This is a genomic window from Selenomonas ruminantium subsp. ruminantium ATCC 12561 (assembly GCF_000424065.1).
GTDB classification, from domain to species: Bacteria; Bacillota; Negativicutes; order Selenomonadales; family Selenomonadaceae; genus Selenomonas_A; species Selenomonas_A ruminantium.
This window is the reverse complement of record NZ_KE384128.1, coordinates 14,194-67,758: the sequence shown is the minus strand read 5'-3', so window position 1 is coordinate 67,758 and position 53,565 is coordinate 14,194. Positions and strand designations below refer to the sequence as shown.

At 46.5% G+C, this 53,565-nt stretch carries 50 protein-coding genes and 1 other annotated feature; of the genes, 38 read left to right on the top strand and 12 right to left on the bottom strand.

Annotated elements, in window-relative coordinates; genetic code table 11:
• Positions 1–8: 8 nt before the first annotated feature.
• From G598_RS19250 to G598_RS0116335, 5 genes are all read left to right on the top strand, one after another.
• Entirely contained in the window at positions 9–143 is a 135-nt protein-coding gene (locus G598_RS19250) for a zinc ribbon domain-containing protein (RefSeq protein WP_419185364.1), read from the top strand.
• A gap of 281 nt (positions 144–424) precedes the next feature.
• Positions 425–703, top strand: coding sequence for a hypothetical protein (locus G598_RS0116350; protein ID WP_026767827.1), 279 nt, complete (start codon positions 425–427; stop codon positions 701–703).
• Between the two features lie 24 nt (positions 704–727).
• Complete coding sequence (locus G598_RS0116345; protein ID WP_026767826.1) at positions 728–1,390, top strand: hypothetical protein; 663 nt, start codon at positions 728–730, stop codon at positions 1,388–1,390.
• Positions 1,391–1,436: 46 nt separating this feature from the next.
• Positions 1,437–2,093: a D-sedoheptulose-7-phosphate isomerase gene (locus G598_RS0116340; RefSeq protein WP_026767825.1), complete on the top strand. Its 657-nt coding sequence runs from the start codon at positions 1,437–1,439 to the stop codon at positions 2,091–2,093.
• Between the two features lie 100 nt (positions 2,094–2,193).
• Positions 2,194–3,702, top strand: a complete 1,509-nt coding sequence (locus G598_RS0116335; RefSeq protein WP_026767824.1) for a phosphohexomutase domain-containing protein — start codon at positions 2,194–2,196, stop codon at positions 3,700–3,702.
• A gap of 42 nt (positions 3,703–3,744) precedes the next feature.
• On the opposite strand, the gene G598_RS0116330 is transcribed toward G598_RS0116335, so the two are convergent.
• From G598_RS0116330 to G598_RS18840, 7 genes are all read right to left on the bottom strand, one after another.
• Entirely contained in the window at positions 3,745–4,764 is a 1,020-nt protein-coding gene (locus G598_RS0116330; protein ID WP_026767823.1) for a LacI family DNA-binding transcriptional regulator, read from the bottom strand.
• Positions 4,765–4,962: 198 nt separating this feature from the next.
• Positions 4,963–5,346 (bottom strand): aspartate 1-decarboxylase, encoded by a 384-nt coding sequence (gene panD, locus G598_RS0116325; RefSeq protein WP_026767822.1) that lies wholly within the window; start codon positions 5,344–5,346, stop codon positions 4,963–4,965.
• 17 nt (positions 5,347–5,363) lie between these two features.
• Complete coding sequence (gene panC / locus G598_RS0116320) at positions 5,364–6,212, bottom strand: pantoate--beta-alanine ligase (protein ID WP_026767821.1); 849 nt, start codon at positions 6,210–6,212, stop codon at positions 5,364–5,366.
• An 11-nt stretch (positions 6,213–6,223) separates the two neighbouring features.
• A complete protein-coding gene (locus G598_RS0116315; RefSeq protein ID WP_026767820.1) occupies positions 6,224–7,171 on the bottom strand; it encodes a bile acid:sodium symporter family protein in 948 nt (315 codons plus the stop codon).
• 538 nt (positions 7,172–7,709) lie between these two features.
• Positions 7,710–9,200, bottom strand: a complete 1,491-nt coding sequence (locus G598_RS0116310) for a class I adenylate-forming enzyme family protein (protein ID WP_026767819.1) — start codon at positions 9,198–9,200, stop codon at positions 7,710–7,712.
• 103 nt (positions 9,201–9,303) lie between these two features.
• Positions 9,304–10,488: an iron-containing alcohol dehydrogenase gene (locus G598_RS0116305; RefSeq protein WP_026767818.1), complete on the bottom strand. Its 1,185-nt coding sequence runs from the start codon at positions 10,486–10,488 to the stop codon at positions 9,304–9,306.
• A gap of 120 nt (positions 10,489–10,608) precedes the next feature.
• Positions 10,609–13,254, bottom strand: a complete 2,646-nt coding sequence (locus G598_RS18840; protein WP_051180465.1) for an EAL domain-containing protein — start codon at positions 13,252–13,254, stop codon at positions 10,609–10,611.
• Positions 13,255–13,538: 284 nt separating this feature from the next.
• Here G598_RS18840 and sufC point away from each other — a divergent pair, with 284 nt between their 5' ends.
• From sufC to G598_RS0116255, 9 genes are all read left to right on the top strand, one after another.
• On the top strand, positions 13,539–14,291 hold the full coding sequence (gene sufC, locus G598_RS0116295) for a Fe-S cluster assembly ATPase SufC (protein ID WP_026759702.1): 753 nt from the start codon (positions 13,539–13,541) through the stop codon (positions 14,289–14,291).
• 5 nt (positions 14,292–14,296) lie between these two features.
• A complete protein-coding gene (gene sufB, locus G598_RS0116290) occupies positions 14,297–15,706 on the top strand; it encodes a Fe-S cluster assembly protein SufB (protein ID WP_026767817.1) in 1,410 nt (469 codons plus the stop codon).
• A 21-nt stretch (positions 15,707–15,727) separates the two neighbouring features.
• Positions 15,728–16,564, top strand: coding sequence for a SufB/SufD family protein (locus G598_RS0116285; RefSeq protein ID WP_026767816.1), 837 nt, complete (start codon positions 15,728–15,730; stop codon positions 16,562–16,564).
• Positions 16,557–17,792 carry a cysteine desulfurase gene (locus G598_RS0116280; RefSeq protein WP_026767815.1) on the top strand — a complete coding sequence of 412 codons (1,236 nt, stop codon included), beginning with the start codon at positions 16,557–16,559 and terminating at the stop codon, positions 17,790–17,792. The genes G598_RS0116285 and G598_RS0116280 overlap by 8 nt, the downstream gene beginning before the upstream one ends.
• Positions 17,782–18,213: a Fe-S cluster assembly sulfur transfer protein SufU gene (gene sufU / locus G598_RS0116275; RefSeq protein WP_026767814.1), complete on the top strand. Its 432-nt coding sequence runs from the start codon at positions 17,782–17,784 to the stop codon at positions 18,211–18,213. The genes G598_RS0116280 and sufU overlap by 11 nt, the downstream gene beginning before the upstream one ends.
• Before the next feature lie 146 nt (positions 18,214–18,359).
• Positions 18,360–18,863, top strand: coding sequence for a flavin reductase family protein (locus G598_RS20160; protein WP_026767813.1), 504 nt, complete (start codon positions 18,360–18,362; stop codon positions 18,861–18,863).
• A 3-nt stretch (positions 18,864–18,866) separates the two neighbouring features.
• Positions 18,867–19,565: a Crp/Fnr family transcriptional regulator gene (locus tag G598_RS20155; protein WP_026767812.1), complete on the top strand. Its 699-nt coding sequence runs from the start codon at positions 18,867–18,869 to the stop codon at positions 19,563–19,565.
• A 488-nt stretch (positions 19,566–20,053) separates the two neighbouring features.
• Positions 20,054–21,031 (top strand): glycosyltransferase family 2 protein, encoded by a 978-nt coding sequence (locus G598_RS0116260; protein ID WP_026767811.1) that lies wholly within the window; start codon positions 20,054–20,056, stop codon positions 21,029–21,031.
• Positions 21,028–22,716, top strand: coding sequence for a DUF3329 domain-containing protein (locus G598_RS0116255; RefSeq protein WP_336433151.1), 1,689 nt, complete (start codon positions 21,028–21,030; stop codon positions 22,714–22,716). Before G598_RS0116260 ends, G598_RS0116255 begins: the two co-directional genes overlap by 4 nt.
• Positions 22,717–22,831: 115 nt before the next feature.
• Here G598_RS0116255 and G598_RS0116250 read toward each other — a convergent pair whose 3' ends face one another.
• The gene (locus G598_RS0116250) at positions 22,832–23,077 is read right to left on the bottom strand and encodes a hypothetical protein (RefSeq protein ID WP_026767809.1); all 246 of its coding nucleotides are present in this window, start codon (positions 23,075–23,077) and stop codon (positions 22,832–22,834) included.
• 323 nt (positions 23,078–23,400) lie between these two features.
• Here G598_RS0116250 and mqnE (G598_RS0116245) point away from each other — a divergent pair, with 323 nt between their 5' ends.
• Genes mqnE (G598_RS0116245) through G598_RS0116230 form a run of 4 tightly spaced genes read left to right on the top strand, consistent with a single transcriptional unit; the run spans position 23,401 to position 27,533 of the window.
• Positions 23,401–24,498, top strand: a complete 1,098-nt coding sequence (gene mqnE / locus G598_RS0116245) for an aminofutalosine synthase MqnE (protein WP_026767808.1) — start codon at positions 23,401–23,403, stop codon at positions 24,496–24,498.
• A 9-nt stretch (positions 24,499–24,507) separates the two neighbouring features.
• The gene (gene mqnE, locus G598_RS0116240) at positions 24,508–25,593 is read left to right on the top strand and encodes an aminofutalosine synthase MqnE (RefSeq protein ID WP_026767807.1); all 1,086 of its coding nucleotides are present in this window, start codon (positions 24,508–24,510) and stop codon (positions 25,591–25,593) included.
• Positions 25,590–26,642, top strand: coding sequence for a cyclic dehypoxanthinyl futalosine synthase (gene mqnC / locus G598_RS0116235; protein ID WP_037364868.1), 1,053 nt, complete (start codon positions 25,590–25,592; stop codon positions 26,640–26,642). Before mqnE (G598_RS0116240) ends, mqnC begins: the two co-directional genes overlap by 4 nt.
• A gap of 39 nt (positions 26,643–26,681) precedes the next feature.
• A complete protein-coding gene (locus tag G598_RS0116230; RefSeq protein ID WP_026767805.1) occupies positions 26,682–27,533 on the top strand; it encodes an MTAP family purine nucleoside phosphorylase in 852 nt (283 codons plus the stop codon).
• Positions 27,534–27,581: 48 nt separating this feature from the next.
• Here the strand turns inward: G598_RS0116230 and G598_RS0116225 are convergent, their stop codons facing one another.
• Positions 27,582–29,633 (bottom strand): methyl-accepting chemotaxis protein, encoded by a 2,052-nt coding sequence (locus G598_RS0116225; protein WP_037364865.1) that lies wholly within the window; start codon positions 29,631–29,633, stop codon positions 27,582–27,584.
• Positions 29,634–29,807: 174 nt separating this feature from the next.
• Positions 29,808–30,059: a binding site (T-box leader), on the top strand.
• A gap of 57 nt (positions 30,060–30,116) precedes the next feature.
• Here G598_RS0116225 and G598_RS0116220 point away from each other — a divergent pair.
• Positions 30,117–31,454, top strand: a complete 1,338-nt coding sequence (locus tag G598_RS0116220; RefSeq protein ID WP_026767803.1) for an MFS transporter — start codon at positions 30,117–30,119, stop codon at positions 31,452–31,454.
• A 58-nt stretch (positions 31,455–31,512) separates the two neighbouring features.
• Here G598_RS0116220 and G598_RS18835 read toward each other — a convergent pair whose 3' ends face one another.
• On the bottom strand, positions 31,513–31,896 hold the full coding sequence (locus G598_RS18835; protein ID WP_245582845.1) for a helix-turn-helix transcriptional regulator: 384 nt from the start codon (positions 31,894–31,896) through the stop codon (positions 31,513–31,515).
• 180 nt (positions 31,897–32,076) lie between these two features.
• Here G598_RS18835 and G598_RS0116210 point away from each other — a divergent pair, with 180 nt between their 5' ends.
• The 19 genes from G598_RS0116210 to G598_RS19595 all read left to right on the top strand — a co-directional run bounded on the left by G598_RS0116210 (position 32,077) and on the right by G598_RS19595 (position 51,927).
• Positions 32,077–33,411, top strand: coding sequence for a GumC family protein (locus G598_RS0116210; protein ID WP_026767802.1), 1,335 nt, complete (start codon positions 32,077–32,079; stop codon positions 33,409–33,411).
• Positions 33,412–33,413: 2 nt separating this feature from the next.
• The gene (locus tag G598_RS0116205; RefSeq protein WP_211221606.1) at positions 33,414–35,258 is read left to right on the top strand and encodes a polysaccharide biosynthesis protein; all 1,845 of its coding nucleotides are present in this window, start codon (positions 33,414–33,416) and stop codon (positions 35,256–35,258) included.
• Between the two features lie 13 nt (positions 35,259–35,271).
• Positions 35,272–35,622: a VOC family protein gene (locus tag G598_RS0116200; RefSeq protein ID WP_037364860.1), complete on the top strand. Its 351-nt coding sequence runs from the start codon at positions 35,272–35,274 to the stop codon at positions 35,620–35,622.
• 22 nt (positions 35,623–35,644) lie between these two features.
• Entirely contained in the window at positions 35,645–36,412 is a 768-nt protein-coding gene (locus G598_RS0116195; protein ID WP_245582844.1) for a sugar transferase, read from the top strand.
• On the top strand, positions 36,409–37,296 hold the full coding sequence (locus G598_RS0116190; protein WP_026767798.1) for an NAD-dependent epimerase/dehydratase family protein: 888 nt from the start codon (positions 36,409–36,411) through the stop codon (positions 37,294–37,296). The genes G598_RS0116195 and G598_RS0116190 overlap by 4 nt, the downstream gene beginning before the upstream one ends.
• A complete protein-coding gene (locus G598_RS0116185; RefSeq protein WP_037364857.1) occupies positions 37,296–38,519 on the top strand; it encodes a glycosyltransferase family 4 protein in 1,224 nt (407 codons plus the stop codon). The genes G598_RS0116190 and G598_RS0116185 overlap by 1 nt, the downstream gene beginning before the upstream one ends.
• Before the next feature lie 57 nt (positions 38,520–38,576).
• The gene (locus tag G598_RS19905; protein ID WP_157833386.1) at positions 38,577–38,873 is read left to right on the top strand and encodes a hypothetical protein; all 297 of its coding nucleotides are present in this window, start codon (positions 38,577–38,579) and stop codon (positions 38,871–38,873) included.
• A gap of 92 nt (positions 38,874–38,965) precedes the next feature.
• Positions 38,966–40,015 (top strand): glycosyltransferase, encoded by a 1,050-nt coding sequence (locus G598_RS18330; RefSeq protein ID WP_051180459.1) that lies wholly within the window; start codon positions 38,966–38,968, stop codon positions 40,013–40,015.
• Between the two features lie 44 nt (positions 40,016–40,059).
• Positions 40,060–41,211, top strand: coding sequence for a glycosyltransferase (locus G598_RS0116170; protein ID WP_157833385.1), 1,152 nt, complete (start codon positions 40,060–40,062; stop codon positions 41,209–41,211).
• 160 nt (positions 41,212–41,371) lie between these two features.
• Complete coding sequence (locus tag G598_RS0116165) at positions 41,372–42,457, top strand: hypothetical protein (RefSeq protein WP_157833384.1); 1,086 nt, start codon at positions 41,372–41,374, stop codon at positions 42,455–42,457.
• Positions 42,432–43,403: a glycosyltransferase family 2 protein gene (locus tag G598_RS18325; protein WP_051180457.1), complete on the top strand. Its 972-nt coding sequence runs from the start codon at positions 42,432–42,434 to the stop codon at positions 43,401–43,403. Before G598_RS0116165 ends, G598_RS18325 begins: the two co-directional genes overlap by 26 nt.
• 44 nt (positions 43,404–43,447) lie before the next feature.
• Complete coding sequence (locus G598_RS0116155; protein ID WP_026767793.1) at positions 43,448–44,527, top strand: polysaccharide pyruvyl transferase family protein; 1,080 nt, start codon at positions 43,448–43,450, stop codon at positions 44,525–44,527.
• Positions 44,520–45,977 carry a lipopolysaccharide biosynthesis protein gene (locus G598_RS0116150; protein WP_026767792.1) on the top strand — a complete coding sequence of 486 codons (1,458 nt, stop codon included), beginning with the start codon at positions 44,520–44,522 and terminating at the stop codon, positions 45,975–45,977. Before G598_RS0116155 ends, G598_RS0116150 begins: the two co-directional genes overlap by 8 nt.
• Positions 45,978–46,103: 126 nt before the next feature.
• The gene (locus tag G598_RS0116145; protein WP_169534999.1) at positions 46,104–47,276 is read left to right on the top strand and encodes a Coenzyme F420 hydrogenase/dehydrogenase, beta subunit C-terminal domain; all 1,173 of its coding nucleotides are present in this window, start codon (positions 46,104–46,106) and stop codon (positions 47,274–47,276) included.
• Between the two features lie 363 nt (positions 47,277–47,639).
• On the top strand, positions 47,640–48,704 hold the full coding sequence (locus G598_RS0116140) for a polysaccharide biosynthesis protein (protein WP_037364854.1): 1,065 nt from the start codon (positions 47,640–47,642) through the stop codon (positions 48,702–48,704).
• Between the two features lie 11 nt (positions 48,705–48,715).
• Positions 48,716–49,888 carry a non-hydrolyzing UDP-N-acetylglucosamine 2-epimerase gene (gene wecB, locus G598_RS0116135; RefSeq protein WP_102012113.1) on the top strand — a complete coding sequence of 391 codons (1,173 nt, stop codon included), beginning with the start codon at positions 48,716–48,718 and terminating at the stop codon, positions 49,886–49,888.
• Positions 49,885–51,120 carry a polysaccharide biosynthesis C-terminal domain-containing protein gene (locus G598_RS0116130; protein ID WP_026767788.1) on the top strand — a complete coding sequence of 412 codons (1,236 nt, stop codon included), beginning with the start codon at positions 49,885–49,887 and terminating at the stop codon, positions 51,118–51,120. The genes wecB and G598_RS0116130 overlap by 4 nt, the downstream gene beginning before the upstream one ends.
• 49 nt (positions 51,121–51,169) lie before the next feature.
• The gene (locus G598_RS0116125; protein ID WP_026767787.1) at positions 51,170–51,736 is read left to right on the top strand and encodes a recombinase family protein; all 567 of its coding nucleotides are present in this window, start codon (positions 51,170–51,172) and stop codon (positions 51,734–51,736) included.
• Between the two features lie 14 nt (positions 51,737–51,750).
• Complete coding sequence (locus G598_RS19595) at positions 51,751–51,927, top strand: Arc family DNA-binding protein (protein ID WP_071837997.1); 177 nt, start codon at positions 51,751–51,753, stop codon at positions 51,925–51,927.
• A gap of 49 nt (positions 51,928–51,976) precedes the next feature.
• Here G598_RS19595 and G598_RS0116115 read toward each other — a convergent pair whose 3' ends face one another.
• Together G598_RS0116115 and G598_RS20150 are read right to left on the bottom strand one after the other, a co-directional pair.
• Entirely contained in the window at positions 51,977–52,993 is a 1,017-nt protein-coding gene (locus G598_RS0116115; RefSeq protein ID WP_026767786.1) for a PRC-barrel domain-containing protein, read from the bottom strand.
• A 14-nt stretch (positions 52,994–53,007) separates the two neighbouring features.
• The coding region (locus tag G598_RS20150; RefSeq protein WP_051180454.1) for a hypothetical protein at positions 53,008–53,565 on the bottom strand (558 nt) is incomplete at its 5' end.

Below are 53,565 nucleotides of genomic sequence, written 5' to 3'. Positions count from 1 at the left end.
GCGGATATATAAATAAAGACCTGAAGCTGTCAGACAGGACATATGTCTGTCCCGTCTGTGGCAATGTGATAGACCGTGACTTCCAAGCATCTTTGAATCTCAAACGTTATGGGGAAGCGGAGCTATCTGAATCTGCAAGCTGACACCAACAAGTCAATGCAGATATGTACCGATTCGTTAGTCGGGAATTTAAGCCTCTGGAGCGTTATATCAAACGTGAGTAGTCTGTTCTTCGGGACGGCAAAAGCGGACGCGGTGAATGAGGAATGGAACATAAAAGTTAACTTTCTACGGAAGGTTTATGGCTTTTTATAAGTTTTCAGTAACGGAAAAAATAAACAACAAGTGAAATGTTCATGTTATTTTCAGTATATCCTGTTAGAATAATAAACATCAAAAAGTCAAAGACGAAAGGATGAACACTATGTCACAGCGTATGACCATGGACGAAGTATTGAAAGAGTATGGCGTGCCGCAGATTAAGCTGGATATTCATGCCACCCGCAGTGAGCTGTTAAAGCTCCGGGAAAAACTGATGGCGATTCGCGACCTGTCAAATGGCGCGGAGCAGGGCTATCTTGACCTCGATTGCAAGCTTTACATTGATGTGGATGATATTGACCGCTATTTGTCCGGTGAGCTGGACACAGTAGGGGAAATCTATGCGTTCCCGGAAGATATCAAATCCTATAAGGAAGAATAAATAGACGTCAAAAGGAGAATTGACATGAAGATGAAGAAAATCCTCGCCTCGCTGATGGTAGGGGCAATGGTTATGACAACTGTTCCCGTGATAAATGCTGATTTTGCCGCTACGGCTTATGCCGCCAAGGGCGGCGCTAAGCTGGGCGGTGGGGCCAAGAGTGCTCCCAAGGCTGCCGCGCCGAAGGCACCTGCAGCCAATAACGATACCCATAAATCGGTATCGGGCAGCGGCGATACCTATAAGCCGTCCAAAGATGCCAAGAGTTTGGATAAGAATGCACCGACGGCGGGCAGCAAGACGAATGCTGCGGCCAATAATGCCACGAATGCCCAGAGCGGCAGCCGCTGGGGCAATGCCCTGCGTACGGTAGGCCTGCTGGCTGGTGGGATGCTGCTCGGTTCCATGCTGGGCAACCTCTTTGGCAGCTCGATGCTCGGGGATATCTTTGGTGTCATTGCCAATGTGGTGATGTTCCTGGCTGTATTTATGCTGATTCGTTGGGCCTGGAATAAGTTTCGCAACCGCGGCAAGGAAAATGCATATGCGTCGCAGATGAATAGCTACAATCGTCCGAATGAGCCGATTGATATCACGCCGCGCAACAATCAGCCGATTCAGGACATTCGTGGCCCGCAGGATGGCTATGAGGCCCGCAGCACGGCAGACAAATATCGGAATAAATAATTGGGCGCTGAGCAACGATTTACCAATATATTAGGGAGTTTTTGTTTTGGTTAAAGAATCTACATTGAAATGTGTCGAAGATTTAATTTCCCGCTACCCGCAAATGGCGGAGTGCCGTGCTGATTTGCGGGCGGCAGTGGAGGCAATCTGCGAGAGTTACCGCGGCGGCCATAAACTGATTGCCTGCGGCAATGGCGGCAGCGCTTCGGACAGCGAACATATCGTAGGCGAATTGATGAAGGGGTTTCTCTTAAAGCGGGAAATCAAGGGCGAACTGGCCGAGAAAATCCGTGCAAACTGCGGCGAAGATGCGCAGTATCTCATTGACAATCTGCAGGGCGCTTTGTCGGCACTTTCGCTGGTCAATCAGGTGGCGCTCAATACTGCCTTTGCCAATGACCAGGCACCTGACCTCTCTTTTGCCCAGCAGCTTTTGGGGATGGGCGATGAAGGCGATGTACTGCTCGCCATCTCCACTTCCGGCAACAGCACCAACGTGATTTATGCTTTGGAAATGGCGAAGGTCAAGGGCGTAAAATCCATCGGCCTGCTGGGACATAGCGGCGGCAAAATCAAGGCCCGTGGTCTTGCTGACATCAATATCTGCGTGCCGGAAGACGAAACCTTCAAGATTCAGGAACTGCATCTGCCGGTGTACCATATGTTGTGCATTGCGGTGGAAAATGAGTTCTTTGGCGATTAGTTCGGTAGCCATGCGGATATATATCATATTCCTTGCAGGAAATCATCCAGTATACGACGAATTTATCTAATATATGACAACAACAGGGGAGGCATTATCTATGATTATTCCGGAAAAGAATCTCATGAAACTGGCTAACGGCAGTGATGTGCGCGGCGTGGCTATCGAAGGTGTGGCTGATGAGCCGGTGACACTGAGCTGTGAGGCCGCCAATGTCATTGCCAGCGGCTTCCTTGATTTTCTGGCCGACAAGACCGGCAAGAAGAAAAAGGAGCTGCGTATTGCGGTAGGCCATGATTCCCGCTTGTCAGCTGGCGACCTCAAAAAAGCGGTCTTAAATGCCCTGACGGCAGCGGGCGTAGTCGCTGTGGACTGCGGCATGGCCTCTACGCCGGCGATGTTTATGTCCATCGTTTTCCCGGAAACGAAAATGGACGGCTCGATTATGATTACGGCCAGTCACTTGCCCTACAACCGCAATGGGCTGAAGTTTTTCACCAAAGATGGCGGCGTAGAGCATGATGAAGTTATCGCTATCCTTAAAAATGCCTCCCGCAATCCGGTCGTGGAGGGTGATTTGGCCAAGGTTCAGAAGTATGACCTCATCGAGCGCTATGGGCATCACCTGCGCAAGAAAATCCGTCAGGCTTTGGGCGGGGAAAATGAGCCATTGAAGGGCATGCATATTGTCGTAGATGCCGGTAATGGTGCGGGCGGTTTCTTTGCTGCGCAGGTGCTGAGCCGTTTGGGTGCCAACACTTCTGGCTCGGTGTTCTTGGAGCCGGACGGGAACTTCCCCAATCATATTCCTAATCCGGAAAACAAGCAGGCTATGGCAGCCATCAAAAAAGCTGTGCTGGACAGCCATGCTGACCTCGGTTTGATTTTTGATACGGATGTTGACCGCATGAGTGCCGTACTCAAAAACGGCAAGGAAATCAGCCGCAATGCCCTGATTGCCATGATGGCAGCAATCCTGGCGCCGGATTATCCGGGCAGCACGATTATCACCGACTCCGTTACCAGTGATGAACTGACCATCTTCCTCGAAAAGGAACTGGGCCTCAAGCACTTGCGTTATATGCGTGGCTATAAGAATGTCATTGACGAATGCATCCGCCAGAACAAGGCTGGTACGGTTTCTCCGTTGGCGATTGAGACTTCCGGCCACGGTGCGCTGTCGGAAAACTACTATCTGGACGATGGTGCTTATCTGGCCGTGAAGCTTTTGATTGCTGCTGCCAAAGCCAAAGCAAAGGGCAAGAAACTTTCGGATCTTGTGGCTAAGTTAGGCGAACCCGTGGAAGGCCGTGAATTCCGGCTGAAAATCAAGGGTGAAGAAGATTTCCGTGGTTATGGCAACGATGTCCTCAAAACTTTTGAAGAAAGAGCCGTAGAAGCTGGCATAAAGATTGCCAAACCTTCTTTCGAGGGTGTGCGTCTGGTATTCCCGGACGGCTGGGCTCTCTTAAGAATGTCTCTCCATGACCCCAATATGCCGCTGAATGTAGAAAGCCGCAAAGCTGGTGGGGTACAGGTCATCGCAGATAAAGTAAAAGAGCTGCTCACAGGCTTTGATAGCTTGGATATGAGTGTATTTGATAAATAAAAAACAGCTCCACAAGTACAGTTCGTACTTGTGGAGCTGTTTTTAGTCGGCAACATTTTCTGCGATGCGGATTTCGTTGCGCATGATATAGGCGGTTTTTTCGGGCAGACTGCCATTTACCAGGTAATCAAACATCACCTGCATGGCGCGGCGGCCCTGCTGGTGGGGATGCTGATAGAGCGCGGCTTTGATAAGCCCCTTTTTCATCATTTCGATGGTACTGGGGATGGTATCAAAGGCCACGATGATGATGTCTTCGCGGCCAGCGGCCTGAATGGCGCGGGCCGTTCCATAGCCGCCGGACGATACCACGAAAATGGCGTTGATTTCCGGATTGTTGGCAATCAGCTGGCGGGCAGCCTCGTAGGCCTGCAGGTCATCATCGGCGGTCTCGGCTACGCCCATCAGGGTGAAATCCGGATGGTTAAACATGACCTCCTGAAAGCCTTCGAGCCTTTGATTGTGGCCCAGCATATTCAGTGAGCCCAGGAGCACGCCTGCTTTCAAGGTGGTGGGGCAAATCATCTTGAGGAGCGCTCCGGCAGTGCGCCCCCCCTGCAGATAGTCGCTGCCCACATAGCAATGGCGACGGCTGGCTTCTACATCGTTGTTGAGCGTCACAACGAACATTCCGTCGTCTACGCAGTCATTGATTTTGTCAATGACCCGCGGGTCATTGACCGGGTTGATGATCAGACCGCTGATTTTATCCTTTAGTTCGTCGATAACATGGCATTGCTCGGCAGCATCAAAGCCTTTCATGCTGCGCCAGATGACCTCCATGCCATAGGAGGAAAAGCGGTCGGCTGCACGATGCATGGTAGAGAGTACATCATCAAAGAAGTGTACACCTTCAGATGCAATCACCACACCAACTACTGGGTGTTTTTTGCGGGCGGCCAAAGCCTTGCCGGCAGGGTTGGGGTGGTAGTTGAGTTTTTTGGCCATTTCGATAATCAGCCGTTCTTTTTCCGGCTTGACATTCCCACGTTTGTTCAGGACTCTATCCACTGTGCCGCGGGATACTCCGCAGAGTTCCGCGATTTGCTTTATCGTAACCATAGCCTAACCTTCCTTTGTCATTTCTCTTATCCCTAAGTATAGTATATTCGGAAGAGAAGGGCAAATTCCTTCTGTGCTCGGGCAAAAAAACTTTTATAATCTAAAAGCCCCCGTGACTGCCATCGCGGGGGGCTTTCTGATTCTATTGTCCTCTGTTGCTTTTATTATAGCCTTGTACCAGGAAAAATCAATAAAGATTTAATACGTCTGTCCGTGATATTCTACGGTGCGGATTTCTTTGATTTTGTTCTTTTCGTCCACCATAACGACTTTGGGCTTATGGGCGCGGCCTTCTTCTTCGGTGAACAGGGCATAGGCCATGATGATGACGATATCGCCTGGCTGGGCGAGGCGGGCGGCGGCGCCGTTAAGGCAGATTACGCCGGAACCTCTGGGGCCGGGAATGGTATAGGTTTCGAGTCTGGCGCCGTTGTTGTTGTCGACGACCTGTACCCGTTCATTGGGCAGGATGCCGGCTTTTTCCATCAGTTCTTCATCAATGGTGATACTGCCCATATAGGCAAGATTGGCTTCGGTAACGGTAGCGCAGTGAATTTTTCCTTTGAGCATATTTAAGAGCATGGTTTGGTGTCCTTTCCTTAGGCAGTGAGAATTACATTATCAATCAGGCGGGTCTTGCCGATTTTTACGGCAATGGCCAGCAGCGTGTCCTCAGTTACTTCGGTCAGCGGTTTGAGCGAAGGGTAAGCGTAGGCTTTGACATAGTCGATGGAGGCCATAGGTTCTTTGCTGATTTCGTCTTTGACGATATTTTCCAGCGCGGCTACTTTTGTTTCGCCTTGTGCAAAGGCGGTTTGGGCTTCCTTCAGGCTGCGGGAGAGGACGAGAGCAGCTTCTTTTTCTTCAGCAGAAAGGTAGGTGTTGCGGGAGCTGCGGGCAAGGCCGGACTCTTCGCGGGCGATGGGCACCATATTGATATGCACGTTGATGTTGAGGTCCTCCACGAAACGGCGGATAACCGTCACCTGCTGGGCATCTTTTTGGCCAAAGAAAGCTTCGTCCGCGCGGGCGAGGTTGATGAGTTTGGTCACAACGGTGGCTACGCCGCGGAAATGGCCGGGGCGCTGGGCTCCGCAGAGTTTGTGGGTGATATCGCCATCCACGTTGACATAGGTGCAGTAGCCTTCCGGGTACATTTCAGCCGGTTCCGGATGGAAGACCGCATCGACATTTACGCTTTCGAGCTTTTCGCAGTCGGCGGCAAATTGGCGCGGGTAGGCATCATAGTCTTCATTGGGGCCAAACTGCGTGGGATTGACGAAGACCGAGGCGATGACGATATCGCATTTTTCCCGAGCGGCGCGCATTAAGGTAAGATGACCTTCGTGCAGGGCGCCCATGGTCGGTACAAGGCCGATGACCTTGCCCTGCGCTTTTGCGTTGGCGGCATATTTTTTTATTTCGTTAATCGTAGTTAAGAGTTTCATGTAGTTCTCCTTTATTCGACACAGGGATTAAATTCGTTTTTTTGTTCATCACGGCGCACGCAGAAGTTGGCTACGAGCGAGCCGGAGACATTGTGCCAGACGCTGAAGATGGCACCGGGCAGGGCGGCGGCGGGGTTAAAGTACATGACGGCAAGGCTCGCGGCCATGCCGGAGTTCTGCATACCCACTTCAATAGCCACTGTACGGGCTTTGCGGCTGTCCAAATGCAGCAGACGGGCGGCTATAAAGCCCAGGGCAAGGCCGAAGGCATTGTGCAGGATGACGATAGCCGCCATGGTAAGACCGACTGTTGCCAGTTTGCTTGCGGAGAGCGCTACCACACAGCCGACCAGTAGCACGATGCAGATTACCGATACCAAAGGCATGGCGGGCATGATTTTTTTCGTCGTGTCAGCCATAAAGTGGTGTACCAGAAGGCCGAGGATTACCGGAGCCAGTACCATCTGGGCAATGGAAATCATCATGGCCGTGAAGGAAATATCAATCCAGGCACCGGCAAGAAAATAGGTCAGCGCCGGTGTTACGATGGGGGCTAAGAGCGTCGTGGTCATCGTCATGGATACGGAGAGTGCCACATCCCCCTTGGCCAGATAGGCGATAACATTGGAAGCCGTACCGCCGGGGCAGGTGCCCACGAGGATGACGCCGATGGCCAGCTCGGGCGGCAAGGCAAAGACCTTGACTAAGGCCAGTGCCACCAGTGGCATGATGATGAACTGGGCGCCTACGCCGATAGCCACTTCTTTGGGGTGCTGAAGAACGCGCTGAAAATCCTCTACCTTCAGCGTCATGCCCATGCCGAACATGACAATGCCCAGCATCCAGGAAACATAAGGCCCAACCCAGGTCAGCGTTTCCGGCCGCCAGGCGCCCAAAATACCAATGGCAACCACGAGCAGGGCCAGATTGTCGACAATTTTTTTGACAATTTTTTGCACAAAAAAACCTCCTCATAAAAATGGAAATGGTTCAGGCAAAAGAAAAAGGCTGTAAAGCATACGCGTTCCCGCAAGAACGGCAAAGATGCTTTCACAGCCTTGTTGTTTACTGATTGCACGGAAAGTAACCTTAATCGAGCATATTCCCCTAAAACTGTCCCGGTTTCTGACAATCCAGGCAGTTTCCTTTATATGCTAAGATTAATCCTGTTCATAAAAGTATGACTCACAGCAATGATGTCATCTTTTGCCATGAGTCATATTTTAGCACTAATGCGGTGATTGGTAAAGGGGCGGTTTACATCTGGTTGCTAAGACGCCCGCAAGACTGGTAATATTTTTCCTTCGCCATAGACAGGCTTGTCAAAAGCTGCGGAAAAACATCACCAGTCTCGCGGGCTTAGTTTGTGTATTGCTATTGTTGTGCAAAGGCGCCCGTGGGAGCTGGTAATATTTTCCTTCGCCATAGACAGGCTTGTCAAAAGCTGCGGAAAACATCACCAGCTCCCACGGGCTTAGTATGATGAATTTGTTTTCTTTATTTCTTTTTACTCTTGCGGAATTCGTCGAGAATCATGCGTTTGGCGATTTTGCCCGTTGAGGTGCGGGGGAGTTTGTCCATGAGGTGGAACTCGCGGGGGATTTTGTAGAGGGCGAGGTTGGCCTGCAGGAATTTTTTGAGTTCGCGCACGTTGATGTCCTTACCGTCATGGGTGCTGTAGAAGCAGGCACCGGCCTGACCGCGCAGTTTGTCCTCGATGCCGATGACGGCGGCTTCGAAGATGCCGGGGAACTGGTAAACGAGTTCTTCGACTTCGCGAGGGTAGATGTTTTCACCCATGCTGATGATCATATCCTTGATGCGGTCGACGATGTAGATATAGCCTTCTTCGTCCGCACGCGCCACGTCACCGGTGTGGAACCAGCCGCCACGCATAGCGTCCTGGGTTACATCCGGGAGGTTCCAATAGCCGAGCATGATGTTTTCGCCCTTGACGATGAGTTCGCCGGCTTCGCCCTGCGGAACTTCCTTGCCTTCGCCGTCAATGAGTTTCCAGGTGATGCCCGGTACAATCTTGCCGCAGGAGCCGACAATCGGCTTCTCCGGCGGGTTCATGGTGACAACCGGGCTGGTTTCCGAGAGGCCATAGCCTTCGCAGATATCCACGCCGAATTTCTTGATGAAGTCCTGCTGAATCTGCAGGGGCAGGGTGGTGCCGCCACTGACCACGAGACGCAGGGTCTTCATATCTTCGGTGCTGGCCAGCTTCGTGAGCAGGCTGCAGATGGACGGCACGATGTAGAGGTCGGTGACTTTTTCCTCGCGAATGACGGCAATGGTTTCCTTCGGTGTGAAGGAGTCTAAGATGACCACTTCAGCGCCGCAGAAGAAGGAATAAAGTACGGAGCAGGTCCAGCCAAAGGCATGGTACATGGGCAGGACGCAGAGTACGTTGTGTTCCGGCTTACAGCCCATACCGTTATCCCGCATCTGTTCGCAGTTAGCCACGAGATTGCGGTGGGAGAGTACGGCGCCTTTGGGGTTGCCTGTGGTGCCGGAGGTGTAGATGGTAGCACAGGGCTTATGCTCGTCAAAATCTGCGCTCAGTGCCGGAGCTTCGGCAAGGCCTTTCTTGGGCTTGCCCATGGTTTTGATATCGTATTGGGTGACCTTCAAATCACAGCGCAGGGCAGCCAGTGCATCCACCAGGTTCAAGGGCTGGTAGGTTAAGAGCACGCGAATACCAGAGTCCTTGATGATGTAGGCGATTTCGCGGTTGCTGAGCTGGAAGTTGATGGGCACGGCAATGGCACCTAAAGAAGTGGCGCCCATATAGGCAAAGACGAAGTCGGCGCTGTTGCGGGAGAAGATACCCACGCGGTCGCCTTCGCGCACACCGGCATCATAGAGACGGTTACGGCAGTTTTTTACAGCCTCCTGGGCTTCTTTATAGGTAAAGCGGCGCTCATGGTCCACAATGGCCATAGCCTCAGGTTTTCCCTGCATAATCAAGTCATGAACAAACATGATATTACCTCTTTCTTTTTTCTAAACTACATTGATTAGCTCATACAAGATAAATTTTATACCAGGTCATAAAAAATGTAAAGAGATTTCGTGTAAGGGCGGTTTATTGATTGGCCAGCTGGTAAATCGCGATGGCGGTCTGTTTGTCAATGGGGTGGAAATTAGCGACGACCTTAGTGCCGCCGGCAGTGCAGGAGTCGGCCAGCGCCTCCAGCACGTCTGCGTCTTGTACGCCAATACCCAATTCGGTAAAGTTTACAGGCATGCCGATTTCTTTAAAGTAGGCGAGGGTTGCCTCAATACCGGCCTTGGCACGTTCTTCTTCGCTGCCGTCCGTAATGCCCCAGATTTTGGCGGCAAACTGGGCAAAGCGGGGAATATCGTCCCGATAGACATAATTTGCCCAGGCACCCCAGACAGCGGTCAGGCTGGCGCCGTGGGTGACGTCAAAGCGCCCGGAGAGTTCATGCCCCAGCTTATGGCAGGCAAAGTCCTTGCAGCGGCCCAGTTCCGTAAGGCCGCAATGGGAAAGGCTGCCGGCCCACATGATTTCGCTCATGGCATCGTAGTCCGTCTGGTCTTTGATGGCGCGGCGGGTCGCGTCAATCACCGTTACCATCAAGGCTTCGGCAATCCGGTCCGTCAGGGCGTTTTCTTCCTTGACGCTGGTGAAATAGCGCTCCAGCGTATGCATGAGAATATCGGACGTGCCGCAGATAAGCTGCTTTTTCGGAATGGTATAGGTAAGTTCCGGATTCATAAAGGCCAGCGCCGGACGGTTAAAGGGCGTGTTGAGGCCTGCTTTTTTACCCGTTTCCTCATTGGTGATAACGGCAGAATCACTGGTTTCACTGCCCGCAGCCGAGAGCGTCAGCACAGCACCCACCGGCAGGCTTTGCGTGAGCTTGGCCGTGCCGTTCCAAAACGACCAGACATCGATTTCGGGATTGGCGGTGCCATGTGCTACAGCCTTAGCCGAATCAATCACGCTGCCGCCACCGATAGCCAGGATAAAATCGGCCTTAAAGGCAATGGCTTCCTGAACCGCTTCCCGCACCCAGCTCAGGCGCGGATTGGGTTTTACACCGCCTTTTGCCTGCGTAAACAGGCCTGCGTTCTGCAATGACTTTTCGATTTTTCCCAGCAGGCCGTTTTTGACTACACTGCCGCCGCCATAGGTGATAAATACCCGATGGGCATTGTAAGCGATAAGTTTTTCAGCGGCCTTATCCTCAGCACCGCGGCCAAAGACGATTTCCGTGGGAACTTTGAAATTAAATGCTTGCATGTTTCTGCCTCCTTAGATTGTTTGCTATCGTATTGTATATTATCTATTTTAAAGCAAAATCCTGCTTTTGGCAAAAGAAAGCGGACGCTTATGGAAAGCGTCCGTGAATAGTGATGGCGGTTATTTGTCAAGCCCCTCAAAGAACTGCTCCATGGGAATAGGCTTAGCAAAGAGGAAGCCCTGTGCGATATGGCAGCCGGCAGCCTGCGTCAACCGGCTTTGTGCTTCGGTTTCAATGCCTTCGACCAAAACCGTCATATTGAGCCGCTTGCCCAGTTCAATGATTTGTTTGAAGATGGTCAGGGAGCGTTCGGAGGTTTCGGCAGACAGGAGCATACTGCGGTCGATTTTCATAATGTCTATCGGCAAGGTGCGCAGCATGGCAATCGAGGAATAGCCTGTACAGAAGTCGTCCATCGAGAGGGCAAAGCCGATGCTTTTCAGCCGTCTGGCTATATGCAGGGCATTTTCCCTTTCCGTCTGGGCATTAAAGTCAATGAAGGCTGTCTCGGTGAGCTCCAGTTCCACGAGTTTGCGGGGGAGCTTATAGCGGTCGGCAATGGCCTGCATATTGGAGAGATACCCTCGTTCGGACATATGCAGACCGGACTGGTTTACGGAAATGGGAACCACAGGCAGTTTTTTCTGTAACCGTTTCTGCAGAACGGCGCAGATTTTTTCCAATACATAGTAGTCAAGCTTCAGGATGAAACCGTTGCGCTCGAAGATATGGATAAAGTGATTCGGCGTGAGGAAGCCCATTTCAGGACTCTGCCAGCGAATCAAAGCTTCGGCACCGCAGATGGCACAGCGGTTCATATCGTATTTGGCCTGCAGGTAGATTTCAAATTCATCATTTTCCAACGCTTTTTCCATGTAGAGCTCAATCTGCTGATGTTTGAGCATTTCGTCATGCATAAGGGTGTTAAAAAGCCCGATGGACTGGTTATGGCTGATGATTTCATTGCGAGCCATCATGGCGTTATCCATCAGAATTTCAGCATCAATCTCGCCATGCCGCGGCACCGGACAGATGCCGATATGGTAGGTAAAACTGGTGGAGACGCCATTGATGTCGATGATGTGGACAGCTTTTTCAATACGCTCGGCAGCTTGTTTTAACGTATAGCCTTTAGGTTTGTGGCAGAGCAGATAGGCATGGGTGATTTCTGCCGACAGACCATGGAGTAAAATCCAGGGTAATTTGCCATGAAGCTCATTGATGATGTTTTTGACCGCCTCGGCAAAGATTTTGACACCATAGAGTTCCTTTAAAAAGGCAATGCGCTGTGCTGAGATGACCAGCACAAAGAGCTCGCCGGATTCCTGGGCTTCTTTGTTCGCGGCAATGACCCGCGGCAGCTGCTGGTTGAACCAGTGCAGGTTATAGATGTCCAGACCTTTTACCATATTGGCTTGCCGCCACAATTCATTATCGTGCTCCCGACGCATCCGCAGCACATAGAGCAGTGCGAAAATAATGACCAGCAGGGTGCCGCCCAACAGGCATAATGCGGTTACGGGATTGCGGTAAATGAGTGCCTGTAGGGTATCTTTTGCTCGTACGTTGTAAACTTCGCTGGTGATGATACTGGAGATATCCTGTGGCGGGATATGGGCGATTTCTTTGTTCAATATGCGAATGAGAATCGGATTGGCATGGTTGCTGACCGCAATGGATACGCTGTGGGAAAATACAACATTGCCGTTGGTGTAGAGATTGTAATAATTTCCCTGATAAATGTCACTTTGCGCTGTGATAGATTTGACAAAGGTCATATCGGCTTCGCCGTCATTGACGGCTGCCATACAGTCAGCCACATCATCATAATAACGCAGCTGCTCTGCCGGATAGGCCCGCTCGACATGCATCTGACTGTAGAAATGTGCACGGGCGCAGGCAATAACAGGCTTTTCGGGCAGGGGCTTATCCTTACGTTGAACGGATATATAGTTCAATTTAAGGTAGGGGATGGTCAAATCGGCATTATGCGCCCGCGCCCAGTTGTAGTCGGTGTAAAAATCCATGACCATATCGATTTCTCCATTGGTCAGGGCATCCATCATACTTTGATGTGTGGTTTCCGGGGCAATGGCCAGGGTAATGCCCAAATCATCTTCAATTCGTTTGATGACATGGGAAATAATGCCCTGCGGCTGTCCGTTCTGCAGATAAGTATAGGGAGGTTGATTGGGCGATACCATGATACGGATAACCGGATTAGCAGCAAGATAGTTTTTCTCTTCGGCGGTCAGCAGCAGTTTTGTACCGCTAATATGATACTTTTCCTGCAAATCACTTTGATAAAAGCTGTTGACCTCATTGATGTCGGCGACAGCATTTCGCAGGCGTTCAACAAGCTCCGGACGGTTTTCGTCAGCCAGCAGCCAGCCGATGCCTTTGCCGAGTGCCACGGATATGGTGCCTGGCGGCTGGTCAGCTGGAGCTGGTTCAGTATAGCCGGTAATAAAATCACCATCGGGAATCATGATGAGGTCAATGCTGCCGGCTTTCAGACGCAGCAGGTTTTCCTCCATGGTACCGTTGGTATAGCTGTTTTTCATGCTCATATAGGTACTGATGGTTTCGGAAAATTCATAAGCAGCACCGTGATAGAGCAGACGGCTGTCCTGCCAGATATCGCCCTCTTTATCCGTGAAGCCGATGCGCAGCGTAGGCCGCAAAAAATCCGCACAAAGCCCTGCGGCGGCAAGCTGCGTCCAAGCTAGTGCCGCGACGATGAGCAACCGTAGCCAAAAACTCATGGAACACCCTCCTCCTTGGGGAATTCTGAGCGATTATTCTTATCAAATACTATTCGTGATAGAAGGGGAGAATCCTGCAAAAAAATCGGCAGCTTTTTGGTGAACAGGCGTTGATACGGATTATCAATTATGCAATTTATTTATGGTGAGGACCTTTTTCTATTGACTTTTTAGGCCATTATCCCTAAAATAAAAATTGTTAATCCCGACAATTTTACTAAGGATTAAATGAGCGAAGTTTTTACAGTGGTTCACACTGTTGTTTTTAGAAGGAGAGTTTAGTAATGGCAGAGCAGCTTTTGGAAATCAAGGACCTCCATGCCGGTGTAGAGGATAAGGAAATCCTGAAGGGCCTTTCCCTGTCTGTAGGCAAGGGGGAAGTGCATGTTATCTTAGGGCCGAATGGCTCCGGCAAGTCTACACTGATGAACATCATCATGGGCCATCCCAAGTATACGGTAACTGGCGGTTCCATGACGTTTGAGGGCGAGGATATGACGGAGATGAAGACCTTCGAGCGCAGCCGCAAAGGCCTGTTTCTGTCCTTCCAGACCCCGGAGGAAATCCCCGGCATTACTGTGGAAAATATGCTCCGTACGGCCAAGCAGGCTATCACGGGCGAAAAGGTAAAACTCCTGCCCTTCCGCAAGGAACTCAAGGCCACCATGCAGGAACTCAAGATGGACCCGGAATACGCCCAGCGTTATCTCAACGTTGGTTTCTCTGGCGGTGAGAAAAAGCGCACGGAAATCCTGCAGCTTCTCATGCTTAATCCGAAACTGGCTCTGCTCGATGAAACGGATTCCGGTCTGGATGTCGATGCGGTGCAGATTGTTTCCGAAGGTGTGGCCAAGTTCCATAACGAGGAAAATTCCTGCCTGATTATCACGCATAACACGCGTATTCTCGAACATCTCAAGGTGGACAAGGTACATGTTCTGATGAACGGTCAGATAGTGGAAGAAGGCGGCCCGGAACTCATTGAGGACATCAACAGCCGCGGCTTTGCCCATATCCGCGAAGAACAGGAAGGTTGAGCGCTATGGCTGAGAAGAAGAAAACCTATGTAGAGGATATCGAGCGCACCCTCTACGATATCAAAAATGAAGACCATTCGGTCTACAAATCCCATAGCGGCCTGACGCCGGAAATCGTGCGGGATATCTCCAAGCGCAAGCATGACCCGGAATGGATGACCGAGTTCCGCTTAAAATCCCTGGAAGTTTATAATTCGCTGGAACTGCCCACCTGGGGGCCGTCCCTCGAAGAATTAAATATGGACGATATCGTGACCTATGTGCAGCCCGATGCCAAGATGACCGGCAGCTGGGAGGAAGTACCGGAGGATATCAAGGATACCTTTGACCGGCTCGGTATTCCCGAAGCAGAAAAGACCTCTTTGGGCGGCGTTGGTGCGCAGTATGACTCGGAAGTGGTTTACCACTCCATTCAGGAAGACATGGTCAAGCAGGGCGTAATCTATACCGATATGGAAACGGCGCTCGTAGAGCACGGGGATATCGTCAAGGAATACTTTATGACCCTTGTACCGCCTAAGGACCATAAATTTGCGGCCCTGCATGGCGCTGTTTGGTCCGGTGGCTCTTTCGTCTATGTGCCGGAGGGCGTCCATGTGGAAATGCCCTTGCAGAGCTACTTCCGCCTCAATGCGGCTGGTGCCGGTCAGTTTGAACATACGCTGATTATCGTGGAGAAAAATGCCAGCCTGCACTTTATCGAAGGCTGCTCCGCACCGAAGCACAATGTGACCAATCTCCATGCCGGCTGTGTGGAACTTTTCGTCAAGGAAGGCGCACGCCTGCGCTATTCCACGATTGAGAACTGGTCGCGTAATATGATGAACCTCAACACCAAGCGTGCCTTGGTGGAAAAGGACGGCATTATCGAATGGGTGTCCGGGTCCTTTGGGTCCCATATTTCCTGCCTCTATCCTTGCAGTGTGCTGCACGGCGAAAATGCCCGCTGTGAGTTCACGGGCGTAACCTTTGCTTCCAAGGGGCAGAACCTCGATACGGGCGCGAGTGTTATCCATGCGGCACCGCATACCTCGGCCAACATCAACACCCGTACGATTTCCAAGGCGGGCGGCATGGCGACCTACCGCAGTGCGGTCAAGGTGACGAAGAATGCGCCTTACGCCAAGTGCTCCGTAAACTGCGAATCCCTGATGCTCGATAATCTGAGCCGCAGTGATACGCTGCCGGTTATGGATATCGAAGGGGACGAGGCCGATATCGGGCATGAAGCCAAGATTGGCCGCATCAGCGATGAGGCCATCTTCTATCTGACCAGCCGCGGCATTGATGAGGAAGAAGCCCGCGCCATGATTGTGCGCGGCTTTGTGGAGCCGATTGCCAAGGAACTGCCGCTCGAATATGCACTCGAAATGAACAATCTCGTCAACATCGAGCTTGAAGGTACTATGGGTTAAGGGATTAAGGAGGAAAAGACAATGTTAAATGAAGAAATTTTTTCCGCCATTCCCATGCGTACCTGGCGGTGGCTGAAGGTCAATGAAGTTTCCGTTCCGGCAGGACTTAGCGAGAATGTGCAGACGGAAAAGATTCTCGTGGAGTCCGGCGAAAGCAAGAGCATCGTGCTCGACAGACGCGAGGGCGGCGCATTGGAAGTACAGGCCCATATCGCCGACGGCGGGGAACTGAACTTGATTTATGCTCAGCTGGTGGACGAGAACGAAGCTGCCACGAGCCGCATTAAAGTCTATGTGGGCAAGGGCGCAAAGTTTAATTATACGACTGTGGAAGCAGGCGCCAAACATACGGCGGCTGAACTGACTGTGGATATGGCCGGTGACGACAGTGTTGCCGATGTCTGGGGGCTGTACTTCGGTGATGGCGGGCGCAGGATTGACCTCAACTACATCATCCGTCAGCAGGGCAAGCGCACGGACGCCAATATGCAGGTGCGCGGCGCGCTGCTCGGCGGTGCGGAAAAGACCTTCCGCGGCACGCTGGATTTCCTCGAAGGCTCCAAAGGCTCGGTGGGCCGTGAGGACGAGGAAGTTATGGTGCTTTCTGACCATGTGCAGAACCGCAGCGTACCCATCATGCTGTCCCATGAGGACGATGTGGACGGCCATCATGCGGTAAGCATCGGCAAGATGGACGAAGAGAAGCTCTTTTACCTGATGAGCCGTGGTCTCGATTTGGCTGAAGCGCAGAAACTCGTGGTGGAAGCAAACTTCCAGCCGGTTCTTGACCGCATTGATAACGATGAATTAAAGGCAGAAATTGACGCTTACCTGCAAAGGAGGCTTTCTAATGGCTGATGCACAGGAATTTTTGAAGGATTTTCCCTTATTGAATCATAACATCAATGGCCGCAAGGTGGCGTATCTCGACAATGGCGCGACTACGCAAAAGCCGGAGCAGATGATTCAGGCTATCTGCGGCTACTATGGCGGCTGCAATGCCAATCCGCATCGCGGCGCCTATGCCCTGTCCATCAAGGCCACGGATATTTACGAGGGTGCGCGGAAACGCACGGCAGAATTTATCAAAGCCAAGCGCCCGCAGGAAATCATCTTTACGAAAAACGCTACAGAGGCGCTGAACCTCGTGGCGTACAGCTATGGCCTGCACAATGTCAATGCCGGGGACGAAATCGTGATTTCGATTTCTGAACATCACAGCAACTGCGTGCCCTGGCAGATGGTGGCCAAGGCCAAGGGCGCAACGCTCAAATATATCTATCTCGAAAAAGATGGCAATCTGTCCGCAGAGGATATCGAAACGAAGATTACGGAACGCACGAAAATCGTCGCCGTAACGCAGGTTTCCAATGTGTTGGGCCTCAAAAATGACGTCAAGGCCATTGTCAAAAAAGCCCATAGTGTCGGTGCCATTTGTGTGGTGGACGGCTCGCAGAGTGTAGCCCATATGGCTGTGGATGTGTCCGATTTAGACTGCGATTTCTTCGCCTTTTCCGGCCATAAGATGCTCTCACCCATGGGTATTGGCGTGCTCTATGGCAAATATGCGCTGCTCGATGCGATGGAACCCTTCCTGCGCGGCGGCGATATGATTGAGTATGTGGAAGAACAGGATTCCACCTGGGCTGAAGTGCCAGCCAAGTTCGAGGCTGGCACGCAGAATGTCGGCGGGGCGGCAGGCCTTGTCGCGGCTATCGACTATCTCGAAAAAATCGGCTTTGACCGCATTGAGGCCATCGAAGCGGATTTACTGAACTATGCCCTGCCTAAGCTTAGGGAACTGCCGTTTATTGAGCTATACGGTTGTGACAGCACGCAGGATAACAAGACGGGTATTATCGCGTTTAATGTCAAGGATGTGCACCCCCATGATGTGGCCTCCATCCTCGACAATGACGGAGTAGCCGTGCGGGCGGGCCATCACTGCGCCCAGCCCCTGCACCGTTATCTCGGGCAGAATGCGACCTGCCGGGCCAGCTTCTACCTGTATAACACGCGGGAAGATATTGACCGCTGGATTGAATCGTTAAAGAAAGTAAGAGGTGTACTTGGTTATGGCGCTTGATGATGTGTATACGGAAGTTTTAGGAGAACATAGCCGCAACCCTGACCATAAACATAAACTCAGTTGTGCTACCTGCCAGATGAAGGGCAAGAATCCCAGCTGCGGTGACGAAATCACCATTGAATTGCAGGTGGAAGGCGGCGTCGTAAAAGAAGCTGCCTTTACCGGCATTGGCTGTGCCATTTCCCAGGCCAGCACCGATATCATGGCCGAGCTTATCCGCGGCAAGAGCGTTGAGGACGCCCGCCGCCTTGCGAATAAGTTTATCTCCATGATTAAGGGCGAGCTGGTGGACGAGGACGAACTTGAAGAACTCGATGAAGCCTTGGCGCTCAAAAACGTGGCGCATATGCCTGCACGCGTGAAATGTGCTGTTTTGGCCTGGCATACGCTCGACGATGCATTGAAAGACCAAAAATAAAAATAACGAACAGATAAAAGCAAGTTATCCACAAAATATTGGGGATATCCACCATGAAACTGTGGATAACTACAATGTTTTGTGGATTTTGTGTAGAATTATACATACCTATTGTGGATAATTGTGGAAAAGAGAGGATGTTTCAAATGGCAGTAAAGGAAATTCGCCCCGATGATTTTAACGAAAGCGTATTCAAGGTAATTGGCAAGGACTGGCTGCTGATTGCCGGTGAGGCCGAAGGCAAAAGCAACGCCATGACGGCGTCCTGGGGCGGCATGGGCATTATGTGGGGCAAGCCTGTTGCCTATATTTTCATTCGTCCGTCCCGCTATACCAAGGAATTTGTGGATAAGTCCGAGGGCCTTACGCTGTCCGTATTCGGTGAAGACCGCCGCAAGATGATGAATTACTTTGGTACGGTGTCCGGCCGTGATGAAGATAAAATCGCCAAGAGCGGCCTTACGGTAAAACACGACAATGGCCGTACTTATTTTGACGAGGCTCGTGTGACCATGCTGTGCCGCAAGCTCTACGCACAGGAACTCAAACAGGAGTGCTTTGTGGATAAAGCTGCTGATGAACGCTGGTATCAGGATGATTACCATACGATGTACATTGTGGAAATCGAAAAAATTCTCGTGCAGGAATAAGCTATGGCAGCTACAGCTAATGAGTCGTTGCGCTCCCTGCTGAAACAATGTTCATTGGCACAGGGGATGAGTGATGGGGAAGTTCAGGAACTTTTGGCCTCGGCACAGGTGCGCCAGTGCGAATATAGCAAGGGTGAAATCATCTTTCATGAGGGGGATATGCCCAAATCGCTCTACATTCTATTGGCAGGCGAAGTGCATATCCTGAAGGATACGTTTTCCGGGCGGCGTATTTTCCTGTCGGAAATCAATGAGCCGGGGGATATGTTCGGTGAGGTTTACGAGGTCTTGAAACAGCCCTACGATATGTATGTGGAGGCGGTAACGCCCGTGAAACTGCTGGAAATATCCAGCGGTTTGTTTTCTTTTGATGCCGGCGGCGAGATGAGCCGCAGTGCGTTGAAAATCCAAAGAAACCTTATGCGCATCTTTGCCCGCAAGGCCTATTTTATGCACAATAAAATCAAGGTGCTGGCCAGCGGTTCCCTGCGGGAGAAAATTATCCGCTTCCTGTTTATTGAATTGCAGGGCAGGCGGGAATTGGAACTGGCCGGCAGCCGGGAGTTTATGGCGTCCTATCTGGCGGTCACCAGGCCTTCGTTGTCCAGAGAACTTTCGGCTTTGCAGCGGGAAGGGATTCTGGCGGTCGAGGGGAAGAAGGTTCGGGTGCTGGATATGGAGAGGTTTGAGGAATACCTGTAACGCTAAGCTAACATCGTGCTATAAAGGCGCCCGGGGGCTGGCAATGGCTTTCCTTCGCTTAGACAGGCTTGTCAAACGCTGCGGAAAGTCATTGCCAGCCCCCGGGCTTACTGCGTGATGAATTGCTTCGCTTAGGCAGGCTTGTCAAACGCTACGGAAAGCCATCACTGGCCCCCGGGCTTACTGCGTATATTACAGCGATATGCGAAGGCGCCCGTGGAGCTGGTAATATTTTTCCTTCGCCATAGACAGGCTTGTCAAAAGCTACGGAAAAACATCACCAGCTCCGCGGGCTTAGTGCGTACATTACAGTGAAGTGCGAAGGCGCCGGGGGGATAGATAATATTTTTCTTTCGCTGAGACAGGCTTGTCAAACGCTGCAGAAAAACATCATCTATCCCCTCGGCTTAGTTCGTTGTAGACTGGTTTGTGCTATCGACAAGCCCTGTCAAAAGTGTTAGAATGGGGACGGCCGAAAGGAGGTTGTGATGGACAAAATAACAATAATTGTTCCCTGTTATAACGAGCAGGAAGTAATCGAGAAATTTTATACGGAAGTGTCTCGGATTCTGAATGGGGTTCCGGGATGTGAGTTTACATATTTATTTGTTAATGATGGCAGCCGGGATAATACGCTTTCGTTGTTGCAGGCGTTATCAGCGCGTGAGGCGGCGGTGAATTATTTGAGCTTGTCGCGGAACTTCGGCAAGGAAGCGGCTATGATGGCTGGTCTTGACTATGCTGATGGTGATGCGGTGATCATCATGGATGCGGATTTGCAGCATCCGCCGGAGCTGATTCCGGAGATGATTGACTGGTGGCACAAGGGCTATGATGATGTCTGCGCCAAGCGTACGGACAGGGCCGATGAAACCTGGTTTAAGCGCACTATGGCGAATCTGTTTTATCGTTGCCTGCAGGCTGTTTCCCGCTTTCGGGTACAGCGGGATGTAGGCGATTTCCGTCTGCTCGATAAACGCTGCGTGGCGGCGCTGCGTCTGATGCGGGAGAATCAGCGGTTTACCAAGGGCATGTTTACCTGGGTGGGCTATCGCAAAAAAGAAATTCCGTTTCATGTGCGGCAGCGGGCCGCGGGCACGACGACATGGAGTTATTTCGCCTTGTATAATCTGGCAGTGGAGGGCATTACCTCCTTTACCACAGCGCCTTTGCGTTTGACCACAATTTTGGGGTTGGGTGTATCGGGGCTGGCGATGATTTTTATGTGTTGGGTGCTGTTTAATGCCCTTTGTTATGGTGATCCCGTAGCGGGATATCCCACGATGATGACGGTTATCCTCTTTTTGGGCGGCGTACAGCTGCTGTCTTTGGGAATTATCGGTGAGTATCTGGGCCGCGTGTTTACAGAGAGCAAGGGCAGGCCGGTCTACTTGATAGATGAGCATAATGGGAAAAAGATGATTTATGGCAGTCAGGCTAATTGGCTGCCCCATGAACGCGATTGACAACAGGGGAGAGTGAGGATTTGTCGCAGAGTCAAAACTGTTTAGGCAGAAATTTGCTGGTATTACTAGGGCTGTTTCTGTTTATGTTGGTACTGAACTATTTGATGCCGCTGCATCGTGATGACTACGATTACTCGGTGGTGTGGATGACGGCAGAACATCTGGGCAGTGTGCAGGATGTGGTATATTCTGCCTATCGTCATTATATGCTCCACGGCGGGCGCATGTTTACGGTTTTATGTTTGAATTTCTTCCTTTGGGTGGGCAAGTTTGCTTTTGATATGGCTAATGCCTTGATGTTTACGGCCTTGGTCGTGCTGATGTATTTTCATGCCCGACGTTCGGTGGAATTGCGACAGGAGCCGTTGATGTTAGCCGTTACGGGGCTTTTGGCCTGGCTTTCCTTTCCGCACTTTGGTGAAGTCGCTGTCTGGAAAAGCGGCTCTACGGTTTACCTTTGGTCGGCCGTACCGGCAGCGCTCTTTCTCCTGCCCTACAATATTACATTGGCCAAAGGAACGTCGGCGCTTGGAAAATGGGCAATACTCCCCATGTTTTTGTTGGGTATTATCGCGGGCTGGTCGGTGGAAAATCTGGCCGTGACCGTGGTGGCACTGACGGCTGGCAGCAGCTGGTATCTGCGCCATCAGGGGAAGATGGCGGGCTGGATGCCTGCCGGAGCTTTGGGCGCATTGCTTGGGCTTATCGGCCTTGTGGGCGCGCCGGGCAATTTTGTCCGTTATGATGACCAAGGGGCTGGCAAAGGCATTTTTGCGCATATCGGCAATCAGTTTGCGGGCAATGGTGAAATGCTGCTCTATATTCTGCCGATGGTTTTGTTGCTGCTGTGCGCCTGGCGTGTCTTTAAGCTGGAACTGGCCAGTCAAAAGGGGGAGCAGATTGAGCGTGGTTTGTTGAGCTTTGGCTGGCGGCAATGGCTGATTTTGGGGATTATCCTGCTCCTCGTTGTTTCCTACTTCAATGACAGTTTCGTGGCCTGGACTGTACGGGATATCCTCTATGCGGCTGTGATGGTGCCGTTGGGGCTGACCAAGCAGAAGACCATTGACCATTTCGATAATCTGTTCAAGGGCTTTGATGAAATGGCCATTTACTGGCTGACCATTTTCTTTGTCTACGCTTTGGTCAAAAAACAGCTGGGGCTGACCACGCCGGTTATCAAGTTGCTGGCTGAGAAAGTCAAGGCGCGGGATGTTTGGCAGGCATTCCCCGCTGTGCGCTATGCTGGCTGTATGCTGGCTTTGGCTTTGCTGAACAATTTCGTGATGATTGCTGCGCCGACGTTCCCTGCGCGGGCAACCTTTAGCTCGGTGGCTATGATTATCATTGCAGCGATTGCCATTTTGCGAGAGCCCTTGATTCGCGGTTATTTCGCTAGTCATGGACAGAAGGTGCTGACGGCGGGGGCGCTGGGACTGGCGGCGTTCACGATGTCGGCAGCCCTCCTGGTTACCTATACCATGCGCCAGGAAAATGATGCCCGTATTGCCATCGTACAGGAGGCGGCGCAAAAGGGTGAGCCGATTGCCTATATGGAGCCGATTGCGATGCAGAACCGTGCTCTGCGCCATGTCTTCTTTGCGGATTTCGATAATGGTGTAACTAAGCATGGTCTGTGCATTTTCTATGGCATAAAAGATATCAAAGTGAATACGGATAAATAAACAGACTAAAAAGGACATGCTGTGGGGGCATGTCCTTTTTAGCAGAGAATTAGAGAATTTAGGAATCGAAAAAATATATATAATCCTTCGTGGGGAAGAATTACCAAGGTAAAAATCAGGTGTTTTTGGCAATAACTGCACCAACTACGGCACCGACGATAGCGGCCGTATTGCGCTCGCCTTCGGAATACTTCTTCGGATGAGAGCGGTGGTGCTTGTTGGCAAGTTCCTGAACTTCATAGTCATGCCCATGATGGAATGGGCTGGCTTCTGCTGCCGTGGCGGTGAGTGAGCCAATCCCCAGGCTCATAACACCGGCAAGGGCAACTGCTGTCATTTTTACATTTTTCTTGCTGAACATCTTACACATCTCCTTTACAAAAGTTATGTGAGTTGTTAATTCCTTACTACATGGGTCATTATAGGCGGTCAAGATTAAAATACAAGAAGAAGGGCATTAAATTTCCATTAAAAAATTAACCTGGTCAACTTTATGATTTATTTTTGTTTATAGCAAAACTTGAACAACGGCGTTATAACGAGGCTGAGGATGAATATATCTTCAGCCTCGTTGCGACGCGAAGCTAGTCCTTTGGGGAAACGCTAAGAGGAAGTTTTGCCTGTGGCAAAACTGGAACAATGGCGTTATAATAATAAAGTATGTTTATTGTTTGGAGGACGGATATGTTAGCGGCAGAAGAGTATAAGGATATAGAAGAAAAGATTGAGCGTGGGACACGCCTTACCCGTGAGGAGGGCATACGGCTGTTTCACTGTCACGATATCGCCTGGCTGGGGGCTATGGCCGACAAGGTACGGAAGCGCAAGTGCGGGGATATCGTTTATTATAACGTGAACTGTCATGTGAACCTGACGAATATTTGCACTTCGCATTGCAAATTCTGTGCCTTTGGCCGGGACTGTGATGAAAAAGGTGCTTATGAGATGACCAAGGAACAGGCATTGAATCTCGTAGCGGATGCCATGAAAGACCCGAATCTTGCCGGGCTGCATGTGGTCAGCGGCCTGCATCCGACCTGGAGTTTTGATCATTATCTGGGGATTGTCAAGGCTATCCATGAAACCTATCCCCAGCTCTATATGAAGGGCTTTACCGGTGTAGAGATTACCCATTTTGCGCAAATCTCCGGGCTGTCGGTGGAGGAGGTGCTGATTCGTCTGCGTGATGAAGGCGGCCTGCAGGCCATTGCCGGCGGCGGTGCGGAAATTCTTTCCGACCGGGTGCGGGATGAACTGTGTCCCAACAAGGCCACGGCGGATGAATGGCTCGAAGTGGCTAGAACAGCCCATAGACTCGGGATAAAATCCAATGCCAGTATGCTGTATGGTCATATTGAAACCTTGGAGGAACGTGTAGACCACCTGCTGCGCCTGCGTGAATTGCAGGATGAAACCGGCGGCTTTCAGACCTTTATCTGCTTCCCCTTCCTGCCCAAGAATACGGAACTGGGACTCAAAATCAAACAGACCTCGCATTGGGACGACTTGCGCACGATGGCGATTTCCCGCTTGCTGCTCGATAACTTTACCAATATCAAGGCGTATTGGGTCATGCTGACGGTACCTGTGGCGCAGGTAGCCTTGGGCTTTGGTGCCAACGATATTGACGGCACAGTGCACAAGGAGACCATTCTCCACGATGCCGGTGCGGAAAGCCCCACATCGCTATCTGAAGACAAGATTATCCGCATCATTCGGGAGGCCGGCCGTATTCCGGCAGCCTGTGACTGCAACTTCAACATCTTGCGGAAATTTGCTTGAGGAGGACGCATGGAAAAGATAAAACTGGCGCGGATAAAAGCGTCTGCCGGTGAACGGCTGACGCTTGCCGATGCGCTCGCGTTATATGAAGATAATGACCTGTTGTTTCTGGCCAAATGCGCCCGCCGCATAAAGGAAGCCAAAAGCGGCAAGAAGGTCTTTTATACCGTAAACCGTCATATCAACCTGACCAATATTTGCAGTGCAAACTGTCCCCTGTGTGCCTTTCAGGTAAAGGACGGGGATAAGCGGGGCTTTGTGCTGGAAACAGATGATGTGGCCAAGATTTTGGACAGCGCCAAAGAGCTTAAAAATCTCTCGGAAATCCATATCGTCAGTGCCCTGCACCCCGATAAGGATTTTGCCTACTACAAGAATATTGTCAAACAGGTGCGGGCGGCATTGCCGGAAGCGGATGTCAAGGCATTTACTCCCGTGGAAATCGTAAACTTTGCCAAAATCAGCGGCAAGAGCATTTTGGAAGTGTTGACCGAGCTTAAAGAAGCAGGACTCGACAGCCTGCCCGGCGGTGGTGCAGAAATTCTCTCGGACAGGGTGCGGGAGATAATCTGTCCAAAGAAAGCCACTACGAGCGAATGGCTGGAAGTTATGCGCACCGCGCATAAGCTTGGAATCCGTACGAATGCCTCCATCATGTATGGTCATGTGGAAACCATTGAGGAACGTCTGCAGCATCTGATCACCCTGCGGGAGCTGCAGGATGAAACCCATGGTTTTCAGGCGTTTATGCTGTTCCCCTTCCATCCGGCCAATACGGAACTGGGCGAGGAACAAGGCTTAAAGCGCGTTGGCTCCTGGGAGGACATGAAGATGCTGGCGCTTTCCCGCCTGATACTCGATAACTTCGACCATATCAAGGCGTTCTGGATTATGCTGACTATGCCGATTGCACAATTAGCTTTGGGGTTTGGCGCTGACGATTTGGACGGCACCATTGGCGAGGAAAAGATTATCCATGCGGCAGGCGCCCAAACCAATACGGGCATTACCCGCACTGATTTGGAGCGTTTTATTCGCGAAACAGGCTATGAGCCGGTGCAGCGGGATACCTTTTATCGGGAGGTGCAGCCATGAAAGCGAAAGGGAAAAAACAGAACTCGCGCCTGTCTGTTGAGGAAGGCATTCGCCTGCTTGAGGGGGGCGACCCTATTGAGCTGGGAATCCGCGCTGATGAAAAGCGGCGACAGCTGTTTGATGATACGGTGACTTTCATCGTTGACCGGAATATCAACTACACCAATGTGTGCAAAAACGAGTGCAGATTCTGTGCGTTTTTCCGCCGCAAGGAGTCCAAGGATGCGTATCTGCTGACCAATGAGGAAATCCTGCAAAAGGTGGGCGAAACGGTTGCGGCAGGCGGCACGCAGGTCATGATTCAAGGCGGGCTTTACCCGGATTTGGGTCTTGACTATTACGAAACGATGCTGCGCAGCATCAAGGAAAAATACCCGCAAATTACCATTCATTCGTTCACGGCAACGGAAATCCAGTATTTTGCCCAGCAGGCAGGGCTGTCGATTCTCGATACATTGAAACGCTTGCAGGAAGCTGGCTTGGACAGCCTGCCCGGCGGCGGTGCAGAAATCCTTGTAGATGAAGTGCGCAAACGCGTCAGCCCCAAGAAAATCATGACCGAGGACTGGCTGCATGTGATGGAGTGCGCCCATAGCATTGGCATGGAGAGCACGGCCACCATGGTTATCGGCTTTGGTGAAACCATGGCACAGCGCATTGAACACATGGAAAAAATCCGCCGCCTGCAGGACAAGACCGGCGGTTTCCGCGCCTTTATCACCTGGACGTTCCAGCCCGGCAATACGGAACTGGGCGGTGAAAAGACCAGCGGCTGGGACTATATGAAGACTTTGGCTGTGACGCGCCTGTATATGGACAATATCAAGCATATCCAAGGCTCCTGGGTTACGCAGGGCGAGCGCATTGGCCAGCTGACTTTAGGCTTTGGTGCCGATGACCTCGGCAGCATCATGCTCGAAGAAAACGTCGTGCGGGCTGCTGGCACGCAGTATGAAATGTCCATCCAAAAGATGGTGGATATGATAAAAGGTGCTGGCAAACAAGCAGCGCAAAGAGATACAGAGTACAATGTAATAAGGCGATTTTAAAAGCCTTCCCCAGAGGGGAAGGCGAAAGGAGTTACGATTATGACAGACAATAAAATTCCTGCAGCCGCCTACGCTGTCGTCGGCGGATCGGGGACACTTTCCAGTAATTTTCCGGCAAATGTCAAAGCCGATGATGTGGAAATTTTAGCCGACAATCTGCGCTTTGACACGCCTTACGGCGAAAGCCCGGCTATGCGGCTGTTCCGTGTGGGCGAAAAGCGCGTGCTCACGGTTAAAATGCACGGCTGGCGCAGCGGTGTAACCCGTGCAGATGCTTCGCGGCAGGTATTCTGGGTTTTCCGCGAAGCCGGTGTCAAGCGCATTATTTCCGAGGGCGGTGTCGGTACAGTCAACAAGCTCCTGGACTTGCGGGATTTCATTATCCCCGACGATTATCTCGATTTGTCGGTGCGCAAGGATGTTATGCTGGACGGACGGTATCTGCTGGTTATGCGAGATGCCCTGTGTCCGGAAATGCGCAAGGCCCTGATTGCCTCCACGAAAAAGCGTTTTGACGGAAGAGTGTTCACCCGCGGTACCTATGCGGTGACCGATGGCCGTCATTTTGAAAGCCCGGCAGAAGTTGCTATGCTGAATGGTCATGCCGATATCGTAGGGCAGAGCATCTGCCCCGAAGTCTATCTAGCACGGGAAATCGGCGCCTGCTATGCAGGGCTGTACTTCACGGTGAATTACGGCGAAGGCATCAAGGAAAAATGGTCCCATCAGGATATGGCGGATATCTTCTACGATGATGCGCCGATGATTGGTGAGATTATCCTCGAAACCATTCGCACGATTGATGCTGAGGAACATCATTGCGAATGCCGGTCCCTGCGCAAGGAAACCCTGCTCAAGGACGTTTACAACGAGGTATCGGCAAAAGGATAATGAGGTACAAAAAATCCCCTGCGACTGCCATCGCGGGGGATTTTTTTATTAAAGTTTGAACTTGTTCATTTCGGTCTGCAAATCGCTGGCCAGCTGGGCAAGATTGCGGGCGGCATCGGAGATTTCGTGCATGGAAGCACTCTGCTCCTCACCGGCAGCCGATACGGACTGGGCTTCGTCCGAGTTCTTGCCGCTGGTGCCGGCAATGTTGATGCTGGCTTTGAGCATATTCTCGTTTTCCTTGGCCATGGATTCAATGCCCTGAGCGATTTTCTTGATTTGCTCCGTCAGGTCATCAATAACCGTGACAATTTCGGCAAATACCTGGTCAGCCGACTGCACCGTGTCGATGCCTGCCTGTACGCTTTGGGCACCGCTGCTGCTGGCTTCCACGGCAGATTTCATGTCGCTGAGATTGCCTTGTACCAGCTGGGCAATCTGCTGAGAGGACTGATTGGAGCTTTCGGCCAGTTTCCGGACTTCGTCGGCAACTACCGCAAAGCCACGGCCGGCTTCGCCTGCGCGGGCGGCTTCAATCGCCGCATTGAGGGCCAGCAGGTTGGTTTGTTCCGCAATGCTTGTAATCATCTCGACGATATCAGCAATCTGCTGGGAACTGGTGTTCAGCTTGTTGATGGATTCCTGAATGCTGTCGGTAGTAGCCGTGATGTTGTTCATCTGCCGAACCGCTTCCTGAATAGCCCCGCGTCCGGTGTCGATTTTATCCCGGGCGCTGATGGCATGGTCCAGTACTTTTTGGGTGCCGCTGACGATATGCTGCGCCGTGCTGGTCACTTCTTCAGCGGTATTTTGAATGTTGCTGGCTTCGACAGCCTGTTCGCTGGCACCTTCAGCGATGGATACGATGCTTTCTGCGACCATATGAGAGGCCTGCGCTGACTGGTCGGCACTGGTGGTGAGCTGGTCGCTGGCTTCCGCTACGTGCTGGGTCATATCATTTACATGACCGATAACGCCGCGGATATTTTCAATCATATGATTGAGGGCCTCTCCCAGTGTCCCCATTTCATCATTGGCGGTGATATTCACCTTGCGCGTCAAATCGCCAGCGGCTACTTTGCTGGCTTCTTCCATCAAATGGGCAATCGGGGTGCCAACCCGCCGATTGAAGATAGCAATCATGGCCGCACAGAGGATAATCATAACCAAAATCGACATGATGATGCTGGTGTAGATGGAATTGGTGATTGCTTCCTGATAATCAGCCTTGGGGGCTACGAGCACGAGCTTCATATTATCAATGCAGAGGGGGACACCCATCACATAGCTGTCTTCACCGAAAACATCGGTTTCCACGAGTTCAAGATTTTTCAGGCCGACAATTTTCTGGCCTAAGGCGCTTAAATCCTTATTGCTCTCCTCAGTGATTTTGGCCTTCATATTCTTGCTGTCATCTTTCGAGGCAAGATAGAATCCGTCCTGACTGACGAGGAAGGCATAACCGCTGTTGCCGATGGTGATGTTCTTGACATAATCTTCCAGTTCCGTAATGCCGATATCCAAGGTGACTGTGCCGACAGGCTTACCATTTTTCTGGATGGCGGCTGCGGAGGTGAGCATGGTCGTATGGCTCACTTCGTCCAGATAGGGCCCTGTCCAGGCAACTGTACCGGGAGACTTCATGGCATTCAGATACCAGTCAAATTTGGTGTAACCGTATTCGGCATTGCTGTAGCTCATGTCGAGAGAAACTTTATTGTCATTACCCTTGGTGCGATAGGGGCCATAATATTCAATGTCCTCGTCATAGGCAAAGGGTTCAAACCAAAAACCGCTGCCGATAATCAGTGGGTCGGAGAGTACATAACCGTCCGCCATGCCAAACATGACATCGGTATCATAATCCTTCAGCTGGCTGACCCCTAAGGCAAGCCCGCTGGTCTTTTGTGCCACCTGCAAAATCCGCTGATCCAGCTTGCCGGTGATTTCTCCGGCGTGACTTTCCAAAGTCGCTTTGACCTGTGTTTCCATACCGCCTTTGAACTGGCTGATATTGATAAAGGTTTGTATACTGAGAAGTATACCGGTGAGCAGTATAATGCTGACCACAAATAATGTCTTGATGCTGCCCTTAGGCATAGTGATCACACTCGCTTTCTTCCGTGATAAATCTGCTGGACAGATTGGTTTTTTACCATATACTTCGTGAAAAAGTAAAAGAATCCTGCAGAATTTTGAAAATATCGTTGACAAGTTTACACTTCAGTGCTAGTATGTGTTATGTGATTTGGAAAACAAAAATCTCCATATAGAATACAATCGATGATAGGAAAGAGTAAATTTGTCAGCGGATTGCCAGCGAGTCGGAAAGGTGGAAGCCGATAGTCCAGCGCAAATGGAAAATCATCCTTGAGGTATGGCGCTGAAGTATTTGCATAGTCAAATTCAGTAAGCGGCCACGGGCGTTTCCCGTTACAGAAGCCGCGTATGTTGGTACGTTGCAGAGTGCCCTGCTCTTGCGCAGGGAATTTGGGTGGTAACACGGATAATGAGTCCGTCCCTTTGCGGGACGGGCTTTTTTTATTTCATTATATATAGGACTTATATTGGGGAGGAATCATTATGGAAGCTGTAAATCTTGAACGCTTAAAAAGCAAACGGGACTGGCGCATCATTCTGCCGGTGTTTTTGGTATCCATTATCGCCTGTATCGACCGGGTGAATGTGGCCTATGCCAAACTCACCATGACGGAGGATATGCCATGGCTGACACCGGAAATCTTCGGCATGGGGGCCGGAATTTTCTTCATCGGCTATTTGCTCTTTGAAGTGCCGGGTTCGCTGGTGGCGGCGAAGTTCTCGGCAACGAAGTGGATTGCCCGTATCATGTTCACCTGGGGATTGGTGTGCGTGTATATGGCCTTTGTCAAAACACCGTCGGAATTCTATCTGTGCCGTTTCCTGCTGGGGGCGTCAGAAGCCAGCTTGTATCCGGTAATCTATTCGGTATTATTCCCGCGCTGGTTTGCCGCAGGGGAGCGCGCAAGAGCCACTTCGCTTATGCTGACGTCGCTATTGATTTCCACGATTGTCGGTGCACCGCTGGCCGGCGTCCTGCTCGAAACCTCGTTGTTCGGCCTGCATGGCTGGCAGGAACTCTTTATATTGGAAGCTTTGCCGGCACTGCTTTTTGCGGTTTACTTCTTCTTTGCCGTCAAAGACCGTCCGGAACAGGCTGCTTGGCTGACCGCAGAGGAAAAGGCATATCTCAACAAAGTATATGAAGAAGAACAGGCAGCTATGCATCGCGTCAAGAAATACACTGTTTGGCAGGCCTTCTGTGAACCTAAGGTGTTGAAACTCTGTCTGATTTATTTCCTCTGGGTTGTCGGTTTTTGGGGCTTTAACTTCTGGATGCCCACCGTACTCAAAGGCCTTTCCGGCTGGTCGACTTCCCTTCTGGGCGGGGCTATCGCCATTCCGATGCTGGCGGCGCTCGTGGTGCAGGTCATCATCGGTCATACCTCCACAAAGACCGGCGATAAAGTTTGGCATGTAGCAGGAGCACTCCTGGTTGGTGCCGTGGGTCTTGGTTGTTCGCCACTCGTGGACAGCATGGGCATGGCGCTGTTCCTCGTCTGCTTATCCGCTATCGGCATCTATGCTGCAATGGGCGTTTGGTGGACGATTCCGACCACCTTCCTGACTGGCCCTGCGGCTGCAGCTTCTGTTGCCCTCATTAATTCCTGCGGCAATATCGGCGGCTGGGTAGGCCCCAATATGATGGCCTGGGTGCAGAAGAGTACCGGCGCCTTTGATTTAGGCTACTACATCATGGCCGCCTTTATGCTTGCTGCCGCTGTACTGGTGCTGACTGTCAAATACCGCTGGAATGGACAGGTCCGCGAGGATATGGCCCAGCTGAAAGCGGAAGAAGAAGCCGTTTTGGCAACGGAATAATCCGGTAAAAAATATCATAATAAAAAATAGGCATTTCGATTAACAGCAATCGAAATGCCTATTTTTTTATGTCCATTTTATCCGCAACCGTAGCTGGCTGCATTCCCAGTGCATAGTGCTTTTCTTTAACATCAAATGCCATATGGGCAATATACCATTCCTGCGCATGAAGGGGCAGCTGATTGAAACTCTTGAGCAGACGCAAGGCCTGATTGGTGAGCTGCAGGCTGTTGGCCTGCTTTACCTTATGCCCGGTCAGTTCATCCAGGGAAATACCGTAAATATCGGCTAAGTTCATCAGAATGCTGAGGTCAGGAGCTCTGCGCCCAGATTCATAATTGGCATAGGTAGAACGACTGACACCTAAGGCATCGGCTACATCTTGCTGTTTCCAATCGCGCAGTTCCCGTAAATATTGAAGCTTGTTTTCGATGTGAATCACTCCTTGCAAGTAAAACTACCTACATTATATGTAAACATTGTTCATTGTGGTAAAAATAGGGTCATAATGAAACATATTATATTGACTTATGATGTACTGAAACATATAATAGGAGTTGCAAAGTGTGACAAATAACAATACAAGAACACATAGTGACACAATAAGGAGCGAAGTTTAACCATGGAAAACGAAGAAAGCATTGACCTCGGTAGATTAATGCATATCCTATACGACCGCCGCAAGACTGTAGGTGTTATTGTGGGCGGCTGTACAGCACTGGCACTTATCGTGTCATTGGCTTTGCCGAAAACGTATGAATCCACCACTTTGGTGCAGACGCGTAGCAACACAGGTGTTGGTGGTGCGGCTGCGATGGCCGCTATGCTGGGCGGTGGTTCGGGCGGAGCAGAGCTTAACTTCATCGAACTGATGAAATCCCGCACTGTTCTGGAACCGATTATCGACCAGATGGAATGGGAAGATGAAAAGAAAAAGCCAGAGGCCAAGGATTTTGCCAAGAAATTTCTCAAAATCGAAAATACCAAGCAGACGAACCTGATTACTGTCACAGCTACAGGCAAGAGCCCGGAAGAGGCACAGATGATCAGCCAAAACGTTGTGGACAACTTCCTTGCTATGCAGACCGATAAAGCTAAGCAGACCCAGAGCACGTTAATCAAGTTTCTTGACGAACGTATAAGCGAATCAAAACAAGAGGCCGAAGATGCCCGTACGAAATTTGCGGAATACCAGCAAAAACACAAGGTCTACAGTCCAGATACTCAGGCAAAAGCTGCCGTAGCCAAAATGAATGCCTTTGATGACGCTCTCGGTAATATGGTTGTGCAGCAAAAAGCCAATCAGGCAAAACTCGAAAGCGTATCGGCAAAACTCGGTGATATGCGCAGCAGTAGCCAGGCTTTTCATATCAACGATAATGCTAATGTCATGGCACTGCGCAAACAGATTGTTGATGCTCAGGTGAACTTGGTTGGCCTGCGGGAACGCTATACAGAAGAACATCCAAGTGTGATTTCTGCGCAGGAAAGAATTGCTGCACTGCAACAGAAACTATCCGAAGAAGTCAATACCATTGTTGCTTCTCAATATACCAGTATCAATCCTGCTCAGGCTGACTTAATTAAGACTCAAGCCAATGCAGAAGCCAGCATAGCCGTTGCGCAGGCCAGTGAAGCCGCCATTAAGGACCGCAGAGCAGAAAAGGAAAAAGAACTGGAAAACTTCCCTCAGGAAATGTTGGAATACCTCAGCCTTCAGCGTGAGGTCAGTATTAAAGAGGGAATCTACAGCAGCCTGGTCAAGCAATGTGAAGACAGCAAGATCAAAGAGGCTATGGAGTCTATGGATATTCAGGTTATCGACCCAGCAGATCTGCCGGATGAAGATAAACCGGCAGGACCGAAAAAGCTGTTGATTACCGCCATTGGTTTTGTTATCGGCTGTTTAATCAGTTTTGGCTATGGACTTATTCAATATAAACGAGAAGAGGCATGATAGTGAGTTATTTGGGACAAATTCGAGACAAAATAAAGCTGATTTTAATTGACGCCGCAATTTTGGCTGTCGTTCCCATATTGGCCATGCTCCTGCGTTATGAAGGCACAATTCCGGAATTGGATTATTTAACCTTCCGCAGTTGCCTGCCATGGATGGTACTAATTAATATCGGTATCTTTTATTTCTACGGCTTATATCACCGCATTTGGCATTATGCCCGCATACGTGACTTAATCGCCATCGTCGGCGCTGTGACATTGGCACAGGCCTTGATTTTCATAGTTACTTTGATGGCAGAGATTCCTGTGCCCAGAAGTGTGATTATCCTCACCTGGCTGCTCAGTATCAGCGCTATTGGTGCGATTCGTCTTATGTTCAAGATTAATTTGGACATGGTTACTGAATCCAAGGGCGGTAAGGAAAATCTAGTCATTGTCGGTGCCGGTGATGCTGGTGCTTTGCTGGTGCGGGAACTGGAACAGAATGCAGCCGCTACTACAAATATTATTGGCTTTGTGGATGATGATGAAAAAAAGAAAAATGGCCGGTTGGCGGGGTTCCCCATCTTAGGCACGATTAACGAATTATCGCAGATTGTCAAAGTCAACAAAGTAGATGAAATTGTTATCGCAATTCCTTCGGCAGATGGTGACACCATCCGGCATATTGACAACCAATGCCGTCAAACAGGGGCCAAGGTACGCATTATGCCGGGCATCTATGAAATGGTAACGGATGAAACCAATATGGGGGAAATGCGCGAAATCCGCTTGGAAGACCTTTTGCGCCGCGACCCCATCCATTTGGATTTTGCGAAAATCACCAACTATATTGCTGGCAAAACGGTGCTCATTACTGGCGCAGGCGGTTCCATTGGTTCCGAAATCAGCCGTCAGATTAGCCGGGTAGGTGCCAAGGAAATCATCCTGTTGGGCCGCGGCGAAAACAGCATCTACGAAATCCATCAGGAACTAAAACGCAAATTCCCGGAACAGACCTACCATACGGTCATTGCCAATATCACCGACAAGGAACGTATGGCACGAATCTTTCAGAAGTTCCAGCCACAGGTCGTATTCCATGCAGCTGCCCATAAACATGTACCGCTGATGGAAATCCAGCCGGATGAAGCCATCCGCAACAACGTATTCGGTACGCAGAATGTAGCTGAACTAGCCGACGCAAACCATGCGGAAATCTTTGTGTTGATTTCCACGGATAAAGCAGTTAATCCAACCAGCGTAATGGGCGCGACCAAGCGTACGGCAGAGTTGGTTCTGCAGGAAATCAATCAGCATAGCAATACAAAGTTCGTAACGGTTCGCTTTGGTAACGTTCTGGGTAGCCGAGGCAGTGTAGTGCCGCTCTTCGAAAAACAGATTGCCGCAGGCGGCCCGGTAACCGTTACACATAAGGATATGACGAGATTCTTCATGACCATTCCCGAAGCCGTCCAACTGGTTCTGCAGGCCGGCAGTCAGGCTGAAGGTGGCGAAGTCTTCCTCTTTGATATGGGCAAGCCGGTAAAAATCAAAGATATGGCCGAAGACCTCATCCGGCTTCACGGATTTACACCGGGCAAGGACATCAAGATAACCTACACTGGCCTGCGCCCCGGCGAAAAGCTCTACGAAGAACTCTTAACCAGTGAAGAAGGTACAACCAGTACCAAACACAAGAAAATCTTCAAGGCCCATATTCAGCCATTGGATGAGCAAGATTTAAAGGAAAGTTTGAAAAAGTTAAACGAAACCACGGACAAAATAACTATTCTTAAAACTTTAAAACATATGATACCGACTTACAAAAGTAAGCAGTTGGTTGATTCTAAAGAGGAACAATAGGTAGTGGATTTTTATGATGCAAGGTATTCATCATTTGGCGATTATTGTCAGCAGTGAAGAATGTGTGAAGTTCTATAAAAAATTCGGATTTAAAGAGTTTAAGCGAATTGAACGAAATTTGGATATAGTACTTCTATTGCAGGGGGATGGAATTCAATTGGAAATGTTTGTGGATGCATCTCATCCGTTGCGTTCCATGCCAGAGCCATTAGGCTTACGTCATATTGCATTAAAAGTGGATGATATTGAAAAGGTAATTGCGGATTTAGGTCTGATAAATAGTCCAATTATGAATGATTGGGTAGGTGCACGTTGTTGTTTTATTAAGGATCCGGATGGAAATACAATTGAGCTTCATGAATAAATCAGGAGGTAGCAAGGAATAGATGCATACAGAAATCAACCCTATGGAAGGGAAAAAAGTTGTTTTTGTAGAGAACATTATGGAACCGGAAAATGCTGATGGGGTCAGAGGTCATTTGGAGGCTGTAGCAGATATTCATCATGTACCGACCGTATATGAAGCATATATAAAAAGAAGCCTTGATATAATTCTATCTTTAGTTGGGCTGCTGGTGTTATCGCCTATTTTTTTAGCACTTAGTATATGGATTTATTTGGATGATCCGGGCCCTATATTTTTTTCACAAAGACGTATCGGCAATAATAAGAGATACTTCCAGCTGCATAAATTCCGTTCAATGAAAATGTGTACACCACATGACAGACCTACACATATGTTGGATAATCCGGAACAATATATAACTAAAGCTGGTAAATTTATTCGTGCACACAGCTTGGATGAATTGCCACAAATATGGGATATATTCATAGGAAACATGAGTATTATTGGGCCACGTCCTGGTTTATGGAACCAAGATTTGCTTACTGCCGAACGTGATAAATATGGTGCCAATGATATAAAACCAGGGCTGACTGGTTGGGCGCAGATTAATGGCAGAGATGAACTGGAGATACCGGCAAAAGCAAAGCTGGATGGTGACTATACAAGCACATTGAAAAACGGTGGCATGAAGGCGTTTTTCTTTGATATAAGATGCTTTCTGGGGACTATTTTTTCTGTTTTGCGCAGTGAAGGTGTCGTTGAAGGTGGAACTGGTGAAATGAAAAAACATGAGGAAACAGTGAAATGAAGAAAGTCCTTATAACGGGTGCTAACTCTTATATTGGTATAAGTTTTGAGCTATATGTCGCAGAACATTATCCGAAAGAAATATCGATAGATACGGTGGATATGATTGATGGCAGCTGGAGGAAAAAAGATTTTTCGGTTTATGATGTTGTTTATCATGTAGCGGGACTAGCACATGCTGATGTGGGGAATGTCAGTGAAGCGGTCAAGGCAAAATACTATGCAGTCAATACAGATTTAGCTATTGAGACAGCTCGAAAAGCAAAAGCCCAAGGGGTAAGACAGTTTGTATTTATGTCCTCTGCCATCATTTATGGTGAATCTGCACCTTACGGGAAGAAAAAACGCATTACCAGAGATACAGACCCTAAACCGGCAAACTTTTATGGTGATAGTAAATGGCAGGCGGACAAAGGCGTTCGTAAACTGGCTGATGACAGTTTTACCGTAACGGTTTTAAGACCGCCTATGATTTATGGAAAAGGCAGTAAAGGAAATTATCCGATTCTAGGCAAAATGGCGAAAAAAATGCTGTTTTTCCCAGATATTGATAATGAACGCTCCATGCTCTATATCGAAAACCTTTGCGAATTTCTGTGTCAGGTTATTTTGCGAGGCGAAGGCGGTGTGTTTTGGCCACAAAATGCAGAATATAGTAGGACTAGTGAATTGGTACAGCAGATTGCAACGGTAGTTGGCCATACGATATGGGTATCGGGAGTATGGAACTGGGCGGTTGTTTTGGCTAGCAAAATGCCGGGGAAAATCGGCGGCTTGGCCAATAAAGCCTTTGGCAATATGTCTTATGACCAAAGTATGAGCCGATATGATTTTGACTATATTGTCGCAGACCTTAAAACATCCATTGAAAGGACAGAGGGATAATGAAACACATTCTTCTCATAACCCAATATTTCTATCCCGAAACCTTTCGTGTTAATGACATGGCCTGCGAGTGGGTGAAGCGTGGCTATAAGGTCACGGTGTTGACTGGTATCCCCAATTATCCGATGGGGAAATTCTTTGATGGATATGACCGGAAACATCGTACGCGTGAAACTTGGAATGGCGTGAACATCATCCGGATTCCCTTGATAGCCAGAGGAAATAGCCGCAATAAACTCATGAATGCTGCAGGGATGGCGGCAAACTATCTTAGTTTTGTGCGGAGTGGACGTAAATGGGTGAAAAGCAAAGAAGCAGCAAATCTTCACGCGGACATTGTGTTTACTGTGGAAGTTTCGCCCATGACGCAGGCCTTGATAGGTATCTGGTATGGGAAACGGTATCATGTGCCCACTTATCTGTATGTGCAGGATTTATGGCCGGAGAATGTAGAGACTGTAACTGGCATCCATAATCGTGCAATTATCGGCCCCATAGATCGTATGGTCGACAAGATTTACCGGGAAACGGATACAATTTTTACCACGAGCCCCAGCTTTGTTGAGGCAATCGTCAATCGCAAACATCCTGTGCCTAGAAGCAAGGTTCATTATTGGCCGCAGTATGCTGAAGAATTTTACAGACCGATGGAGCCACAGAAAATCGAAGGCATTGAAGATGATGGCTGCTACAAGATAGCTTTCACGGGAAATATCGGCACCGCGCAGGGGCTGGATGTCTTGCCTAAAGCGGCAGAACTGCTGAAAAATGACAACGTAAAATTCATCATCGTCGGAGATGGCCGCTACCAGCCGGAATTTGAACGGCAGATAAGATTGCATGATGTGCAGGATAAGTTCGTGATGATTCCTAGGGTGCCAGCTGAACGTGTTCCGAAGATTTTGTCTGCTTGCGATGCAGGCTTTATCAGCTTTAACAAGACTCCGCTATGGGAAAATACGATACCGGCCAAGTTGCAGTCCTATATGGCCTGCGGCAAAGCCATTATTGCTTCGGCTTCTGGAGAGACAAAAAGAGTCATTCACGAATCGCAATGCGGTATTTGTACAGAAATAGGCAATCCGGGGGCTTTGGCAGCTGGCGTAAGAAAAATGATGAGTAATGACAGTGTAGCCATGGGTAAGAATGCTAGAATTTATTTTGAAGCACATTATGATAAAAAAAAATTGATGGATGATATCGATTTATATATAAGAAGATAGCTACTTATTAAGGACATAATAAAGTATCAATAATGATAACATGAGGAGGTGGATTATATGGGATATCCATTAAATGGTTGGAAGAATAAAGGCGGTACAAGTGATAGAAATGCTCCCGGTGGAAGTTGGAAGCAATATTGGCAAAAAAACACAAATGGACAGAAGTGGCCTGAATATTGCTGTGTTGAAGGGTGTTATGAAAAGGCAACAGACGGTGCACATATGTATTGTCCTTCAGTGGACAGGCGTGAATGGATAATACCTACATGTCACTTTCATAATATGCAAAAAGGTAGTGAGCTTACTCTGAAAAATAGTACGCCATCACCGCTTATTAGTGCCAATGTTAGGTGAGGTTGAGATATAATTATAGCCTTGGCAATGAATATGAAGATGTATTACAGATTATAATTATAAAATTATAATAGCGGATATGTGGAGGGAAAATGAAAAGGATCCTTGTTGTTGATACTGCAGCGAGTGGTGGAGGAGCGCTGACTGTTTTACAAGATTTTTATAAAGCTGTTGTAGAATATGAATCAAAGGATATTGAATGGATTTTTTTGGTGTCTGGACCTTATATTGAGGCAAAAACAAACATAAAAATAATTATTAAACCTTCACTTAAACCGCGCTTAAATAGACTCGCTTTTGATTATATAACGGGGAGGAAATTTGTAGAGGAAATAAAACCTAATCTTGTATTATCGTTTCAGAATACAATAATTAGGGGAGCTAATGTTCCGCAGGTAGTATATGTGCACCAGCCTGTGCCGTTTCAAAGTACATACAAGTTTTCATTTTTAAAAAAAGAAGAGCGTAGTATGGCGATTGTTCAGTATTTGCTGGGCGGGATTATAAAATCATCAGTATCTTCAGCTGATCTTGTTATTGTCCAAACAAAATGGATGAAAAATGCAATTTTACAGCAATGTGAAATTGAACAAGGTAAAGTTTTGCAAATATATCCGACTGTTAATAAGATTGATTTGGAGAATGCATGCAGATATCAGACAACTAATATATTTTTCTATCCAACTAGTGATGCTTATTATAAAAATATTAATACACTATTAGAGGCGTGTAGAAAGTTAGATTTGTGTTATCACTTGAATTTAACTGTGGATGGACAGAGTACTGAAAAAATTAGTTTTTTAGGTAGGTTATCAAGAGAAGATGTTCTCAGCCAGTATAAAAATTCGTGTTTAGTATTTCCTTCATATATAGAAACATTTGGTTACCCGTTGATAGAAGCAAAGAAAATGGGAGCGATTATATTAGCGTCTGATTGTGAATTTTCACATGAGTTGTTGGATGGCTACTCTAATGCATATTTTTTTAATCCTTTTGATAGTCTTGAATTAAGTCGTTTGATGGAGAACGTAGCTTCAGGAAAAATTACGCGAAAAAAAGTATTTATCGAAATGGATAAAGGCGACGATAATTCGTGGGATAAGGTTATAGACATATTAAGAAGGAGGATTGGCATCTTTTAGGGAGATAAAAGATGTATCTGATAAATGTAGGGGGGAGATTTATTGTGCAAAAAATCTATTATATATGCAGTTATAATAATCCGGAGGTTATAAATGAGAATAGATATTACCCGCTTTCGGGCGCTGCGAAAATTGATAGTATTATAGATTCGTTTCAAAGAATAAAAAAAAAAATAGAAATTATTTCAATTAGTATGGTGCACAATGACCAGCTTGGGAAGAGTCACTATGTGGAGTTGGGGAATAATGTTTATTTGAAATTATTTAAATCATACGGTCGCAAAAATATAATTGTTAGATTTATGGATTCTATTCAATTCTATATACGCTTTGTTATGTATTTATTAATGAATATAAAAAAAGAAGATACGGTTGTAGTGTATCATTCTTTAGCGTATTATAAAATAATTCCTGTTTTAAAAAAAATTATTGGATTCAAATTAATTTTAGAAGTGGAAGAAATTTATTCAGATGTATTAGAAAATGATAAATATAGAAGTGCTGAATTTAATATAATAAATTTAGCAGATGCATTAATTTTTCCTTCTTATGAATTAGAATCAATTTGTAATATCAATAGGAAACCCTATGTTGTGATTCATGGAACATATGATATACATGATGGTATATGCATGCGTGGTGATAAAAATCGTGATTTTATACATATTGTATATGCGGGGACTTTAGATATTAGGAAAGGATGTATAGAAACCATTAAAATGGCGGCGCTACTACCTAAACAGTATCGTGTTTCGATATTAGGGACGGATAGACCTGAGAATTTTGATGTTCTTAATAAATTGATTGAGAATGTAAATACTAGGGGGGGCGCGAAGGTGAAGCTTTTGGGTAAAAAGACTGGTATAGAATATAATAAGTTCTTACAATCGTGTGATATTGGGATGTGCACACAAGATCCTAATGCTAGCTTTACGGAAACATCTTTCCCTAGTAAAATATTGTCTTATTTAGCAAATGGATTGAGAGTGGTGGCGGTTGATATACCTGCTATTAGAAATTCTGATGTGGCTGATATATTATATTTTTACAAAAAACAGACTCCGGAAGATATAGCAAATTGTATAAAGAGTATTGATATGGATTCATTTTATGATAGTCGGAGTATGATAAAAGACTTAAAGAAGAAATTTATTATAAATATTTCACATTTATTGGATGAACTCGAAAAAGGATAAAAATATGTGTATTACCTTAAAACAGTTGAAAACAATTTGGTTTATATTGTTGACTTTTTTTATGATATACAGTCCGCCGATATTGCCGATTAATGTAAAACATATAATAGGAATTGGTTCGATATTTTGGATTATAATAAATTGGCGGTATTATAAATATGTGCTCAAAAATAAAACTGTAAAAAGAGTGCTGGTTTTGTTTTCGTTGTTACCTATATATGTATTCTTGATTGCTGTTGCTAATGGTGAAAAGCTTACGATTGTCTCGTTCTATTTATATGTATGTGTTGATTTGCTTCCTTTTGCAATAATTTTATCATCGTATCTTTCGTGCTTCAAGGAAAATTATATATATAAAATAGTAATTATATGTTCTGCAATTGAAGCTATAATGGTATATTTATCTTTTTTTAATGAATCGATTCAGATGTTTTTTGTGGGGATTATGGTGGAAACATATGGCGATATATTTGAAAAGTTATCTGATAAAAGAATGTTTGGGTTTGCAGATTCCTTGACTTTTTCATCAGCAGTTGTTCAAGGTGTTATATCATGGATATATATACTCTGGGTTCGTAAAAAAAATATAGCAAGTGTTATGTTTTTTTTGTTTATTTTATTATCAGGAGTTATAAATGCGAGAACAACAATAGTAGCATTCTTTATTGGATTGATGGTCTATATTATATTTGCCAAAAGGTCTTTGGTAGAGAAGATGGTTATAATTTCATTTGGAGGTGGCGCACTGGCTCTTATAGCTTATTATTGCATGCTGGAATTTGAAGATAATTTGACGATGAAATGGATAAATGAGGGGATAAATGAAATAATAGATATGACGCAAGGAGATACTAGTACGGGATATTTTTCATACGTAACAGACTTAGGTAATTATTTGTTGCCGGCTAATATAGAAGATCGTATTTTGGGGACAGGAAAGCGTGTTTTTGGCGGAGAAAATATGTTTTTTTCTTCAGATATTGGTTTCATAAATGATATTTGGATAGGCGGATATTTTTTTACTATAATGTTATTTGCGGTATATGAGTATGTTTTTTTTGAAATGGCAAAGAGTGAAAATGATATAGCATCTTTTTTAGGGCGGTTTATGATGGTTTTGTATCCGATATTGGATGTAAAAGGGCAGGTATACATGATATCTGATATTACGTGTATGATAATTATAGTTTTTATGGTGGATTTAGGAAGGAAAATATATAATGGGAAGAATAAAACCATTAATTAGTGTTATTGTTCCGGTTTATAATGTGGAAAAATATTTGAGACAATGTGTCGATTCTATTCTAGCACAAACATATCCGAATATAGAAATAATACTAATTAATGATGGCTCTACAGATTCTAGTGCGAAAATATGTGATTATTTTAAAAATAAATATAAAAATGTAAGTGTTATTCATCAAGAAAATAAAGGACAAGCATCTGCACGGAATAAGGGAATAGATGCTTCACATGGTGAATATATTGGGTTCATAGATAGTGATGACTGGATAGAGCCTGATATGTATGAGAAACTTTATGAGTTAATATATAAATATAATGCAGATATAAGTTCATGTTTGTCAAATAATATATCACCTTTTAAAGAAATTAAAGATGTGCAAATTAATAATGAAGTAAAAATATTTAAATCGCTGGATATTATTACGGCATTGTTTACACAGGTTGAACTCCGTTTTGAGGTTTGGAATAAATTATGGAAACGTGATTTTATTGGAGAATGTCGTTTTACAGAAGGGCAACTGTGTGAAGAAGTTAAATTTGACAGATTATTGTTCATGAAAGCAAATAAGATTGTGCATGTTAATAGTATATATCATCATTATCGTATAGATAGACCAGGAAACACCTTGTCTTCGTTTAAAATAAGTAAAATGTGTATATTTAACGAATTTGAAGAATGGTTAAATGATATAGAAAAAATGGATAATTGGCAAAATGCCAGTTTGGTTTTGAAAACAATATATCTAAGATTTTGCTATAGTTTTTATATAGAAGCGTCGAAAAATAAGCAGAAAAAGGATATTTTGGATAATCTATATGAATTATATTGTAAATACTATATAGATGTTATTAATGGAGGGCTTTTGCCGAATAAAGATGTCTTTAAGTTTAGATTATTTTTCCATAGTCCGCATTTACTGTCATTGATTAGAAATTGGTTGAAATAGAATGTTGAAATTATACGAGCTATACAGGAGATAGGAGTACAATAATGAAGATAGCTACATTGACATTTCATAGGGCACTTAACTACGGAGCTGTTTTACAATGCTTTGCCTTACAAAAGACAATAAAAGACTTGGGGTATGATTCTGATGTATTGGATTATGATTGTAAAATAATATCTAGAGAGTATAGATTGGTTAAGACTGAAACGTATTTTAAATTCATAAAGTCCTTAATCTTGTTTCCTTATTATTATCAAAGAAAACGTAATTACGATAATTTTATAAAGAAATATATATCTAAAAGTTGTAAATATAGTTATCAAGACCTGCGAAGAGTGGAAGATGATTATGATGTAATAATTACTGGTAGTGACCAAGTGTGGAATTATAAATTAACAGGTTGTGATGATGCCTATTTTTTAGGCTTTATTTCAAATAGAAAAAAACGTCTTTCTTATGCTGCAAGTTTTGGCGTTAAAGAAATACCCAAAGAGTTTTATGAATTTTATTGTAAAAATATTGAAGGTATGGGACATATTTCCGTTAGGGAACGTGCAGGGGCTGAGCTTGTTGAACAACTTTGTGGTCGTCAAGCTGATGTTGTATTGGACCCAGTATTCTTACAAACAGAAGATTGTTGGCGTAATGTTATGTCAAATATAAAAGAAACTGGATATGTTTTTGTTTATATGCCGGGGAAATATACTATAAGGGTTGCACAAGAATTGGCCAATAGGAAAAAGTTAAAACTCATTCATTGTGCATATGACATATCATTTAAGAATATTAATGATAACGTTTCTGATAGTCGATTATCATTAGGACCTGATGATTTTTTATCATTGTTGGCTGGTGCAGAATATGTGGTAAGTGGATCCTTTCATGCTACTGCTTTTTCTTTGATTTTTCAGAAGAAATTCTTTGTTGAAATTCCACCGAATACAGGAGAACGTATTAATAATTTGTTGAATGTTTTTGGCTTGCAGAATCGAATATTTAATGGAGATTGTTTACCAGATGATAGAGAGATTAAATGGCAGAATGTTCTGGAAAAAATGGAAGTGTTAAGAAATAAATCTTTGTCATGTTTAAAGGCGTCAATAAAGGCAGCTGTTCATGATTAAAAAAATATGGCAACAATATGAGCGGTTACCTATTCCTGTAAAAGCATCTATATGGTTTGTGGTTTGTACTGCTTTGCAAAAAGGAATTGGTACTATAACGACACCTGTTTTTACGCGTATTATGACACCAGATGAATATGGACAATATAACGTATTCAATTCGTGGCAAGGTATCATTAGCGTATTTGTGACATTAAATATCAATGCAGGCGTTTTGGCACAAGGAGTAGTAAAGTTTGCTAAAGAAAGAGCTGCATTTGTTTCCGCATTACAAGGTTTGTGCTTGGTGCTTTGCTGCATATGGACAATTATATACCTTTTATTAGAGGGATTTTGGAATCAATTATTTGGGTTTACTACCATACAAATGCTTTCAATGTTACTGCTGATATGGCTTAGTGCGGTATGGGGATTTTGGTCTATGACACAGCGGGTAGAGTTTCTTTATCGCAAAGTTGTTGTTATTTCACTGCTTATGTCGGTATTGACACCAGCGCTTGGTGTATTACTTGTGCTTGATTTTGATGATAAGGTATTTGCAAGAATTCTTAGTGTATTGGTTGTGTATCTTTTTTTGTATACAGGTTTGTTTTTTAAACAGATTTGCCATGGTAAGGTGTTCTTCTCTGCTTATTATTGGCGTTATGCATTAGCGTTTAATATTCCATTAATCCCACATTATTTATCAATGTTGTTGCTTTCAAGTTCTGATAGAATTATGATTCAACAAATGGTAGGTAATGCTGAGGCGGGAATATATAGTTTGGGGTGCTCTGTTGCATTGGTGATGTCTTTGTTTAATAGTTCGCTGTTACAAACCTTAGAGCCATGGTTGTATCGCAAGATAAATTTGGGTAGGGTAATGGATATTGCTCCGGTTGCCTATACTTCTTTTGTGTTGATTGCAGGATTGAATATAATTCTAATTGCTTTTGCTCCAGAATTGATTGCATTTTTTGCGCCGCGAGAATATTATGATGCTATTTGGGTGGTTGCACCTGTAGCAATGGGAGCTTATTTTACGTTTTTATATAGTTTTTTTGCTACATTTGAGTTTTATTTTGAAAAGACAAAGTTTATCTCAATAGCTACAGTTCTAGGCGCTGTAATAAATTTAGGATTGAATTATTGGTTGATTCCAGTTTTTGGCTATATAGTAGCAGGTTACACAACTCTTTTGTGTTATATCATTTATGCAGCTGGTCATTATGTGTTTATGCTACGAGTGGTTAGAGAAAAGATGGGTAGGACAAGAATTTATAGTTTATCTACTATAATAAAGATAGTATTTGTATTTATGTTTTTATCAGGGATATTCTATTTTACATATGAGAAATGCATTGCTCGATATGTTATTCTTTTTATAATGTTGTTGACGATTTATGTGCGACGCCAATTCGTTATAGGGGAAATTACTAAGATATTAACACTTGGTAAACGAGTAGAATAATAGGTGTTGTAGATAATGTTTTATTTATGGTCTGTTTATTGTATATTGATGCCTTTTAGTTGTAGGTATAAAAGTATGTTTTTTAATGGAATTTTGCAATATTGCATAAGAAAGAGGTGATTGATATTGGATATTGCTAATGTTCAAGAAAAATGTTGTGGTTGTAGTGCTTGTGTTAGTGTATGCCCCTCAAAAGCGATATCTCTGGAAGAAGATAAAGAGGGTTTTTTATATCCTAAGGTTGATAGAGATAAATGTGTGAAATGTCATTTGTGTGAAAAAACATGTTTTTATTTATCTGGAATAGAGAGTATGAAGTCAGATAGTGATGTTCAATACACATATGCAGTTAAGGCTAAAAATGATGAGGTCAGAATGAAAAGTCAATCTGGTGGGGTGTTTTCGCTTTTATCGACACAAATTATAAAAAAAGATGGCGTTGTGTATGGTTGTATTTTAGATTCGGATTTTCGAGCTGTACATAGTCGAGCGGAAACATATATAGAACGAGATTTGATGTGTGGTTCAAAATATGTTCAAAGTCATTTATTAGATGTGTATAAGCAAGTGAAAGATGATTTGTTAAAAAATCGATGCGTACTTTTTTCGGGGACTCCATGTCAGGTAGAAGGGCTTATTAAGTTTGTTTCGAAATTAAAAAAAGTTTATAGAGATAATCTTGTGTTAGTAGATATAGTCTGTCATGGTGTGCCAAGCCCTAAGATATGGAGAGAATATGTTAGGGCAATATCGAATGAATATGGCAGTAGTCCTCGTCGCATTGTGTTCCGTGATAAAAAATATGGATGGCATAGCTTTGTAGAAAAAATTGAGTTTGATAATAAGAACTATATGAGTGATAAATATGGAAGAATATTCTTTAATCATGGTGCAATAAGAAAATCATGTTTTTCATGTAAATTTACTAATGTTAATCGAGTGTCGGATGTAACAATAGGAGATTGCTGGGGGATTGAAGAAAAACATCCTGAATTAGATGATGATAAGGGGATATCTATTGCTATTATAAATACGAGAAAAGGAAAGATGCTTTTTGATGAAATAAGAGGAGAGGCCGATGTTGTAGAAATAGATATTAATCATTACTTACAACCGCAATTAAAAGAACCTATATATTTAAACAAAAAAAATAGAGAAGAGTTTTGGAATACATATAATCGTGATGGGATTATGATGATTTTAAAAAAATATGGGGAGGGAACAATTAGAGAAAAAATTGAGAGAAAGTGTGGGACGATAATTTCGTTGAAAAACAAGTTAATAAAGAAATTTTTATGAATTAATGTGTTTTAATAGAATTTTAATGTAATGATTGTGCGTTCACTAAGTCTAGTCGATCTTAAATTTTACCAGAAGTTCTAGTCCATCAGTTTACTTGTCTTTGATATATATAATATATGTGGAATTATTTAAAAAATTCTATCTTGATGATTGTACATATTACATAATAAATTGGCAGTCATGTATCAAAAATATCATTTTCGGCTATACGTTAAAATAACGTACTTTTCTAAATGATAACTTGAAAATTACGAAAGAGGAAGTCAAATTCAGAAATATATTTATTTCTAAGGATATAGCAACATGATTTTTATAAAAATATACATATAAAATGGATATTTAAAGGAGGATATACATTATATGAATATTGGTGAATCATTTAAAGATAAGACTTTGGTTATCACCGGCGGTACTGGTTCTTTTGGTTCCACAGTGCTGAAGCATTTTATTAGTTCCGAGCTGGGAGAGATTCGTATCCTCAGCCGTGACGAAAAGAAGCAGGATACGATGCGTCATACTTTGCAGGCAAGGTATCCTGAGTATGCTTCCAAGGTTAAGTTCTATGTTGGGGATGTCCGGAATATTTCATCTGTGCGAGATTGTTTGTATGGGGCGGATTATGTGTTTCATGCTGCAGCGTTGAAAGAAGTTCCGTCCTGTGAGTTCTTCCCTATGGAAGCAGTAAAGACGAATATTATCGGCACGGATAATGTGATTACGGCAGCCGTGGAAAATGCGGTAAAGAAGGTTGTTTTCCTGTCTACAGATAAGGCGGCATACCCCATCAATACGATGGGCGGTACGAAGATGTTAGGGGAGAAGGTCGTCGGCGCCCGGGCGCAGGCTGCGTTTGACCGCAGCGGTACGGTCCTTTGCTGCACGCGCTATGGCAATGTTATGTGCAGCCGTGGTTCGGTCATTCCGTTGTTCATTGACCAGATTAAGCGTAAGGCGCCGATTACCATCACCGACCCGAATATGACCCGTTTTCTGATGAATCTGGATGAAGCGGTGGATTTGGTAGCTTTTGCGTTCATGCATGCTGAGCCGGGCGATTTATTCATTCAGAAGGCAGATGCCAGCACGATTGGCGACCTTGCAGATGGTGTAATGAAGGTCTTTGGCCAGACGGAGAAGAAAATCATCGGCTCACGCCATGGTGAAAAGCTTTATGAAACCTTGATGACCCGCGAGGAACGCCTGCGTTCTACGGATATGGGCGATTATTTCCGTATCAGCCCGGATGCACGTGGGCTCAATTATGACAAGTTCTATGTGCAGGGGGATGTCCTCACGGAAGGTGATGAAGCATATACTTCTCATAATACCAATCGACTGGATGTGGATGGTGTTGTGCAAAAGATTATGACTACGGACTATGTGAAGGAAGAATTGGAAGGGCGTCCACATGCTGTGGAAGCGTAATGGAGGGCATCATGGAAGAAAAATGGCAAAATAATGGCAAAATCAAGCTGATGATTGTTGTAGGCACGCGTCCGGAAATCATCCGCCTGGCTGCTGTAATCAAGAAGTGCCGCAAGTATTTTGATACGTTACTGGTACATACAGGACAGAATTACGACTATAACCTGAATGGGGTATTTTTTAAGGATTTAGGCCTGGCAGATCCGGAATTGTATTTGAATGCTGTGGGCAGTGATTTGGGCGAAACGATGGGCAATATTATCGCCTCTTCCTACAAAGCTATGGCAGAACTGCAGCCGGAGGCGGTTCTGGTACTGGGCGATACGAATTCCTGCCTATCTGTTATTGGTGCCAAGCGTCTGCATATCCCCATTTTTCATATGGAGGCCGGCAACCGCTGCAAGGATGAATGCCTGCCGGAAGAGACGAATCGTCGCATTGTCGATATCATCAGCGATGTGAATATGGCGTATTCGGAGCATGCCCGCCGTTATCTGGCGGACTGCGGCCTGCCGAAGGAACGCACTTATGTAACCGGTTCGCCTATGGCTGAGGTGCTGACCAATAATCTGGAAGCAATCAAGGCATCGGATGTGCATGCCCGCCTTGGCTTGGAGAAGGGCAAATACATTCTCCTGTCTGCTCACCGCGAAGAGAATATTGATACAGAAAAGAATTTTACGAGTCTCTTTACGGCGATTAACCGCATGGCCGAAAAATACGACATGCCGATTCTTTATTCCTGCCATCCGCGTTCCAAGAAGAGGCTGGAGGCTTCCGGATTTACGCTGGATTCGCGTGTAATTCAGCATGAACCGCTGGGCTTCCATGATTACAACTGTCTGCAGATGAATGCGTTTGCGGTTGTTTCGGATTCCGGCACACTGCCGGAGGAAAGCAGTTTTTTTACTTCAATCGGGCAGCCGATTCCGGCAGTCTGCATCCGCACCTCGACCGAGCGGCCTGAGGCTTTGGACAAGGCCTGCTTTATCCTGTCCGGAATTGATGAAAAGGGATTGCTGCAGGCTGTAGATACCGCTGTAGAGATGGTAAAGGATGAGAAAAATGGCGGTGCCATACCGGTGCCGGACTATACGGACATCAATGTGTCGGATAAGGTCGTAAAGCTTATTCAATCCTATGTTGGTGTGGTTAATAAGATGGTTTGGAGAAAAGAAGTATGAAGATACTGGTAACAGGTGCGGCGGGCTTTGTCGGCCGCAATCTTGTAGAGAACTTGAAAAATATTCAGGCTGGAAAGAATAGAACGCGGCCCAATATATCCATTCAGGCGATTTATGAATATGACCGTCATAACACGGTAGAGGATTTGGAGCAGTTTTGTGCTGACTGTGATTTCGTCTTTAACCTTGCAGGGGTAAACCGCCCCAAAGACCCGAAAGAATTTAAGGCAGGGAATTTTGGTTTTGCCAGTGTCCTGCTCGATACGTTGAAAAAACACAATAACAAATGCCCAGTGATGTTGAGTTCGTCTTTGCAGGCAACGCTGGCTGGCCGTTTTGGAACGTCGGAGTATGGCCTGAGCAAGCGGGACGGGGAGGAACTGTTTTTCCGGTATGGTGAGGAAACAGGTGCGCCTGTTTATGTGTATCGTTTTCCTAATTTGGTTGGTAAATGGGTACGTCCCAACTATAATTCTGCATTAGGAACCTTTTGCCATAATATTGCCCATGATTTGCCGATAACGGTAAATGATCCGTCCGTAGAATTGGAAATGTTGTTCATTGATGACCTGTTGGAAGTTATGTATGACTTGCTCGAAGGCAAGGCTGTGCGCTGTGAGTATCCCAAAACAGGAGAAGTGATTGAGGGCATTACATATGATGGCTTGACGGCGAAACCAACTGAAACTGGTCGTTATTGCTATGCCCCGGTTACGCATAAGGCTACGTTAGGGCAGATTGTGGAACTTCTGCATACCTTCCATGACCAGCCGCAGAATCTTATCATGCCGGCAATTCCAGAAGGCAGCTTTGCCAAGAAACTATATAGTATGTATCTGTCCTATTTGCCGAAGGAGAAAGTCGCTTTTGATTTAAAGATGAACTGCGATGACCGCGGCAGCTTTACGGAGCTGCTGAAGACCGCTGAGCATGGTCAGTTTTCGGTGAATATCAGCAAGCCGGGAATAACCAAAGGACAGCATTGGCATAACAGCAAGTGGGAGTTCTTTATTGTGGTTGCCGGTCATGGCTTGATACAGGAACGAAAAATCGGTACGGATGAAGTTATCGAGTTCGAAGTCAGCGGCGATAGGATACAGGCGATTCATATGCTGCCGGGATATACGCATAATATTATCAATTTGTCCGAAACTGAAAATTTAGTGACGGTTATGTGGGCTAATGAATTGTTTGATGCCAATAGACCGGATACGTTTTTTGAGCCGGTTTGATTTACTTATAGACGCAGGATAACCATTTTTGGTGCGGGAGGTGATATTTATGGCGGCAAAGGTATATGGATATGCGGAGTCTGATGCAGATGCGGATGCGTTATGTGCTTATGCTGCCATGGATATCATCTTAGAGGACATGGCGGAGCGAGGGCAGTATCAAATTCTGCGGCGGTTTATGCGGGAAGGAGATACGCTTGTCGTGGTACATTGGTCTGCATTGGGCGATAGTGCGGCGGCGATTGGTGCAGAGTTGGATTCTTTGCAGGCAGAGCATATCCGGCTGCGGATTTTGGATCTGCCGATAACTTTGCAGGATTTGGATGAAGTATCTGCGGCGGTAGTTTTTCAGACGTTGAAGGAAATATTGCTTGTGCTACAACAGAGACAAGATAGTTTGCAGGCATTGCACCGTATACGTCAGCAGGAAGGGATACAGGCAGCCAAAAATGCCGGACGTCAGTTTGGGCGTCCGGCGATTGGTTATCCCAAGGGCTGGAAACGTATTTTTGGCCGCTATCAGGCCAAGGAAATCCGTGCATTGGAGGCCAGTAATGAACTTAAAATATCGCGGGCAACATTTTATCGGTTGGCAAAACGGTATCGACAGAGTTAGGAAGGAGGGATAGCGTGTTTGTGGTAAAGCAAAGTCAGGATATGGTGAATAAGACCTTCCGGTTTCCGCAGGAACTCTTAGACCAGTTGGAACGGGTCGCAAGGGAAAAGAATGTTTCGGTCAATAATCTCGTAAAGCAATGCTGTGAATATGCATTGGAGAATTTGCCACAGGATGATAAATCATGGTAATAAAAAAGAGATTCGGTATGCGTTTTGACATATCGAATCTCTTTTTTTATTACTGTACGTTCATGGAAAGTTCGATGAACTTGTTAGCCAGTTTTGCCTTCTGCAGAACTTCTTCGGTGATGTCCTGGCCAGCTTCTACGATAACGATGCCGTTATCCATCTTAATGTCGCGAGCGGCTTTTTTACCCAGGAGAAATCGACGATGACGTTCCTCGGATGCTTTGTCAGCAGCAGCCTGTTTTGCGGCGTCAGCTTTCGGTGCATCTTTCTTAGGCTCAGCCTTTGGAGCTTCTTTCTTGGGGTCCGTTTTTTCGTCTTCTTTTGGAGCGTCAGCCTTCGGTGCTTCCTCTGCCTTTTCTGCTTTCTCTGCAGGAGCAGGGGTAACTTCGGGAGCTTTCGGAGCCTCTGCGGCTTTCGGAGTTTCTTCAGCCTTCGGTGCTTCTTCGACTTTTGGCATTTCTTCAGCTTTCGGAGCTTCTGGAACTGCCGGAGCAACCGGAGCGGCTGGAGCAGCCGGTACTTCCAGAGCTGCTGGCGCTGCCTTGGGGCTTGGAGCTGCTTCCGGGGCTTTAGAAACTCGGGACATCACATCATTTTTTTTTTCCCCGGTGGGGTCAATAACCGTTACCTGCTTACCAAAGATGGAAATCTGGTCAGTAGCAATGTCGGAAGTTGTGCCATCGGGTGCTGTGATTTCGCATTTTTCAATTTTGCCGTCGTCACCGATGTAGAGTTCGGTGACTTTACCTTGAATCGTACCGGATTTGGTTATAGCCTTGGTGTCAAGGATGCGGATGTTCGTAATCAACAGATCTTTGTAATCACCAGCATCGTCGAGAGTAAGGATGTTTTCGCTGTTGGTAATGGTTACTGCATCGTCACCGATAGCAATGACCGATTCGTACGGAATGAGTTTCACACCCAGATACCAGTCGGCATCTTCAATGGTGATGGCTGCTACCGTACCGTTTTTAGCATCGATGAGCAGGGTTTTGCTGACACCCAGCTCACGGCCTTCCGTGATGCTGATAATGGGAAGGCCCAGGATTTCTACACTTTTCTTCATTAAAATTCCTCCAATTATTTTGCGCTGTCACTATGAGCTTGAAATTCCTTTTCAATTTCCTGCATAATATCTCCCGGAATCTGCGGGAAAGGCGTAGAAAGCGCAGCATGTTTGGCGAGTATATCCTGAACGGTGCCAAGGTAATGGATATTTTTGGTGAATTCCTGACACATGGCATCGTTTTGGGCGATTATCGGCATATCAAGCGCCTTCTTATAGGTGGCGATAGCGCCGCTATAGTTGGCTTGTGCTTTGTACAGATTACCCAGTTCAATAACGAGGAATGGTGTATAATCGTCATCCGCATAACGGGCAATCGCTTCCTGATATGCAAAGATTGCATCTTTTGGTTCTGAATCTTTGGCTTCATAGGCAAAGTCCAAAATAGCGTCCAGGTTATCCATAGTGGATATCTCCTGACGGAGCTGCTTTTCATGAGCTTTGCGTTTGGCTTCAGCCTGTTTGCGAGCCTTAGCCTCAGCGGCAGCTTTTTTCTTAGCCTCGGCTTCGGCCTTTGCTTTAGCCTCAGCAGCAGCTTTTTTCTTGGCTTCGGCTTCGGCCTTTGCTTTAGC

Coding starts and splice junctions, on each gene's coding strand:
- G598_RS0116350 (WP_026767827.1), top strand. CDS start 425: ATGTCACAGCGTATGACCATGGACGAAGTATTGAAAGAGTATGGCGTG.
- G598_RS0116345 (WP_026767826.1), top strand. CDS start 728: ATGAAGATGAAGAAAATCCTCGCCTCGCTGATGGTAGGGGCAATGGTT.
- G598_RS0116335 (WP_026767824.1), top strand. CDS start 2,194: ATGATTATTCCGGAAAAGAATCTCATGAAACTGGCTAACGGCAGTGAT.
- G598_RS0116330 (WP_026767823.1), bottom strand. CDS start 4,764: ATGGTTACGATAAAGCAAATCGCGGAACTCTGCGGAGTATCCCGCGGC.
- panD (WP_026767822.1), bottom strand. CDS start 5,346: ATGCTCTTAAATATGCTCAAAGGAAAAATTCACTGCGCTACCGTTACC.
- panC (WP_026767821.1), bottom strand. CDS start 6,212: ATGAAACTCTTAACTACGATTAACGAAATAAAAAAATATGCCGCCAAC.
- G598_RS0116310 (WP_026767819.1), bottom strand. CDS start 9,200: ATGTTTGTTCATGACTTGATTATGCAGGGAAAACCTGAGGCTATGGCC.
- G598_RS0116305 (WP_026767818.1), bottom strand. CDS start 10,488: ATGCAAGCATTTAATTTCAAAGTTCCCACGGAAATCGTCTTTGGCCGC.
- G598_RS18840 (WP_051180465.1), bottom strand. CDS start 13,254: ATGAGTTTTTGGCTACGGTTGCTCATCGTCGCGGCACTAGCTTGGACG.
- sufC (WP_026759702.1), top strand. CDS start 13,539: ATGGCAGAGCAGCTTTTGGAAATCAAGGACCTCCATGCCGGTGTAGAG.
- sufB (WP_026767817.1), top strand. CDS start 14,297: ATGGCTGAGAAGAAGAAAACCTATGTAGAGGATATCGAGCGCACCCTC.
- G598_RS0116285 (WP_026767816.1), top strand. CDS start 15,728: ATGTTAAATGAAGAAATTTTTTCCGCCATTCCCATGCGTACCTGGCGG.
- G598_RS0116280 (WP_026767815.1), top strand. CDS start 16,557: ATGGCTGATGCACAGGAATTTTTGAAGGATTTTCCCTTATTGAATCAT.
- sufU (WP_026767814.1), top strand. CDS start 17,782: ATGGCGCTTGATGATGTGTATACGGAAGTTTTAGGAGAACATAGCCGC.
- G598_RS20160 (WP_026767813.1), top strand. CDS start 18,360: ATGGCAGTAAAGGAAATTCGCCCCGATGATTTTAACGAAAGCGTATTC.
- G598_RS20155 (WP_026767812.1), top strand. CDS start 18,867: ATGGCAGCTACAGCTAATGAGTCGTTGCGCTCCCTGCTGAAACAATGT.
- G598_RS0116260 (WP_026767811.1), top strand. CDS start 20,054: ATGGACAAAATAACAATAATTGTTCCCTGTTATAACGAGCAGGAAGTA.
- G598_RS0116250 (WP_026767809.1), bottom strand. CDS start 23,077: ATGTTCAGCAAGAAAAATGTAAAAATGACAGCAGTTGCCCTTGCCGGT.
- mqnE (WP_026767808.1), top strand. CDS start 23,401: ATGTTAGCGGCAGAAGAGTATAAGGATATAGAAGAAAAGATTGAGCGT.
- mqnE (WP_026767807.1), top strand. CDS start 24,508: ATGGAAAAGATAAAACTGGCGCGGATAAAAGCGTCTGCCGGTGAACGG.
- mqnC (WP_037364868.1), top strand. CDS start 25,590: ATGAAAGCGAAAGGGAAAAAACAGAACTCGCGCCTGTCTGTTGAGGAA.
- G598_RS0116230 (WP_026767805.1), top strand. CDS start 26,682: ATGACAGACAATAAAATTCCTGCAGCCGCCTACGCTGTCGTCGGCGGA.
- G598_RS0116225 (WP_037364865.1), bottom strand. CDS start 29,633: ATGCCTAAGGGCAGCATCAAGACATTATTTGTGGTCAGCATTATACTG.
- G598_RS0116220 (WP_026767803.1), top strand. CDS start 30,117: ATGGAAGCTGTAAATCTTGAACGCTTAAAAAGCAAACGGGACTGGCGC.
- G598_RS0116210 (WP_026767802.1), top strand. CDS start 32,077: ATGGAAAACGAAGAAAGCATTGACCTCGGTAGATTAATGCATATCCTA.
- G598_RS0116200 (WP_037364860.1), top strand. CDS start 35,272: ATGATGCAAGGTATTCATCATTTGGCGATTATTGTCAGCAGTGAAGAA.
- G598_RS0116195 (WP_245582844.1), top strand. CDS start 35,645: ATGCATACAGAAATCAACCCTATGGAAGGGAAAAAAGTTGTTTTTGTA.
- G598_RS0116190 (WP_026767798.1), top strand. CDS start 36,409: ATGAAGAAAGTCCTTATAACGGGTGCTAACTCTTATATTGGTATAAGT.
- G598_RS0116185 (WP_037364857.1), top strand. CDS start 37,296: ATGAAACACATTCTTCTCATAACCCAATATTTCTATCCCGAAACCTTT.
- G598_RS19905 (WP_157833386.1), top strand. CDS start 38,577: ATGGGATATCCATTAAATGGTTGGAAGAATAAAGGCGGTACAAGTGAT.
- G598_RS18330 (WP_051180459.1), top strand. CDS start 38,966: ATGAAAAGGATCCTTGTTGTTGATACTGCAGCGAGTGGTGGAGGAGCG.
- G598_RS18325 (WP_051180457.1), top strand. CDS start 42,432: ATGGGAAGAATAAAACCATTAATTAGTGTTATTGTTCCGGTTTATAAT.
- G598_RS0116155 (WP_026767793.1), top strand. CDS start 43,448: ATGAAGATAGCTACATTGACATTTCATAGGGCACTTAACTACGGAGCT.
- G598_RS0116150 (WP_026767792.1), top strand. CDS start 44,520: ATGATTAAAAAAATATGGCAACAATATGAGCGGTTACCTATTCCTGTA.
- G598_RS0116140 (WP_037364854.1), top strand. CDS start 47,640: ATGAATATTGGTGAATCATTTAAAGATAAGACTTTGGTTATCACCGGC.
- wecB (WP_102012113.1), top strand. CDS start 48,716: ATGGAAGAAAAATGGCAAAATAATGGCAAAATCAAGCTGATGATTGTT.
- G598_RS0116130 (WP_026767788.1), top strand. CDS start 49,885: ATGAAGATACTGGTAACAGGTGCGGCGGGCTTTGTCGGCCGCAATCTT.
- G598_RS0116125 (WP_026767787.1), top strand. CDS start 51,170: ATGGCGGCAAAGGTATATGGATATGCGGAGTCTGATGCAGATGCGGAT.
- G598_RS0116115 (WP_026767786.1), bottom strand. CDS start 52,993: ATGAAGAAAAGTGTAGAAATCCTGGGCCTTCCCATTATCAGCATCACG.